This window comes from Sphingobium sp. ZW T5_29 (assembly GCF_044987515.1).
In the GTDB taxonomy this organism is placed as follows: domain Bacteria; phylum Pseudomonadota; class Alphaproteobacteria; order Sphingomonadales; family Sphingomonadaceae; genus Sphingobium.
In genome coordinates this window covers 169776-217531 of record NZ_JBJDRM010000005.1, presented here as the reverse complement: position 1 = coordinate 217531, position 47756 = coordinate 169776, and the positions used below count along the sequence as shown (strand labels likewise).

The 47756-nt window shown below is 62.6% G+C and carries 44 protein-coding genes and 1 tRNA gene (1 of these 45 only partly in view); 19 read left to right on the top strand and 26 right to left on the bottom strand.

The annotated features are described in order from the left end of the window. Positions 1-263: 263 nt before the first annotated feature. Positions 264-2153, bottom strand: coding sequence for a signal peptide peptidase SppA (gene sppA, locus ACI3KQ_RS06270; RefSeq protein ID WP_404955836.1), 1890 nt, complete (start codon positions 2151-2153; stop codon positions 264-266). Between the two features lie 166 nt (positions 2154-2319). Here sppA and gpmA point away from each other — a divergent pair, with 166 nt between their 5' ends. From gpmA to ACI3KQ_RS06230, 8 genes are all read left to right on the top strand, one after another. Beyond that, a complete protein-coding gene (gpmA, locus tag ACI3KQ_RS06265) occupies positions 2320-3006 on the top strand; it encodes a 2,3-diphosphoglycerate-dependent phosphoglycerate mutase (protein WP_404955834.1) in 687 nt (228 codons plus the stop codon). Positions 3007-3182: 176 nt separating this feature from the next. Further along, positions 3183-3674: a 5-(carboxyamino)imidazole ribonucleotide mutase gene (purE, locus tag ACI3KQ_RS06260; protein ID WP_404955832.1), complete on the top strand. Its 492-nt coding sequence runs from the start codon at positions 3183-3185 to the stop codon at positions 3672-3674. 1 nt (position 3675) lies between these two features. Further along, a complete protein-coding gene (locus ACI3KQ_RS06255) occupies positions 3676-4746 on the top strand; it encodes a 5-(carboxyamino)imidazole ribonucleotide synthase (protein WP_404955830.1) in 1071 nt (356 codons plus the stop codon). Beyond that, a complete protein-coding gene (locus ACI3KQ_RS06250; protein ID WP_404955829.1) occupies positions 4743-5243 on the top strand; it encodes a dihydrofolate reductase in 501 nt (166 codons plus the stop codon). The genes ACI3KQ_RS06255 and ACI3KQ_RS06250 overlap by 4 nt, the downstream gene beginning before the upstream one ends. A gap of 44 nt (positions 5244-5287) precedes the next feature. After that, positions 5288-6229, top strand: coding sequence for a bifunctional riboflavin kinase/FAD synthetase (locus tag ACI3KQ_RS06245; protein ID WP_404955827.1), 942 nt, complete (start codon positions 5288-5290; stop codon positions 6227-6229). A gap of 113 nt (positions 6230-6342) precedes the next feature. Then, positions 6343-9288, top strand: a complete 2946-nt coding sequence (gene ileS, locus ACI3KQ_RS06240; RefSeq protein ID WP_404955825.1) for an isoleucine--tRNA ligase — start codon at positions 6343-6345, stop codon at positions 9286-9288. 213 nt (positions 9289-9501) lie between these two features. Further along, positions 9502-10014, top strand: coding sequence for a signal peptidase II (gene lspA / locus ACI3KQ_RS06235; RefSeq protein ID WP_404955823.1), 513 nt, complete (start codon positions 9502-9504; stop codon positions 10012-10014). Next, complete coding sequence (locus ACI3KQ_RS06230) at positions 10014-10421, top strand: DUF3035 domain-containing protein (protein WP_404955821.1); 408 nt, start codon at positions 10014-10016, stop codon at positions 10419-10421. Before lspA ends, ACI3KQ_RS06230 begins: the two co-directional genes overlap by 1 nt. Positions 10422-10653: 232 nt before the next feature. Here ACI3KQ_RS06230 and dxs read toward each other — a convergent pair whose 3' ends face one another. The 6 genes from dxs to ACI3KQ_RS06200 form a co-directional block, all read right to left on the bottom strand. Next, a complete protein-coding gene (dxs, locus tag ACI3KQ_RS06225; RefSeq protein WP_404955819.1) occupies positions 10654-12588 on the bottom strand; it encodes a 1-deoxy-D-xylulose-5-phosphate synthase in 1935 nt (644 codons plus the stop codon). A gap of 48 nt (positions 12589-12636) precedes the next feature. Next, positions 12637-13104, bottom strand: coding sequence for a Fur family transcriptional regulator (locus tag ACI3KQ_RS06220; RefSeq protein ID WP_404955818.1), 468 nt, complete (start codon positions 13102-13104; stop codon positions 12637-12639). Between the two features lie 45 nt (positions 13105-13149). After that, on the bottom strand, positions 13150-13476 hold the full coding sequence (locus ACI3KQ_RS06215) for a DUF423 domain-containing protein (RefSeq protein ID WP_404955816.1): 327 nt from the start codon (positions 13474-13476) through the stop codon (positions 13150-13152). Continuing rightward, the gene (locus ACI3KQ_RS06210) at positions 13473-15293 is read right to left on the bottom strand and encodes a cation:proton antiporter (protein ID WP_404955814.1); all 1821 of its coding nucleotides are present in this window, start codon (positions 15291-15293) and stop codon (positions 13473-13475) included. Before ACI3KQ_RS06210 ends, ACI3KQ_RS06215 begins: the two co-directional genes overlap by 4 nt. After that, entirely contained in the window at positions 15293-15715 is a 423-nt protein-coding gene (locus ACI3KQ_RS06205) for an iron-sulfur cluster assembly scaffold protein (RefSeq protein WP_404955812.1), read from the bottom strand. The genes ACI3KQ_RS06210 and ACI3KQ_RS06205 overlap by 1 nt, the downstream gene beginning before the upstream one ends. A 108-nt stretch (positions 15716-15823) precedes the next feature. Further along, positions 15824-17899 carry a transglycosylase domain-containing protein gene (locus ACI3KQ_RS06200; protein WP_404955810.1) on the bottom strand — a complete coding sequence of 692 codons (2076 nt, stop codon included), beginning with the start codon at positions 17897-17899 and terminating at the stop codon, positions 15824-15826. Positions 17900-18006: 107 nt separating this feature from the next. Between ACI3KQ_RS06200 and ACI3KQ_RS06195 the strand changes: the two genes are divergently transcribed. Beyond that, positions 18007-18201, top strand: coding sequence for a hypothetical protein (locus ACI3KQ_RS06195; RefSeq protein ID WP_404955808.1), 195 nt, complete (start codon positions 18007-18009; stop codon positions 18199-18201). Between the two features lie 11 nt (positions 18202-18212). Here the strand turns inward: ACI3KQ_RS06195 and ACI3KQ_RS06190 are convergent, their stop codons facing one another. After that, positions 18213-19508 carry an MFS transporter gene (locus ACI3KQ_RS06190; protein WP_404955807.1) on the bottom strand — a complete coding sequence of 432 codons (1296 nt, stop codon included), beginning with the start codon at positions 19506-19508 and terminating at the stop codon, positions 18213-18215. 142 nt (positions 19509-19650) lie between these two features. On the opposite strand from ACI3KQ_RS06190, the gene pgsA reads away from it, so the two are divergent. From pgsA to ACI3KQ_RS06175, 3 genes are read left to right on the top strand one after another with little or no spacing between them, the layout of a single operon-like run. Then, complete coding sequence (gene pgsA / locus ACI3KQ_RS06185; RefSeq protein WP_404955849.1) at positions 19651-20214, top strand: CDP-diacylglycerol--glycerol-3-phosphate 3-phosphatidyltransferase; 564 nt, start codon at positions 19651-19653, stop codon at positions 20212-20214. A gap of 2 nt (positions 20215-20216) precedes the next feature. After that, entirely contained in the window at positions 20217-20477 is a 261-nt protein-coding gene (locus ACI3KQ_RS06180) for a MoaD/ThiS family protein (RefSeq protein WP_404955805.1), read from the top strand. Further along, positions 20474-20917 (top strand): molybdenum cofactor biosynthesis protein MoaE, encoded by a 444-nt coding sequence (locus tag ACI3KQ_RS06175; protein ID WP_404955803.1) that lies wholly within the window; start codon positions 20474-20476, stop codon positions 20915-20917. Before ACI3KQ_RS06180 ends, ACI3KQ_RS06175 begins: the two co-directional genes overlap by 4 nt. Before the next feature lie 173 nt (positions 20918-21090). Here the strand turns inward: ACI3KQ_RS06175 and ACI3KQ_RS06170 are convergent, their stop codons facing one another. Together ACI3KQ_RS06170 and ACI3KQ_RS06165 are read right to left on the bottom strand one after the other, a co-directional pair. Continuing rightward, the gene (locus ACI3KQ_RS06170) at positions 21091-22020 is read right to left on the bottom strand and encodes a hydrogen peroxide-inducible genes activator (RefSeq protein ID WP_404955802.1); all 930 of its coding nucleotides are present in this window, start codon (positions 22018-22020) and stop codon (positions 21091-21093) included. 39 nt (positions 22021-22059) lie between these two features. Then, positions 22060-22833, bottom strand: coding sequence for a sulfite exporter TauE/SafE family protein (locus ACI3KQ_RS06165; protein ID WP_404955800.1), 774 nt, complete (start codon positions 22831-22833; stop codon positions 22060-22062). Positions 22834-22996: 163 nt separating this feature from the next. On the opposite strand from ACI3KQ_RS06165, the gene epsC reads away from it, so the two are divergent. Together epsC and ACI3KQ_RS06155 are read left to right on the top strand one after the other, a co-directional pair. After that, positions 22997-23719: a serine O-acetyltransferase EpsC gene (epsC, locus tag ACI3KQ_RS06160; RefSeq protein ID WP_404955798.1), complete on the top strand. Its 723-nt coding sequence runs from the start codon at positions 22997-22999 to the stop codon at positions 23717-23719. Next, a complete protein-coding gene (locus tag ACI3KQ_RS06155) occupies positions 23719-24063 on the top strand; it encodes a DUF2794 domain-containing protein (RefSeq protein WP_404955796.1) in 345 nt (114 codons plus the stop codon). Before epsC ends, ACI3KQ_RS06155 begins: the two co-directional genes overlap by 1 nt. Before the next feature lie 750 nt (positions 24064-24813). On the opposite strand, the gene ACI3KQ_RS06150 is transcribed toward ACI3KQ_RS06155, so the two are convergent. The 6 genes from ACI3KQ_RS06150 to ACI3KQ_RS06125 form a co-directional block, all read right to left on the bottom strand. Further along, positions 24814-24889, bottom strand: a tRNA-Lys gene (locus ACI3KQ_RS06150). Between the two features lie 122 nt (positions 24890-25011). After that, positions 25012-26127, bottom strand: a complete 1116-nt coding sequence (gene rodA, locus ACI3KQ_RS06145) for a rod shape-determining protein RodA (protein WP_404955794.1) — start codon at positions 26125-26127, stop codon at positions 25012-25014. Beyond that, positions 26124-28163: a penicillin-binding protein 2 gene (mrdA, locus tag ACI3KQ_RS06140; protein ID WP_404955793.1), complete on the bottom strand. Its 2040-nt coding sequence runs from the start codon at positions 28161-28163 to the stop codon at positions 26124-26126. The genes rodA and mrdA overlap by 4 nt, the downstream gene beginning before the upstream one ends. Further along, a complete protein-coding gene (gene mreD / locus ACI3KQ_RS06135) occupies positions 28160-28687 on the bottom strand; it encodes a rod shape-determining protein MreD (RefSeq protein ID WP_404955791.1) in 528 nt (175 codons plus the stop codon). Before mreD ends, mrdA begins: the two co-directional genes overlap by 4 nt. Next, positions 28684-29598 carry a rod shape-determining protein MreC gene (gene mreC / locus ACI3KQ_RS06130; protein WP_404955789.1) on the bottom strand — a complete coding sequence of 305 codons (915 nt, stop codon included), beginning with the start codon at positions 29596-29598 and terminating at the stop codon, positions 28684-28686. Before mreC ends, mreD begins: the two co-directional genes overlap by 4 nt. Before the next feature lie 18 nt (positions 29599-29616). After that, positions 29617-30663, bottom strand: coding sequence for a rod shape-determining protein (locus ACI3KQ_RS06125; protein ID WP_167303013.1), 1047 nt, complete (start codon positions 30661-30663; stop codon positions 29617-29619). Between the two features lie 146 nt (positions 30664-30809). Between ACI3KQ_RS06125 and mutL the strand changes: the two genes are divergently transcribed. Further along, a complete protein-coding gene (gene mutL, locus ACI3KQ_RS06120; protein WP_404955787.1) occupies positions 30810-32594 on the top strand; it encodes a DNA mismatch repair endonuclease MutL in 1785 nt (594 codons plus the stop codon). 2 nt (positions 32595-32596) lie between these two features. Then, positions 32597-33142 (top strand): hypothetical protein, encoded by a 546-nt coding sequence (locus ACI3KQ_RS06115; RefSeq protein WP_404955785.1) that lies wholly within the window; start codon positions 32597-32599, stop codon positions 33140-33142. Positions 33143-33160: 18 nt separating this feature from the next. Here the strand turns inward: ACI3KQ_RS06115 and ACI3KQ_RS06110 are convergent, their stop codons facing one another. The 9 genes from ACI3KQ_RS06110 to ACI3KQ_RS06070 all read right to left on the bottom strand — a co-directional run bounded on the left by ACI3KQ_RS06110 (position 33161) and on the right by ACI3KQ_RS06070 (position 41091). Further along, on the bottom strand, positions 33161-33622 hold the full coding sequence (locus tag ACI3KQ_RS06110; RefSeq protein ID WP_404955783.1) for a MaoC family dehydratase: 462 nt from the start codon (positions 33620-33622) through the stop codon (positions 33161-33163). 75 nt (positions 33623-33697) lie between these two features. Further along, positions 33698-34228 carry a DNA-deoxyinosine glycosylase gene (locus ACI3KQ_RS06105; RefSeq protein WP_404955781.1) on the bottom strand — a complete coding sequence of 177 codons (531 nt, stop codon included), beginning with the start codon at positions 34226-34228 and terminating at the stop codon, positions 33698-33700. Between the two features lie 3 nt (positions 34229-34231). After that, positions 34232-35332, bottom strand: coding sequence for a redox-regulated ATPase YchF (ychF, locus tag ACI3KQ_RS06100; protein WP_404955779.1), 1101 nt, complete (start codon positions 35330-35332; stop codon positions 34232-34234). 70 nt (positions 35333-35402) lie between these two features. Further along, positions 35403-36107 (bottom strand): DUF2490 domain-containing protein, encoded by a 705-nt coding sequence (locus ACI3KQ_RS06095; RefSeq protein ID WP_404955777.1) that lies wholly within the window; start codon positions 36105-36107, stop codon positions 35403-35405. 61 nt (positions 36108-36168) lie between these two features. Next, positions 36169-37797 carry an alpha-D-glucose phosphate-specific phosphoglucomutase gene (locus tag ACI3KQ_RS06090; protein ID WP_404955775.1) on the bottom strand — a complete coding sequence of 543 codons (1629 nt, stop codon included), beginning with the start codon at positions 37795-37797 and terminating at the stop codon, positions 36169-36171. Between the two features lie 110 nt (positions 37798-37907). Further along, complete coding sequence (gene pth, locus ACI3KQ_RS06085) at positions 37908-38477, bottom strand: aminoacyl-tRNA hydrolase (protein ID WP_404955773.1); 570 nt, start codon at positions 38475-38477, stop codon at positions 37908-37910. An 87-nt stretch (positions 38478-38564) separates the two neighbouring features. Beyond that, complete coding sequence (locus tag ACI3KQ_RS06080; protein WP_404955771.1) at positions 38565-39179, bottom strand: 50S ribosomal protein L25/general stress protein Ctc; 615 nt, start codon at positions 39177-39179, stop codon at positions 38565-38567. 113 nt (positions 39180-39292) lie between these two features. Then, positions 39293-40183, bottom strand: coding sequence for a TraB/GumN family protein (locus tag ACI3KQ_RS06075; protein WP_404955770.1), 891 nt, complete (start codon positions 40181-40183; stop codon positions 39293-39295). Continuing rightward, positions 40180-41091 (bottom strand): TraB/GumN family protein, encoded by a 912-nt coding sequence (locus ACI3KQ_RS06070; protein ID WP_404955768.1) that lies wholly within the window; start codon positions 41089-41091, stop codon positions 40180-40182. Before ACI3KQ_RS06070 ends, ACI3KQ_RS06075 begins: the two co-directional genes overlap by 4 nt. A 160-nt stretch (positions 41092-41251) precedes the next feature. Between ACI3KQ_RS06070 and ACI3KQ_RS06065 the strand changes: the two genes are divergently transcribed. The 3 genes from ACI3KQ_RS06065 to ppdK all read left to right on the top strand — a co-directional run bounded on the left by ACI3KQ_RS06065 (position 41252) and on the right by ppdK (position 47472). Beyond that, positions 41252-42124, top strand: a complete 873-nt coding sequence (locus ACI3KQ_RS06065) for a glycine--tRNA ligase subunit alpha (RefSeq protein ID WP_404955766.1) — start codon at positions 41252-41254, stop codon at positions 42122-42124. Positions 42125-42239: 115 nt separating this feature from the next. Continuing rightward, positions 42240-44627: a glycine--tRNA ligase subunit beta gene (glyS, locus tag ACI3KQ_RS06060; RefSeq protein WP_404955764.1), complete on the top strand. Its 2388-nt coding sequence runs from the start codon at positions 42240-42242 to the stop codon at positions 44625-44627. 145 nt (positions 44628-44772) lie between these two features. Continuing rightward, positions 44773-47472: a pyruvate, phosphate dikinase gene (gene ppdK / locus ACI3KQ_RS06055; RefSeq protein ID WP_404955763.1), complete on the top strand. Its 2700-nt coding sequence runs from the start codon at positions 44773-44775 to the stop codon at positions 47470-47472. A 51-nt stretch (positions 47473-47523) separates the two neighbouring features. Here the strand turns inward: ppdK and ACI3KQ_RS06050 are convergent, their stop codons facing one another. Beyond that, positions 47524-47756, bottom strand: the 3' portion of a protein-coding gene (locus tag ACI3KQ_RS06050; RefSeq protein ID WP_404955761.1) for a hypothetical protein. Its footprint extends 217 nt past the window's final position; only the last 233 of its 450 coding nucleotides appear in the window; its start codon lies off the right edge, out of view — the gene reads right to left on this strand; the stop codon is at positions 47524-47526.

Genomic DNA, 47756 nt, shown 5'->3' with positions numbered 1-47756 from the left:
AGGGGCTCAATCACCGACCACTCAAAATCCGTCAGATCAAAACGCGCCACAGCCAGTCTCCCTTCGCTGGAAAACTGAATCAGAAATTAGACCGATTGGGAATCCTGTTTATGGGTATGTGACCTAGGGCGCGAGGCCTTTCCCGGTTCATTCGCCGCCCTGAGCATCAAAGGGCCTGACATAGCCCCCACCCGTTCGGGCTGAGCTTGTCGAAGCCCTTTCCTTCCCTACGCCGCTCGGCCCGAAAGGGGAGGAGAGGCCCCCTAAAACTCACCCCGCCAAAACCCACTCAGGAACGCCATCAGCCCCCGCTCATCCGCCGCCCCTGGGCGGGGTGCGCCATAGCTGCGGCATTCCAGGCAGTCCGCCCGCACGCCCGCGCCGCCGATCATCGCGCGCACATCGGTAATCGCCTGCATGGCCCATCGGCGCTGGACTATCGCCTGACGGCTCAGCATGTCGCGCGGGGCGTCGGCATCCTCATCCTCGCGCTGGGTCATGGATTGCAGGAATTCGACGAACTTGTCGGGTTCTTTTTCAATCCGGTAGGCGCGCGCCGTCTTCGGGTCGATCCTGGCCAGCTTCGCCGCTTCGGCAACCGCCTCATCCAGTCCGCCAAAGCGGTCGACCAGCCCGATCTGGCGCGCTGTCCCGCCGTCCCACACCCGGCCCTGCGCGACCGCATCGATCTGCGCAGGCGACTTGCCTCGCGATTTCGCGACCAATCCGACGAAGCGGCCATAAATATCCTCGACCCCCATCTGCATGATCCGGTCGAATTCGGGCGTCGTACCGCCCGCCAGGTCGGGCTGGCCGGACAGCGGCGTCGTGCGCACTCCGTCGGTGGTGATTCCCATCTTGGCCAACGTGCCTTCAAAACTTGGCAGGATGCCGAACACGCCGATGGACCCTGTGATTGTGTCAGGCTCGGCAAAGATCACATTGGCGGGTGTCGACACCCAATATCCGCCGCTGGCCGCCACATTGCCCATCGAAACCACAATGGGCAGGCCCTTCGCCTTGGCCTGCAGAATCGCGGTGCGGATTTTTTCCGACGCCATCACTGACCCGCCGGGCGAATCGACGCGCACCACCAGCGCTTTCAAGTCTTTTTCCGCCAGCGCCTTGTAGAGCAGGGCGGAAATCGTATCGCCCGCCGCGCTGCCCGGACCAGCTTCGCCATCCACAATGTCGCCCGCGACGGTCAATATGCCGATCTGGCCGTCATTGGCCGGTCGATGCGCCTTCATATAGCTTTGCAGGTCGATAGTGGCGAAATCGCCCGCCCGCTCGTCGGCAGGTTCACCGGCGACCTTCGCCACGCGCTCGCCAAAGGCCGCTTCGTCGCCCAGTCGGTCGACCAGCCCGGCGGTCAGCGCCGCCTTGGCCAGATTGCCGCCCGCCGCCGTGGCCGCCTCTACCGGATTGCGGGCATAGGCGGCCAACTTGGCGCCGGGCCGCGCCTTCGTCACATCGTCCTGCCATTGCTGCCACAGCGCGTCGGCCAGCGCCTGGTTGGCCTGCCGCGCTTCGGGCGATTGTTCCGAACGGGTGAACGGCTCGACAAAGCTTTTGTAGGTGCCGACGCGATAGACATGCGTGTTGATGCCCAGCTTGTCGATCAACCCCTTGTAATAAAGGCCCGAACCGCCCCGTCCCATGATGGCCACGCCGCCCAGGGGATTGACCCAGCTTTCGCTGGCGTGGGCCGCCAATTGATAGCCCTCGTCGCTGTAGAGCGTGGCATAGGCGAACACCGGCTTCTTCGCGGCCTTCACCGCGTCCAGCGCCTTGCCCACCCGGCTCAGCGCGACCTGACCGCCGCCCATGAACCCGTCCAGGTTCAACACCACCGCCTTGACCTTCCGGTCATCCTTCGCCGCATCCAGCGCGGCGACGATGTCGGACAGGCGATATTCGTGGCTCTGCGGCCCCGAAGAGGACAGCAGTGCAAATGGATCGATCTCCGCCGGTTGCTCGACGATCGTGCCGTCCAGCTTCAACAGCAGTGCGCCGCTACTGACGGCGCGCGCAGGCTTTGGCGACCAGGACAAGGCGGCATATAGCAGGCCAAAGAACAGGAGCATCAACAACAGGACCAGCCCGTCCTTGATCGCCACCAAAATCCGCCACGCGGCCTTTACGAATGCCAACTCGCCGTCTCCCTCATCATCCAGCCGCCGTCGGCCATCCGCGCTATCGTATCGGCGGGCCGACTGCAATGTGGGGGCAGGAAGCGGGCGCACAAGCTTGCACCAGCGATTTCACCCGCTATGGGAAGGGCCGAAATGTCCGCTCTTAGTGCAGGAGACGCGCCGCATGCCCACTCTCGTCCTCATCCGTCATGGCCAGTCGACCTGGAACCTGGAAAATCGCTTCACCGGCTGGTGGGACGTGGATGTCACTGAAAAGGGGGTGCAGGAAGCCCGCGCCGCCGGGCAGTTGCTCGCGGAAAAGGGGCTGGATTTCGACCAGTGCTTCACCTCGCTGCAAACCCGCGCCATCAAGACGCTGAACCTCGCGCTGGAGGAAATGGGCCGCCTGTGGCTGCCGGTTGAAAAGGACTGGCGGCTTAACGAACGCCATTATGGCGGGCTGACCGGCCTGAACAAGGCGGAAACCGCCGCGAAGCATGGCGACGCGCAGGTCAAGATCTGGCGCCGCAGCTTCGACGTGCCGCCGCCGCCGCTCGACCCGGGCAGTGAATTCGACCTGTCGAAGGACCGCCGCTATGACGGCATCGCCATACCAGCCACGGAATCGCTGAAAGACACGATCGCGCGCGTGCTGCCCTATTGGGAAAGCCGCATCGCCCCTGATCTGAAGGCAGGCAAGCGCGTCCTCATCTCCGCCCACGGCAATTCGCTGCGCGCGCTGGTCAAGCATCTGTCGAACATTCCCGACAGCGAAATCACCGAACTGGAAATCCCGACCGGCCAGCCGATCATCTATGAACTGGCCGACGACCTGACCGCCAGGGATCGCTATTATCTCTCGGAACGGTAGTTTCATGTGCTCCTGCGAAGGCAGGAGCCCAGTCCCGCCGCCGGAACTGGGCTCCTGCCTTCGCAGGAGCACGCGGCGGGAATCCCTCCGTTACCTAACGGATATATCCATTGCCCCCCGGCGACCACACCGCTAAGGGGCTTTGCTTTCCGCGCCATCAGGGGAAATAAGGGCGTATGACCGGGCAAAGCGCCGCCACAGTCGGCATCATCATGGGATCGCGATCCGATTGGGAAACGATGCGCCATGCGTCCGAAACCCTGGATGCGCTGGGCGTCGCCCATGAATGCAAGGTTGTTTCCGCGCACCGCACGCCCCAGCGCCTGTATGACTATGCGACCGGCGCGGTCGGACGGGGGCTGAAGGTGATCATCGCCGGGGCAGGGGGCGCGGCTCATCTGCCCGGCATGGCCGCATCCATGACCCGCCTGCCGGTGCTGGGCGTCCCGGTCGAATCCAAATCGTTGAAGGGCATGGATTCGCTCCTGTCCATCGTCCAGATGCCGGGCGGCATTCCCGTCGGCACGCTGGCCATTGGCAAGCCCGGCGCGATCAACGCCGCGCTGCTCGCCGCCGCCATCCTCGCCACCACCGACGCCGCCCTGGCCCAGCGCCTGGATGCCTGGCGCGAAAAGCAGACCAGCGACGTCGCGGAGACTCCTGAATAAGATGACGACCGTCCCGCCCGGTTCCACCATCGGCATTCTCGGCGGCGGCCAGCTTGGCCGGATGATCGCCATCGCCGCCGCGCAGCTGGGCTATGGCACCCACATCTACGCCCCCGAAGAAAGCGGCCCCGCCGCCGATGTGTCCCCCCGATGGGCCTGCGGCGCTTATGAAGACGCCGCCGCGCTCGCCGCCTTCGCCGACAGCGTCGATGTCGTCACCTATGAATTTGAGAATATCGACCCCGCCGCCGTCGATGTGCTGGCCACCCACGGCCTCGTCCGTCCCGCCGCCCACGCGCTGCGCATCGCGCAGGATCGCCTCGCCGAAAAGCGCTTCGTTCAGGACCTTGGCGGCCTTACCGCGCCTTTCGCTTCGGTCGAAAGCCTGGATGACCTGGAACGGGCCATCGCCACCATCGGCAGCCGCGCCATCCTGAAAACCAACCGCATGGGCTATGATGGCAAGGGGCAGGCCCGCATCAATCACCCCGGCGACGCCGCCGACGCATGGAACGCCATCGGTCGGCAAAGCGCCATCCTAGAAGGATTCGTCACCTTTGCGGAGGAATTTTCCGTCATCCTCGTACGCGGGGCCGATGGCGAAATACGCTTCTGGGACTGCGCCGCCAACGTCCATGTCGACGGTATCCTCGCCACCTCTACCGTGCCCGCAGGCCCGCAGATCGAAGCGCAGGTGGACGCCGCCCGCGCACTCGCTGCCCAGGTCGCGGATGCGCTCGACTATGTCGGCGTCCTCACCCTGGAATTCTTCGCCAGTGCCGATGGCCCGGTCTTCAACGAAATGGCCCCGCGCGTCCACAATAGCGGCCACTGGACGATTGAAGGCGCGGTGACGAGCCAGTTCGAAAACCACGTCCGCGCGATTTGCGGCATCCCGCTGGGCGACACCCGGCTCGCCGCCAGGGGGGTGGAGATGCGCAACCTCATCGGCCATCAGGTGAATGAATGGCAGGCGATCCTGTCCGACCCCGCCAGCCACCTGCACCTCTATGGCAAGCATGAAGCCCGCGCCGGGCGCAAGATGGGCCATGTGACCCGCCTGATCCTGTGAACGAAGGGCCGGACATCGTCCTGGTCCTCGCCCGCGCCACCAATGGCGTGATCGGCAGGGACGGCGGACTGCCCTGGCGCCTGCCCGCCGACCTCAAACATTTCAAGGCGCTGACACTGGGCCATCCCATGATCATGGGGCGCAAGACGTTCGACAGCTTGCCCGGCCTGCTTCCCGGTCGCCGCCACATCGTCCTGACCCGCGATCCGCATTGGGCGGGAGAAGGGGCCGAAACCGCGCCCGACATCGCCACCGCCATTCATATTGCGAACGCGTCACCAATCATGGTCATCGGCGGTGCGGAAATATATGGGCTTTTCCTGCCCATCGCGACCCGCATCGAACTGACCGAAGTGGATATCGAAGCGCAAGGCGACGTCGCCATCCCCTATCCCGATCCCGCGCAGTGGCAGGAAACCGCCCGCACCACCCATCCGGCGCAGGGTGATGCCCCCGCCTGCAGCTTCGTCACCTTCCACCGCAGGGCCGCTCAGTGAAGGCACATTGCCAGCCACTGGGCCGCTGCCTATAGGCTGGCACGATGGAGCGGCTGAAAAGCGGCGCCCCGATCCCCGCTCATTTGCGCGGGGGCATCATGGCGCTGGGCAATTTTGACGGTTTTCACCTCGGCCATCAGGCGGTCGTGGGCCGCGCCGTCGAACGCGCGCGGGCGGACGGGCGTCCAGTCATCGTCGCGACGTTCGACCCGCATCCGATGCGCCTGTTCCATCCCGATACGCCGTGGTTCCGCCTCACCAGCCTGGACCAGCGGGCCGCGCTGTTCGAACGGGCGGGGGCCGACGCCATGCTGACCTTTGCCTTCACGCATGAACTGGCCGCGCTGGAACCCGATCAGTTCATCCATATCCTGGCGCAGGACATGGGCGTGGCGGGCGTGGTCACTGGCGAAGACTTCACCTTTGGCAGGGGGCGCAGCGGCTCCGTCGCCCTGCTGGCCCAGTCCCATGCGACCTCTGGCATCATCGCCGAAGCCGTCCCCGCCGTGACCAATGACGCGGGTGAAATTGTGTCGTCCAGCCGCATCCGTGCGGCGCTCCGTGCGGGCGACTGCGCGACTGCGACGCGGCTTTTGACCCGCCCCTTCGCCATTCAGGGCATGGTGCAGCATGGCGACAAGCTGGGGCGCACCATCGGCTTTCCGACCGCGAATATCGACCTTGGCCATTATCTGCGCCCGGCCTACGGCATCTATGCAGTGCGCGGGCTGCTGCGCGATGGCCGGGTGCTGGACGGCGCGGCGAATCTGGGCATCCGCCCCAGCTTCGACCCGCCCAAGGAATTGCTCGAACCGCATTTCTTCGATTTCGCCGAAAGCCTCTACGATCAATGTATCGAAGTGCAGCTGATCGAATTCATCCGGCCCGAAGCGAAATATGAAGGGCTGGACGCACTGACCGCCCAGATCGCGGCGGACTGCGACGCCGCACGGCAAATCCTTGCGAGAACGCCCCACCTCGCCTAATGCACCGGCACATTTTCTCACCCGTTCGGGCTGAGCCTGTCGAAGCCCTCTCATCTTTTTGAACGGCGCGCAGTCTCAGGTCGGAAGGCAGGACCAGCAGATACCGGACCCAGATGACCGACCAGCCCAGCCAAGAAACCAAAGACTATAAGTCCACCGTCTTCCTTCCCGTGACCGACTTCCCGATGAAGGCGGGTCTGGCGCAGAAGGAACCGGCGATATTGGCGCGCTGGGAGGAAATGGACCTTTACGGCAAGCTGCGGGAACGGCGGAAAGGCCGCGAACGCTTTATCCTCCACGACGGCCCGCCCTACGCCAATGGCGACATCCATATGGGCCACGCGATGAACAAGGTGCTGAAGGACATCATCGTCCGCAGCCAGTCGCTGCTCGGCAAGGACGCGCCTTACGTCCCCGGCTGGGACTGCCACGGTCTCCCGATCGAATGGAAGATCGAGGAGGAATATCGCAAGAAGAAACAGAATAAGGACGAGGTTCCCGCCCAGGAATTTCGCGCCCAATGCCGCGCCTATGCGGACAAATGGGTCGGCGTTCAAAAGGAACAGTTCAAACGCCTTGGCGTCATGGGTGATTGGGCCGATCCCTATCTGACCATGAAGTTCGACGCCGAAGCCACCATCGTGTCTGAACTGTTGAAGTTCGCGGAAAGCGGCCAGCTTTATCGCGGCGCTAAGCCCGTCATGTGGTCCCCGGTCGAAAAAACCGCGCTGGCCGAGGCGGAGGTCGAGTATGAAGACATCGTCTCGACCCAGATCGACGTGGCCTTCGAAATCATCGATGCGCCGAACGCGCCGGAACTGGTCGGCGCCCATGCGGTAATCTGGACGACGACGCCGTGGACGATCCCGGTCAATCAGGCTTTGGCCTATGGGCCGGAGGTCGAGTATGTGCTGCTGGAGGGCGAAGGGCGAAAGTTCGTCATTGCCGAAGCGCTGATCAGCGCGTTCAAGGAGCGGTCGGGCCTTGTGCATGCACAGCCGCACAAGCATTTCAAAGGCTCCGAACTCGCTGGAGCCATCGCCCGCCACCCGATCTACAACCTCCTCCGTCACCCCGGCGAAAGCCGGGGTCCCGCTTCTTCAGGCAGCGAAGGTAGCGAGACCCCGGATCAGGTCCGGGGCGACGAGTGGGAAAGGCAACTAGCCTTCTTCGCCAAACCCCGCCCGTTCCTCGCAGGCGACTTCGTCACCACCGAAGCAGGCACCGGCCTCGTCCACCTCGCCCCCGACCATGGCGAGGACGACTTCGCACTCTGCAAGGCGAACGGCATCAACCCGGTCTTCGCCGTAGAGAATGACGGCAAATATCGCGAAGACTGGGCCTGGCTCGGCGGCCAAGGCTCTGTTATCAACCCCAAGTTCGTCAGCAAGGACGGGCCGATCTGCACCGACCTGCGCGAAGCAGGCGGACTGCTCGCCGCCTCCGACGACTTCAAGCACAGCTACCCCCATAGCTGGCGCTCCAAGGCTAAGATCATCTTCCGCTGCACCCCGCAATGGTTCATCCCGATGGACCGCGCGATCGGCGATGGCATCATCCCCCGTTGCGCCGAGGAAGAAGCCATCCTCGCTGCCCAAAGCAATGGCGCGACCCTGCGCGGCACCGCGCTCGACGCCATCGAAAACACCCGCTGGGTCCCCGAACGCTCGATCAACCGCATCCGCTCGATGGTTGAAGGGCGCCCTGACTGGGTGATCTCCCGACAGCGCGCATGGGGCGTCCCCATCGCCCTCTATGTCCATCGCAAGACTGGCGAATATCTCGTTGATAAAGCAGTAAATGCCCGCATCATCACCGCATTCAAGGGGGCAGGGGCCGACGCATGGTTCGGCGCCGATCATCAGGCGCTGCTAGGCCCCGATTACGACCTCAACGACTATGAGGTGGTGAACGACATCCTCGACGTCTGGTTCGACAGCGGATCGACCCACAGTTTCGTGGTTGAAGCCCGCTTTGGCGAAGGCGTCCGCGCCGACCTTTATCTCGAAGGCTCCGACCAGCATCGCGGCTGGTTCCAGTCCTCGCTGTTGGAAAGCTGCGGCACGCGCGGCCGCGCCCCATATGACGCCGTCCTGACTCACGGCTTCGCGCTCGACGGGCAGGGCCGCAAAATGTCGAAGAGCCTCGGCAATGTGGTCGATCCGCTAAAGGTAATTGCCGAAAGCGGCTCCGACATCCTGCGCGTCTGGGTCGCCAGCACCGACTATTTCGATGACGTTCGCATTGGCAAGGAAGTGCTGGCCGGGTCGTCTGACGCCTATCGGAAACTTCGCAACACTTTCCGTTACTTACTCGGCGCTCTTTCCGATTTTTCCGAAGAAGAAAAGGTGCCTGTCGCCGACATGCCGGAACTGGAGCGCTATATGCTTCACCGGCTCGCAAGGCTGGACGTCGAACTCAAGGGTGTCGTGGACAAGGTAGCGGGCAGCGAGAACTGGCTGGAATTCAGCCGCTACACCCGCGCCCTGTTCGACTTCGCCAACAGCGACCTGTCGGCCTTCTTCTTCGACATCCGCAAGGACTGCCTCTATTGCGATGCGAAGGCCGACCCCAAGCGCCGCGCCTACCGCACGGTCCTGGACACGCTGTTCCACGCGCTCGTCCGCTACGCCGCGCCAATCATCCCCTTCACCGCTGAGGAAGTCTGGCAGAGTCGCTATCCAAATACCGAAGAAAGCGTCCATTTCCTCGAATGGCCTCTCGTCGATGCGGACTGGACTGACGAAGGACTGGACGCCAAGTGGGACGAACTGCGCAACCAGCGCGATCAGGTCAACGAAGCCATCGAACCGCTCCGCCGCGAAAAGGTCATCCGCTCCAGTCTGGAAGCCGATGTGACCATGGGCCAACTGGTCCCCAGTGACGGTGTGAACTTCGCCGAAATCGCCATCGTCGCCCGCATCGAAATGGGGAAGGGCGACGGTATCGCGGTGACACCCAGCGACTGGCACAAATGCGGCCGCTGCTGGCGTCTCCTCCCCGAGGTCGAGGAAGACGGCGCCCTCTGCCAACGCTGCGACGAGGTGCTGAGCGCTTAACCAACCGACCCGTGCTCCTGCGAAGGCAGGAGCCCAGTCCAAACGCCTGAATTGAGGCATGAACGAACGAAAACTTTCCTGTCCTACAGGCGCATCCATCGGCTATAGCCAGCAACCTGTCGCCTGAACCAAAGATATTAGGAAGAACATGGCGCTTTTCTGGGGTTTCACCGTGTCACCTTTGTCATTCAAATCCTGTTCGGCGGACCGCTGATGGCTGCCGTCAACCATCGCCCTCTGGGCCTCACCGTCGCCATCGTCACGCTCGCGCTTGACCAACTCATCAAATATACCGTCACTTATCCGCTCGCCCTGAAAAGCCGGATGGATGAAGGGATTGAGATCCTGCCGATCTTCCGCCTCCGCTGGCTGGAAAATCGCGGTGTCTCCATGGGCTTTTTCCACGCCGACACGGACCTGATGCGTTGGGTGCTGGTCGGCATGACCATGCTCATCTCCACATTCGTTGGTGTGTGGATGTGGCGTGAAAAGGCGCGGCAGGATGTCGCGGCGCTGGGCCTGGTGCTGGGCGGCGCGATCGGCAACATCGTAGACCGGGTGCGCCTGGGCTATGTCATCGACTATGCCGACCTGCACTTTGGCGAATGGCGGCCATTCCTGATATTCAACCTGGCGGACGCCGCCATCACGATTGGCGTGCTGATCCTGCTTGCGCGGGCGCTGCTGCTGCGCGAGAAGGGCGCAAAGACGGAGTCACTGAACTGATGCGTAAACTGATCCTCGCCGCTGGCCTTGTTACCACCCTGTCCGCCTGCGGTTCTTCCGGGCTTTTCAACCGTGATCGTCCCGACGAATTCGCGGTTTCGCGTCAGGCTCCGCTGGTAATCCCGCCCGACTACGCGCTGGTCCCGCCCGCGCCCGGCACGCCTTCCGCTGCGGCGGTCGATTCCGGCCGCGCGGCGATGGAGGCCATGTTCGGCGGCCCCGCGCCCCGCAGCGCTACCGAAGCAGCCGCGCTTGACAAGGCTGGCCGCGCCAACGCCACGGCGGGCATCCGTTCGTCGGTTGGCGATCCTGCGACCGAAGTGGTGGACAAGGGCACGACCACCCGCGACATCATCGCCGCACCCGAAGGCGACGGCCAGGACGCCCGCGCGACCACCCAGCCTTGATTCTGAATGGCACCCCCCGGCAGCAATGTCAGGGGGCCAGAGCATCGCGCGGGTAAGGGGGAACCAGTTTTCCGCGAAAAACGATGCGACTACAAAGATATAGAGCAAGCTGCGCGATTTACATATCGCGCTGCCTGCTCTAGCCGCTCCCTCTATCCAGAGTACGGCTCGGCCAAGCCAAAGCGCGCATCGGCCCCGCCAAAGCCTCCCCCGACCGCCAAGAAGGCGCCAATCAGGCCCGCGCCTCGCTCCCGATGCCGGGGCTGTTATGACGCAGCGCCGTCAGCACCGTATCCACGATCGCGGCGGCATCCAGCCGGGCGTCGGCATATTGCTTTTCCGGCTTGTCCTGATCCTGGAAAATGTCGGGCAGGCGCATGGTGCGCAGCTTCAACCCATTGTCGATCAGCCCCAGATCGCTCGCCAGCGTCAGCACATGCGCGCCCAGGCCGCCAATCGCCCCTTCCTCGATCGTGACCGCGACCTCATGCGTGGTCAGCAAACGCCGGATCATCGCTTCATCCAGCGGTTTGGCAAAGCGCAGGTCGGCAACCGTAGTGGAAAGCCCCTTGGCCTCCAGCGCATCGGCAGCCTTCAACGCTTCCTCCAGCCGGGTGCCCAGCGACAGGATGGCCACCTGCCGTCCTTCCCGCACAATCCGGCCCTTGCCGATCTCCAGCCGCTCCGGCGTGTCCGGCAACGCTACTCCAACGCCATTGCCACGCGGATAGCGTAACGCAATCGGGCCAGTGTCATGGACCGCGCAAGTGTGGACCATATGCACCAGTTCGGCCTCGTCAGCCGCCGCCATCACTACCATGTTGGGCAGGGTGGCCAGATAAGTGACGTCAAAGCTGCCCGCATGGGTGGAACCGTCGGCACCGACCAGCCCCGCGCGATCGATCGCGAAGCGCACCGGCAGATTCTGGATCGCCACGTCATGCACCACCTGATCATAGGCGCGCTGCAGAAACGTCGAATAGATGGCGCAAAAAGGCCGCATCCCCTGCGCGGCAAGCCCCGCCGCAAAAGTCACAGCATGCTGTTCGGCAATACCGACGTCGAAAGATCTGTCGGGAAAAGCTTTGGCGAATTTGTCCAGACCCGTCCCCGAAGGCATGGCGGCGGTAATCGCACAGATGGTCGGATCCCGCTCCGCCTCGGCGACCAGTGCGCCTGCAAAAACATTGGTGTAGCTGGGCGGTCCCGGAGGCGCCTTTGCCTGGGTTCCGGTGACGACATCGAATTTCTGAACGCCGTGATATTTGTCCGCCGCAGCTTCGGCCGGGGCATAGCCCTTGCCCTTCTGCGTCACGACATGGACCAGGCAGGGGCCTTCGGCAGCGTCGCGAACATTTTCGAGCACGGGGATCAACTGGTCCAGATTATGGCCGTCGATCGGGCCGACATAGTAAAAACCCAGTTCCTCGAACAGAGTGCCGCCCATCGCCATGCCGCGCGCATATTCGTCCGTCTTGCGAGCGGCGTTGTGAAGCGGGCGGGGCAGTTTCCGCGCGATCCGCTTGGCAAGTCCGCGCAGGCCCAGAAACTCCCTGCTGGAAACCAGCCGGGCCAGATAGGCGGAAAGGCCCCCAACGGGCGGCGCAATCGACATGTCATTGTCGTTCAAAATCACGACGAGCCGATTGCCCGCCTCGCGCGCATTGTTCATCGCCTCATAGGCCATGCCGGCCGACATGGCGCCATCGCCGATCACCGCGATGCCCTTGCCCGGCTTGCCCGCCAGCTTGCTCGCAATGGCAAAGCCCAGCGCGGCGCTGATCGATGTCGAACTGTGCGCCGCGCCGAACGGGTCATATTCGCTTTCCGCGCGTTTGGTAAAGCCGGACAGTCCGCCGCCCTGCCTGATGGTGCGGATGCGGTCGCGGCGGCCGGTCAGCACCTTGTGCGGATAGCATTGATGGCCCACGTCCCACACCAGCTTGTCGTCCGGTGTGTTGAATACATAATGGATCGCGGCGGTCAGCTCGACGACGCCCAGCCCCGAACCCAGATGGCCGCCGGTCACGCCCACCGCGGAAATTACTTCCTGCCGCAGTTCGTCGGCCAACTGGCGCAGCTGCCCAGCTTCTAATGTACGCAGATCGGCGGGCCAAATTACCTGGTCAAGCAGCGGCGTGGCAGGACGGTCATTCATGAAAGGCATATACTCCAAGCGCGCTGGGTCTTTGACGGCACAATCGCATCAGTCCTGTCAGGCCGCGCACTTGGCGCAGGTGCCCAAAATCTCAATCACCGGTCGTTCTGTGTGAAAACCTTCCTGCTCCGCCACTGACCGAACTTCCCTGGTCACGACATCGTCATCGACATGGGTCGCCTCTTTGCAGTTTCGGCATACCAGGAAAATGCAATCATGGTGACATCCAGGATGTGCATTGGCGATATAGGCGTTCGCGCTTTCTACGCGCATCGCAATATTATTGGCGACGAACAGGTCCAGAATTCGATAGACACTGTTGGGCGCGACCCGCTTTCCACGCGCTTTTGAGACATTGTCGGCAATGTCATAGGCGGAAGCGGGCTTTTCTTCCGCGGCCAGCGCGTCGAATATGGATGCGCGCATCGGTGTCCACTGTTCGTTGCGCGCTTCCAGCGTAGCGCGCGCCGCGTCCGACAGTTTCGTTCCGGTCGGCTCATTATGGTGATGGTGATGTTCGGCCATGGTTCCAATCTAGGCTGGGGTGCGTCCTGGGGCAAGCACGGCCTGTCAGGCCCGCCAATAGGTCCATGCGGTCCATATCCATCCCGCGATCATCAAAGTCCCGCCGATGGGCGTCACCGCGCCCAGCCATCGTGGCCCGCCAATGGCCATTGCGTACAGCGTCAGCGCAAAAATGGCCGCCCCAATCAGCAGCAGGATGGCCGGACCCCGCGCGATATTCATCAGGCTGATAGCAGCGACGGCGTGGATCAACTGATAAAGGCCACCGGTGCGCAACCATTCCGCCGCCTGCGGGCTGGACGCGCCATGCGCCCCAAATGCGCCAGCACCGATCGCGATTGCGGCCGACAATGCCGCCCATACTCCGATCATACCGCTTCGTCTCCTTCGCCCCGCGCCAGTAATCGCATCCGCCGTCCGGGTCGAAACATCAGTTCCTTGGCCGCCAGCAGGCTGCCCTGTTCATTTTGCGCCGCCAGCCTTTGTTGGTCATTCTGGCGATACTGCCGCTCGACCTCTTCGATCTCGCCCTGCGGGACGCCCAGCGCTTCCATCGCCTGGACACCCATGCAGATGGCCGATTCAAACACTTCCCGCACGACGCCGGTCAGGTCCATGTCGCGCAGTTCCAGCAGTTGCCGTCGGTCGAATGCCCGCACCACCAGCGCGGCCTGCGGGAATGCTTCCGCAATCGGCTCCAGCGTCCGCTTGTCCAGCATGGGGTCATCGATGCAAAAGGCGATCAGTCGCGCGTCGTCGGCACCGGCCCGGCGCAACAGGTCCATGCGGGTGCCGTCGCCATAATAAACCTTCATGTCGAATCGGCTGGACGTTTCAATCTGCGCAGGCTTCTTGTCGATCAGCACGACACTGAACCCATGGCCCATCAGCATCTGGGCGACCGTCTGTCCAAATCGGCCAAAGCCGACGATGATCGCCGTGCCACGTGTGGCTTCCTCCGGGTCTGCCAGGTCCGACACGTCCTTGGAACGGGCAAACTCCAGCTTGCGCGCGAACAGCATGAGGAAAGGCGTCGTCGCCATCGACAGGGTGACGATCGCGCTGAACAGGCTGGCCCCTTCCGGCGCGATCAGCAGTGCATTTTGCGCCTGCGCGAACAGGACAAATCCGAACTCGCCGCCTTGGGACAGCAACAGGCCAGCACCGACGGCGGGCGCCCATTCCATGCCGAACAAGCGCGCCAGGCCGGTGATCAGCAACGCCTTGGTAGCCACCAGCACCACGGCCATGCCAATGACAAATATGGGATTGGCGGCGACTGCCTGCAGGTCCAGCACCATGCCCACCGCCAGAAAGAACAGGCCCAGCAGGATGGAACGGAACGGCTCGACATCCGATTCAATCTCATGCCGATAGGGGGAATCGGCCAGCATCACGCCCGCGACAAATGCGCCCAGCGCGGTCGATAGATGCAGCATATGCATCAGCGATGCCGCAGCCAGAACGGTAAACAGGCCCACGACCACGAACAATTCGCGTTCGCCCAGCCTGCCGACCAATTGCAGCAGTGGGCGCAGGATAAATCGCCCGGCCAGCACCAGTCCGGCAATCGCGGCAACTGTGTATCCCGCCAGCATCCATCCCGGCGGACCGGCTGCATCGAGTGGATTGCGCGACAGGGCGGCAACGATGGTGATCAACGGGACAATCGACAGGTCCTGGAACAGCAGGATCGAAAAGACCTTCTCACCGAAAGGCGAATTGATGCGCCCGCTGCTTTTCAGGCTGGGCAGCACCTGCGCGGTCGACGAAAGCGCCAGCGGCAGGCCCAGCGCGATTGCCGCCCCCAAAGTAAAGCCGGTCAGGTAAAATATGATCGCCGTCAGGGCGAGGCCGCACAGAACGACCTGTGCCAGACCCAGCGCGAATATATCGCGCTTCAGCCGCCACAGTCTGGCCGGGTGCAGTTCCAGCCCGACCAGGAACAGCAGCAGCACGATGCCAAGTTCGGCAATCGCCAGCTTCGATTCCGCGCCGCCCACAAGGCCCAGTCCCTGCGGTCCCACCAGCGCCCCCGCCACCAGATAGCCCAGAACGGCACCCAGGCCGAAACGCCGGAACAGCATGACGAACAACACCGCCGCGCCCAGCAGGATCACGCCCTCGGACAATAGCACATCCGTTGCGGAAACCGGCGGGTGGCCCGCAACCACGCTTTGCCCAGCCATCAGGCGTCGGCCATCCGCGCTGCCTCGGCAATCGCCTCAAATCCGAGCCGGATCGATGCATGCCGCGCGGGATAGCCACGTGCCGGGGCCAACACCGCAAGGCCGGGCCAGAAATCCAGATCGTCGCTGCGCCCCGACAGATAATCGGTCAGCTTGTCGCGTGCCTCGGCCAGTTCTTCGGTGGACATGCCGATGGCCTGCGCCGCCATCAATGCGGCTGAAGCCTGCCCCAGGGCGCATGCCTTCACGTCCAGTCCCAGGTCCGCGACCCGGCCATCCTCCATGCATATGTCCGCCGTGACCCGTGAACCGCAGGTGGGCGAACGCTTCTCGACGGTCGCCTGCGGATCGGCGAGCCGCTGATGATGCGGGATGCTCGCGGCCAGCCGCAATATGTCCGTGTTGTACAGGGGGGCGCTCATCCCGCCCATGTAGGATAGCTTGGCGGTCGGCGGAAGGCTGCTTGTGCCTCCCTTGTCGATAATAGTTCAGGCTGGTGACGGCTGCTGGAGCATCACGCCGCGCCGACCTTAAGGCGCGCGATTTTCTTCGACCGGCAGAGGCACTGTGATCCGGGGCGGGGGCGCTCCCTGTGCCGGGTCTTGACCCGGTGCAACCGGCGGGGCGGCCGGAGAACCGATCGGCAGGCGCAACTGGTTGGGCCCCAGGTTCACCGATACGCCATCAGGGTCGATGTCCAGCGTCATGTTGCCCAGCCCCGCTTCGACCGTCACATTGGCGATGGCGTTGACCAGGTCGCTGTCCTGTTCCTCCTCAGGCGCCTCGACAGGCTCGTTGATCGCGCGGCCCATGAAATCGCGCCAGATGCGCGCGGGGATGCCGCCGCCCGCCGCGCCGCCGGGCAGGGGACTGTTATCATCATTACCGATCCAGACCGCCGTCACCAGCCCGCCCGCATAGCCCACGAAGATCGCGTCCCGGCTGTCCTGGGTCGTCCCGGTCTTGCCGAACGTGCTGGTGCGCAGCGCCGCGGCGCTCCCCGTGCCCCGGTTCGCCGCAGAGGACAGCAGGTCGCGGATCATTTCCAGATGGTCGTCGCTGAAATGGCGTTGGCGGCCCATCAGCCGGTCGAACCAGCCGCGTTCCTCCGGCGGCAGGCCGTGGGCCAGCACCGGATAGGCCCCGGCCGCAACCGCCGCATAGGCTTCGGCGAGTTCGACCAGCGGGATTTCCGACGTGCCCAGCGCCAGACTCAGATCCTCGGTCAGCGGCGCGGTGATCCCCAGGTCGCGCGCCACCTGTATGACATTGTCCACGCCGACCTTCTGCGTCAGCCGCACTGCCGCGACATTGCTGGACGCGGCGAACGCCTGCCGCAAGGTGATCCGACCGCGATATTTGCCGCCGTGGTTGGCGGGGCGATAGCTGCCGGTGGTGATCGGCGTATCCTCGATCATGTCCTCCGGCGTCATGCCCGCGCGGAAAGCGGCGAGGTAGACGAACAGCTTGAATGTCGACCCGGGCTGCCGCTTCGCCTGCACCGCGCGGTTGAAGCTGCTCTTGTGGTAATTTTTGCCGCCGACCATCGCGACCACGCTGCCGTCGGGCTTCATCGCGACCAGCGCCGCTTCCGCTCCCCCCAACGGAGCGCGGCGGATGGCAGCTTCGGCCAGCCTTTGTACGCGCCAGTCCAGCGTCGTCCTGATCGTCTGCGCGCCATAAACCGCACCTGCCCGGTCGCGCGCGTCGGGCAGGACCCAGTCGGCGAAGTAAGTGCCGGTGGTCGGCTCAGCCGTTTCCCGCACGTTCAGGCGCGCGGGGCGCAGGCCGTTGCGCTGCGCCTTGGTGATATAGCCCGCCTCCACCATCGCCTGCGTCACCAGCGCCGCGCGCGTCCGGGCACCGGTCAGGTTGCTGGTCGGGGCCAGCCGGGATGGCGCTTTCAACAGGCCCGCCAGCATCGCCGCCTGGGGGATCGTCAGTCGTTCGGGCTGACGGCTGAAATAATGCAGCGACGCCGCCCTCAGCCCATAGACATTGTCGCCGAAGTAGACGTTCGACAAATAGCGTTCGAAAATCTGGTCCTTGGTCAGCCACGCCTCCAGCCAAAAGGCGATCAGCGCCTCTCGCGCCTTGCGGCCAAAGGTCCGGTCGCTCGAAAGGAACACCCCCTTCGCCAGCTGCTGCGTGATCGTGCTGCCCCCTTGCGAAGCGCCATCCGACCAGAAATTATGCCACGCCGCCCTGGCGATACCGCGCGGATCGATGCCCCAGTGGCTATAAAAGCGGCGGTCCTCGATGGCCATGAACGCCTGCGGCACATGGCCGGGCAGATCGGCCATCGCGACCGGCCTGTCGATCACCGCGCCCCGCCGAGCGATCAGGTGACCATCCGCCGACATCAGGCTGATGCTGGGCGGCGCGATCGGCTTTAGCGACCGGGACAGCGGAGCGGTAACCGCAAGCCACGCAATCATGATCATCAGCAGCGCCAGCAGCCCCGCGACGATCCATCCCGCGATATGCAGCCCCCTGCGCCACGGCGTGGGCGACGCGAAAGCGCTGGGCGGTCCAGCGCCGAATTCGCGGGCGGGATCGGCGTCGGGCAGGGGAGCGGGCAGGGGATCTTTCATCGGTCCGGTCATGCTGTATTGTCAGATTGATACGGTCAAGAGTGTCCTGACACGGCACGAAATTTGATTAACCACGATTGTGGATGGTCCAAAAGGTAAAGAAAGCGTTAACTGGGTCTATGAGGAACCGATCTCTGGCCCTGACGACGGAATCTGCGCGGCATCCCTTCCGCCAGCAGCTGCCTGCCCATGTGCTGGAAGCAACGGATGCGAAGGGCAAGGACGCCGCGCCATCATCCGACGATGGCGACTGGAAACTGTTTGTGCTCAGCTTTAGCGCGTTTTTCACGGCCTTCTACAGCTTCATCTATTAGGCCACGCGCCATCAATCGCACGCCTTGTGCAACCGCCACGCCAGCCACGCGCAGGGCAGGCACAGCAGCGCCACAAGCAGCAACTGGTTCACGACGGAAATGCCCGCGATGCTCAGCCCAATGGCGATCAACGATCCGGTCACCATCGCGCCGGAATTAACGATATTATTCGCCGCCACGGTCCGCGCCGCCTCGCATTTTTCAACCGTCGTGGTGAGGAAGGCGTAGAGCGGCACGACGAACATGCCGCCAAACGTGGCCACGCCCAGCAGGCAAGCCGACAAGGCGATCGCCAGCGGATGCGCCAGAAAACCGCCCAGCGACAACATCTTGCCATCCGATCCCGGCACCCACATGGCGCACACGATGTGAAAAGCGACGATGCACAACCCCATGCCGATCACGGATGCAGGCGCGTAACGGGCCGAAACATGGCCTTTCAACAGGCGGTTTATGGCGATGGAGCCAATCGCGATGCCGATGGAAAATATCGCCAGGAACAGGCTGGCGACCGGCTTGTCGGCGAACAGAACATTTTTAACCAGCGGCGGGAAATGGATGAACAGCACGGACCCCACCGCCCAGAAAAAGCTGATGGCCATGATCGCCAGGAACAGGCGGGGGATGTGCATGGTGGCGCGGACCAGCGTGACTGCCGACCGGATGACATGAAAATCGATCGGCTGTTCTTCCAGCAGCGACGGAGCGGGGGGGACTTCGCGCCCGGCGACATAGCCGACCACGGCGGTGATCACGATGGCGATTGCCGCGACCTCGACAGGGATGATCCCCGCCAGGATGGTGCCCGCCAGGATCGCGATATAGGTGCCTGCTTCGACCAGGCCGGTCCCGCCCAGCACTTCGTCGTCGTGCAGATGCTGCGGCAGGATCGCATATTTGATCGGGCCGAAAAATGTGGAATGCACGCCCATCGCGAACAGCGCCACCAGCAACAGCGGGATGGCGACGATATGGACGGCAATGCCGCTCCAGATCATGGCCAGCCCCGCAGCGCCGACCAGCATGATCGCGATTTCCGCCGCCTTGACGTAACGGATGATCTTCGCCTTGTCCCGCTGGTCCGCCAACTGGCCCGACAGCGCGGACAATACAAAAAACGGCAGGATGAATATGCCGGTGGCCAGCGCGCTGAACCAGGTTTCCGACCGTTCGTCATTATACACGCTGTAAACGACGAACAGCACCATCGCGTTCTTGAACAGATTATCGTTGAAGGCGCCGAGGAGCTGAGTGACAAAAAGCGGCAAAAAACGGCGCTTTTTGAGGAGCCTGAGAGAGGCTTGCATAGGCCGGAGGGTCTTCTTCGCTGTGGAGGAGCGGAGCGGGGTCTAGCCTTTGCCGCCGGGTCTGTCCAACCCATCATGCGGCCATCGCATCCCGATGTCGGCCCGGCTTGTGCGGGAGCGCGGACTGTGGCAGTTCGCGCCCATGCTGACGCTGCCCAATTTGCTGACGCTTTCGCGTATCCTGACGGTTCCCTTGCTGGTCGCATTACTGTGGCCCGCTGAAATGGGCGCGCGCTGGACCACGGGCTATGCTTTTGCCTTCGTGCTCTACTGCCTGATGGGCATCACCGATTATTTCGACGGCTATCTGGCCCGTGCGCAGGGGGCGGTGTCCAGGCTGGGGATTTTCCTTGATCCCATCGCGGACAAGATCATGGTCGGCGCGGTCATCCTGATGCTGTCGGCGACGCGGGACATTGCCGGCATTCACATCGCTGCGGCCATGATCATCCTGTTGCGGGAAATTGCGGTGTCGGGACTGCGGGAATTCCTCGCCGGATTGCAGGTGTCGGTGCCGGTGTCACGCCTCGCCAAATGGAAAACGGCGTTTCAGCTTATCGCACTGGGCGCTTTGATCCTGGCCGGGGCCTTGCCCCAATTTCCGTTCGTGCAGATGGTCGGAATCGCAACCCTGTGGTCCGCCGCGATCCTGACGCTGGTCACTGGCTGGGATTATCTGCGCGTCGGCATCAAGCATATGGATTGACCGTGGCAACGCTCAACATCCTCTATTTCGCCTGGGTGCGCGAAGCCATCGGCCGGGATGAGGAACAGATTGAGCGCCCAGCGCCGGATATGCCGATCGTGGACCTGATCGCCATGCTCGCGGGGCGCGGGGGCGGCTATGCCCAGGCGCTTGGCGAAGCTGAACGGATTCGCGCGGCGCTGGATCAGCGCTTCGTGCCTCTTGACACCCCCATTGGTACGGCGCGGGAACTGGCGATTTTTCCGCCAGTCACAGGCGGATGAAGCGGGTTTCGATCCAGACTGAGGATTTCGACACGTCTGCCGAACTCGCCACGTTGGAAAATTGCGGCGGAGGCGGCGTCGCCAGCTTCACCGGCATCGTTCGGGGCGATGACGGCCTGGTCGCGCTCGAACTGCAACATTATCCCGCAATGACCATGGTTCAGGTCGAACGCATAGTCGAAAACGCGATGAACCGCTGGCCGCTGCTTGGCGTGCGGGTCATCCACCGCCACGGGCGGCTGCAGCCGGGCGAGCGTATCGTGTTCGTCGGCACGGCCTCCCGCCACCGCACTGCCGCGCTGGAAAGTTGCGCCTTCCTGATCGACTGGCTCAAATCCCATGCGCCCTTCTGGAAGAAGGAGCATTTCAGCGACGGTGAAGCGCGATGGGTCGACGCCCGTGCCGAAGATGACGCAAAGGCACAAGACTGGCTCAGCTAAAGCAACGAGCGTTAAATCGAAATCACTGTCCCCCTTCGCCCTGAGCCTGTCGACCCGAACGGCGGCGATAGCCAACGGTTTTACTTCCTCCGGCACCATGGGTCAGGAAAGAGAAGGGGCCTTCGTCCTGATCGAGCTTGGAAAACGCGGAAAACGCAGGATAAATATAATCATCACGCCGCCTTGGCCTTGAGCGGCGGAAGCTCCGCTGCTTCCCGCAACAGTTCCGCCAGCAGCTGAAATTCCTTTTCGCGCGGGCTGTTCTTCCGCCAAACCAGCGCGATGTCCCGGTAGGATCGTTCCGACCGCAGCGGGCGGGCCGTGATCCGGGTATGTTCCAATATCCCGCCAGTGATCGCCATTTCGGGCATGATCGTCACCCCCAGTCCATTGTCGACCATCTGCACCAACGTATGCAATGACGTGCCCATCATCGTGGCGCTGGCCCGGATTTCGGGCCGACTACATGCCGCCAGCGCGTGATCCTTCAGGCAATGCCCGTCTTCCAGCAACAGCAGCTTGGTCTCGTCAATCATTTCCGGCGAGATCCATTCGGGCGGGTCGCGCGGATCGTCATGGGGAAATGCGACATACAGCCGGTCCTGGAACAGCAGCTCGCTGTCCATCTCTCCGGTGGGGAAGGGCAGGGCTAGCAGGACGCAATCGACATTGCCATGCCGCAGCGATTCGATGGCAGCCTGCGACGTTTCCTCGCGCAGATAGAGTTTCAGTTCGGGCCTGTCCGCCCGCAGCCGCGGCAATAGCCAGGGAAGGAGGAAGGGCGCGATCGTCGGGATGACGCTCATCCGCAACTCGCCGGTCAGCGGCTTTCCCGATGCTTCGGCAATGCCTGCCAGTTCCTCGGCCTCTCGCAGCACCCGATGGGCCTTGTCGACGATGCGATCGCCCAGCGCCGTAAACCGTACCACCCGGCGGGTCCGTTCGACTAACGTCACGCCGATCAGCGATTCAAGTTCCCGAATGCCTGCCGACAGGGTGGATTGCGTCACATAACAGCTTTCGGCTGCCTTGCCGAAATGCCCATGCTCTTTCAGCGCAACAAGATATTGCAGCTGCTTGAGTGTGGGCATGTAACTCGACATTGATCGCCTTTCTCGATGAGAAAGGCCGATATAAGAGTGTCAGCCGATATATCCAAGCCATTTGACCAAGCCGAACAGGGACGTCAGCATTAGGATGGTCCCGACGCCTATAAACAGGACGCGCGGTGCGACATGACGCGCCAGCATCGCTCCAAACGGCGCGGCTATCACGCCGCCGATCAGCAGGCCGACTGTGTAAGTGGTGAACGCCTGCCATCCCAGATGAAGCAGGAAGGTGATGCTGATCGCCAATGTCAGGACGAATTCGACCGTGTTGACCGTGCCGATGGTGTGGCGCGGGCTGGCGCCCTGGATCAGCAGGTTGGACGTGACGATCGGCCCCCAGCCGCCGCCGCCTGTCGCGTCCATGAAACCGCCAGCCAGACCCAATGGCGCCACCCATTTGGGGTCGCGCGCATGTGGGGGGAAATGAAAGCCACGCCAGACCAGATAGATGCCGATCGCCGCCAGATAGGCTTGGACGAATGGCTTGATGGCGGACCCGTCTATATTCGACAGCAGATATGCACCTGCCACGCCGCCGATCACGCCAGGAATGATCAGTCTGGCAAATAGTCGCCAATCGACATTGCGATGCGCGATGTGGCTCAGCGCCGATACGCCCGTCGTGAATGTTTCCGCCGCATGCACGCTGGCCGACGCCTTGCTGGGGGGGACGCCCAGCGCCAGCAGCAGCGTGCTCGAAATCACGCCATAGGCCATGCCCAATGCCCCGTCGATCATCTGAGCGCCGAAGCCGATCAGGATAAACGGCAGGATTTCCCCGAAATGGGCAATGATGGTGTCGATCATCCGCGAACCTTATTGGCGTTATTTGTCTACCGCAATGATTGTTATATCGGCTGCGTCCAAGAAACATTCTATTTCGATGATGCAAGTCTAAATAGCCATGTGATCTGGAAAAATTATCCCTTTGGGCCTATGTACGGCCGAACAGGTTTTCAGGGGCGTTTTCATGCTTCGCAATCTTATCGCTTATCTCGACTCGGTAAAATCGCGCGATCCCGCGCCGCGCTCGCGCGCTGAAGTGCTGATTTATCCGGGGGTTTGGTCGCTCGCCTTCCACCGGGTCGCACATCGTCTCTACCGCATGCGGCTGTTTTTCCTGGCGCGGGCAATCAACCATCTGTCCCGCTTTCTGACGGGCAATGACATTCACCCCGGCGCACGGATCGGAAAGCGTTTCTTCATCGACCATGGCTTTACCGTCATCGGGGAAACTGCCGAAATCGGCGACGACGTGACTTTATATCAAAATGTGACGCTGGGCGGGACCGACCCGGCCAATGGCATTGCGGGAAAACGGCACCCGACCCTGGCCGACGGGGTCATCGTGGGATCGGGCGCGCAGGTCTTGGGGCCGATCCATGTCGGCGCCCGCGCCCGCGTCGGCGCCAACGCCGTGGTGACCAAGGATGTGCCGGAAGGCGCGACGATGGTTGGCATTCCCGCGCGGCAGATGCTGGTCGATGTGACGGCTTATCAGCGGGAATTTCTTCCCTACGGCACGCCCTGCTCCGACTGCTACGACCCTGAAAAGCAAAAGCTGGAACTCCTGCAATGCGAAGTGCAGCAGTTGCAAAAGCGTCTGGCGGAATTGATGGACGAACGGGCGGGCCAAGCGCCGCTCGCGCCCGGCGACGACATTCCCGTGTTGAAGGAACGTGGTCGCGCCTGATGAGCAATGTGACGCCGTTCCCCTCCCACGGCGCCCAGCCTTCACAGATTGGTTTTGATCGACCTGAATTGCAGCGGATTTTGGACCTTTATGGCCGCATGGTATCGGCGGGCCATTGGCGTGACTATGCCATCGATCTTGGCCGCGACGCCGCGACCTTTTCGGCTTTCCGCCGGTCGGCCGAACGTCCCGAATTTCGGATCGAAAAACGCCCTGGGCTCCGCCATCGCCAGGGCATGTGGTCCCTGATCGGGGAGGCCGGGCATATATTGAAACGCGGCACCGAACTCCAGGGCATCCTCGCCCCGGTGGAACGCCGCCTCCTCAAAGTCATCCGCGACTAATGTGAGGTTTTCAACCACCTCGATGCCCTGAACCATGTCCAACAGGAGTTGGGGAACCGTTAGGCATTCCGATTTCCATGCGCCCCTTGAATGACGCGCACCGCCGATTGATGGACGGGGCGAGGGGGGCGACCAAGCAACCGGGTGATATCCGGCGCAGCCAAAACTGGATTGGAGGCAGCAGGCCCGGCAATGTGGTGTTCATTCCAAGCATCCCAAGCATCCCAAGCCGCGCAGGCCCGCACCGCCGCGTGACGCGCCCTATACCCCGCTCCGCATGAAGGGGCAGGCTGCCGCTATTGGTATCATTGAGTCGGATGCTTGGCCCTTTGACGGGTGCATCCGCCGGGGGTTGGTGTTGGACGAGAACATTCCGGCCGTGTAATCAGGAGGGTAGGCTGGCAACGCTGCCTCAAGTCCGTCGCCCATTTTTTTCAGAGGACGTGCTGCGCCTGCGACTGTGCAGCGGCACGGAGGGGTGCAGGGGAGACGAGGACAGGTTCAGTTAGCGCGGGGGTTCATCTTGCTCGCCGCGCCGGGGTCAAGGCCACAGACCCCCGCCGTCAACATCGGGGCCAGCAGCGGGGACAGGTTCTTCTCCTGCCTGACGCCGCCAGCACCCTGCGCTTTCGGGCGTGGGGTGCTGCCATGAATAGCTGGAGGGGCTAGAAATACGCTAGAGCGCTTACAAACGCGGCCTGCGCTGTCGCGCTAGACCTTAGATAAGTAGCTGTTTTATATGGTGAAAAATGGTGGACGCACTAGGGCTCGAACCTAGGACCCGCTGATTAAGAGTCAGCTGCTCTACCAACTGAGCTATGCGTCCACACTCGCTTCTGGAAGACCCCGTTGGGGCGTCGCCTTGGCGTGGCCGGGCGGTTAGCATTATCCTTCGCCTTTGCAAACAGTATTTTGCATTGCGGCGGGATTTTTCAGGGTTGGGGGGCTTCAGGCCCAGTTACCGCGCCGCTGGCTGTCCCGCCGGGTCGACCTGTCGATCGCCATGATAATGCCGATGCACAGCATGACGGTCAGCATGGAAGAGCCGCCATAGGACATGAAGGGCAGGGGAATGCCCACCACGGGCGCCAGGCCCATCACCATCATCAGGTTGATGGCGACGTAGAAGAATATGGTGGTGGTCAGTCCCGCCGCGACGAGCTTTGCATATCTATCGGGCGCGCGCAGCGATACGCCTATGCCCCAACGGAACAGCAGCAGGAATGCGCCGATCAGGAATATGCCGCCAGCCAGGCCCCATTCTTCGGCCATGGTCGCAAAGACGAAATCTGTATGTCCTTCGGGCAGGTAATCGAGGTGGCTTTGCGTGCCCTTGAGGAATCCCTTGCCCCAAAGTCCACCAGAGCCGATCGCGATCTTCGACTGGCTGATATGATAGCCTGCGCCCAGCGGGTCGCTTTCCGGGTCGAGGAAGATGAGCACGCGTTTCTGCTGATAGTCATGCAGGAAGCTGAAGGCGATCGGGATGATCGCGGCCAGGGTCAGCCCGGACCCAATGAAGAGGCGCAGCGGCAAGCCCGCCAGGAACATGACCGTTACCCCCCCGGCTGCGATCATGGTCGCGGTGCCAAGGTCGGGCTGCACCAGCACCAGCGACCATGGAACGCCGATCAGCACCAGCGCAGGCCAGATGGCGGACCATCTCCTGACCTCTGCTACGGGTAGTAGCGCGTAAAAGCGAGCAACCGCCAGGACGATGACGGGCTTCATGAATTCGGACGGTTGGAGTTGCATGAAGCCAAGGTTGATCCAGCGCTGGCTGCCTCCTGCAACGCCGCCGATCAATTCGACCAGGATAAGCGACACCAGCACCAGCCCATAGGCCGGGAAAGCGAAGCGAGCGAATATCTCCAGCGGGACACGGCTCACCACCAGGGCCATTCCGGTGAAGACGACGAAGCGCACCGCCTGATTGATGGCCCAGGGGGTGATGCTGCCACCTGCAGAACTGTACAACACGATGGTGCCGAAGCCAGCGATGGCGGTCAGGAGGGCCAGCACTTTCCACGGGAAGTGGGTCAGTGGTTCGGGGACGATGTTCATCGCGATCCGCCGGGATTTGCGCTGGTGGATGGGGTCGGCGCGTCAGTGTCCGCAGGCCGTGAGGGCGCGCTTTGCGCAGGGGCGGCGGCTGCTTCGGTGGCGTCGGCGGGCGAGGGGGCGGGGGGTGGTGCCCTGCCCTCCTTAACGGCTTTTGCCAGGCTGAAGGCTGCCATCTGCCGCGCCATGCGTTCGGCTGGCGGACCACCCCAGCCCTTTTCAAGCTCGGCCAGCCGCTCCATCGCCTTGGCCGGATCGAAGAGAAAGGTTAGCACGTCCTTGGCCACCGGTGCGGCGGCGCGGGAACCGCCCATGCCATGTTCAATAACGACGGAGGCTGCGTAGCGTGGATTGCTGGTAGGGGCGAAGCAGACAAACAAGCCGTGGTCGCGATATTTCCAGTCGCCGCTCTGGCCCCGCTGGCTGCCCGCGATCCGCCGTACCTGTGCGGTGCCGGTCTTGCCGCCCATTTGGACGCCCGGAACGTCCAGCCGACTGCGTCCGGCCGTGCCGTCGCCGTTTACCACTTCCCACATTCCGCTGCGCACTGCTTCGAAATGCTCCTGGGGAAAGGGCATGGGGGCAGCCGGAGGATATCGGCCCTGCACCAGGCGAGGTTGTATATTCCGGCCCGAAGCGATCCGTCCGGCCATAACGGCGAGCTGCAAGGGATTCACGACGACATAGCCCTGCCCGATCGAAGCGTTCAGCGTGTCGGAGGCGGTCCATTTCTGGTTATAGCGCCGCATCTTCCACGCCGTATCCGGCATCGTCCCATAGCTTTGGGAAAGAACGGGCAGGTCGAATTTTTCGCCGAACCCCAAGGCGTGGCCCATCCGGGCAATGACGTCGATGCCGACGCGATTGCCCATTGTATAGAAATAGGTGTTACAGCTCTTGGCGATGGCGCGATGCATGTCTACCGAACCGTGGCGGCCCAGACAGCGAAAGAAACGGTTGCCCAGCCGATAGCCGCCCGGACAATTCACGCGCTCCCTGGGGTCGATACCGGCGTTCTGCAACGCCATCGCCACCATCGGCTTGAAAGTCGATCCGGGTGGATAGAGGGCGTTCAGCGATTTGTTTATGAGTGGATGACGCTCGTCATTCGACAGCATGCCCCATTCATCGTGGCTGATTCCGTCTGAAAAATTATTGGGATCATAGGCAGGCATGGACGCCATGCAGAGAATTTCCCCCGTATGGCAGTCAAGTACGACGCAGGAACCCGATTCAGTACCCAGCCGTCGCCCGGCATATTCCTGTAGGCCAGCATCGATCGTCAGTTTGATGGCGTTGCCCGGTGTGTCGGGCCGGGTCGTGAGTTCGCGGACGACCTTTCCCCTGGCCGTCACCTCAACCCGCTTCGCGCCGGGTTCGCCGGTAAGTTGCAGGTCGAAGGATTTTTCCATCCCTTCCTTGCCGACCTTGAACCCCGGTGTGATCAGCAGTGGATTCTTGCGTTCCTCATATTCCTTTGCCGACGCCGCGCCGACATATCCCAGCAGGTGGCCGACCGTTGCGCCCGCAGGATAATAGCGGGAAAATCCTTGACTGGGCGACACGCCGGGCAGGTCCGGCAGACGGACGCTGACCGCTGCGAATTGATCATAGGTCAGCTTTTCAGCCACTTGCACGGGCCGAAATCCAGCCGATTTGTCGAGTTCCGTCCTGATCCGTTCAACGTCGTCAGGCGCCAGCGACAGCAATTCGGCAAGGCTGCGGATCGTGCCGTCCGGGTCGGTGACGCGGTCTGGGATCAGATCGACGCGAAAGTCGGTCCGGTTGTTGGCCAACGTCTTTCCATACCGGTCCAATATCCATCCCCGGCGGGGTGGTATCAGGGTCAGGTTGACGCGATTGCTTTCGGAAAGGACGTTATATTTCTCGTTCTCCGCGATGCTGATCCATCCCATCCGGCCGATCAGCATGGCGCCGAACCCTGCCTGTATTCCCCCGATCACCATTGCCCGGCGCGTGAAGGAGAAGGAAAGGGCAGCTTCGTTAACGGTCTTCCGCTTTAGTTTGGGCAGCTTCATGCCATCACGCGCCAGCGATCGATCTGGGCGCATTGCCGCACCACGAACGGAAAAAGCAGGATGGTCCAGAGCATTTGTGGCGCGACCAGATACAGGTTGATGTCTCCTCCGCCAGCGATGCGCGCGAAAAACATGCCGCCAGCGATGCAGAAGATAATGGCCACGGATGCGATTAGCCAGTCCTGACGATAGCTTCGCCACACCATCCGATGTTCGACCGCATCGATGCCTATCAGCATGACGGTCCACAGGAACATGGCCGATCCGATCGGCTGACCGCTCATCATATCGTCAAACAAGCCCAGCGGCACCCCGATCCAGGTCCGCCACAATTCGGGCCGCAGCAGGCGCCAGGACAGCAGCAGCAGCAGGCCGAATGGAGGCATGACCGGAGCCTGCGCAATCACCGGCAGGACCGTCACCGCGGAACCCAGCATAACGGTGATGACCGGCGTACCGGCCAGGCGGAAGGTAGATGGCTGACGGCCCAGCCGGGGCACGTGCCGAAGATGCGGATCGATCATGGAGCGATAGCGTTGGAGGCTGCGCTCGCATCCACGGGGGCGTGGGGTGCAGGCTCGCTTCGGGTGACGGCTTCTTCGAAGGATCGCTCGACCACAACGGCATCGACCTTGGACGGGTTGGCCAGCGGGACGCCATAGGCGATTTCGCCTGCGATCCGCACGACCACGGCAACGGGAATATTAGGTTGATAGACGCCGCCCACGCCCGACGTCACCAAAAGGTCGCCGGGATGAAAGGGATTGCGGCCTGCTGCCAGCGCCCTGATTTCCAATGTTCCGTCGCCCAGGCCAGTGGAAATGGCGGGGACGCTGTCATTGGCGCGGCGGACGGGCACGATGTTGCTGCCGTCGGTCAGCAGCAGCACTTCGGCGGTATTGGGTGTCGTGCTGTGGATACGACCGACCAGCCCTTCAGGCGCGCGCACCGGCATGCCTGTCCGCACGCCCTGCCAACGGCCAGCGTTCAGGCGAGCAAAGCGGCGCGTGCTGGTGGACGATGACGCAATCAACCGGGCGGCGAGCAGATGGCTTTCATCCGCATCGACCAGCTTCAACAGTTTCTTGAGCCGCGCATTTTCCTGCGCCACCGCCTTGGCTTCGATGATGCGGTTGCGGTCGGTTTCGACCTGACGACGCAGTGCGACATTCTGCGACCCGGCGCGCCAATAGGCAGCCAGGACTTCGTCGATCGAACTTACGCCGCCGACCATGTTGCGCATCGCGATTGAGGCGGGGCGCGTGATCTCTGCCGTCGCGGTGCGAATCACCGCGAAGCCGGTCGGATCGAATATGGCGACAACCACCAGGAGCAGGCCGACGGCGGCGCCAGTCATCGCCACCACATAGCTGGCAAAGAGGCTGTATTGCGCCTTCCGGTTGTGCCCGGGGCGTCGGCTGGGTGGCCGCGCCATCCTGTTTTCCCCCTGACCTTAAGCGGTCTGCAATACGCCCCTGAAGATCGGATCTTCCATCGCCCGGCCAGTACCGATGGCGACGCAGGTCAACGGATCTTCAGCGATGGTGACGGGCAGGCCGGTTTCGTCGCGCAATTCATCGTCCAGCCCCTTCAGCAGCGCACCGCCGCCAGTCAGCACGATGCCCTGATCGACAATGTCCGCCGCCAGTTCAGGCGCCGTGTTTTCCAGCGCGATCCGCACACCTTCGACGATGGTGCTGATGGGTTCAGCCAGAGCGTCGGCAATCTGGCCCTGGTTGATGGAAATTTCCTTGGGAACGCCGTTCACAAGATCGCGGCCCTTGATGTGGATCGTTTCACCCACGCCGTCTTCAGGGGGCTGGGCGACGCCGAACTGCTTCTTGATCCGTTCGGCCGTGGCTTCGCCGATCAGCAGATTGTGGTGGCGACGCACGAAGGAAACGATCGCTTCGTCCATCTTGTCACCGCCAACGCGCACCGATGTGGTGTAGGCCAGGCCGCGAAGCGACAGCACAGCGACTTCGGTGGTGCCGCCGCCGATGTCGACCACCATCGACCCGATGGGTTCGGTGACAGGCATGTCCGCGCCAATCGCCGCTGCCATTGGTTCTTCGATCAGGAAGACCTGGCTTGCGCCTGCGTTGCTGGCTGCATCGCGAATCGCGCGCCGTTCCACGCTGGTGGAGCCGGAAGGCACGCAGATGACGATTTCAGGAAATCGCCATGGACGTGATTTGCCGCCATGCACTTTGGTGATGAAATGTTTGATCATCTGTTCGGCGACATCGATATCGGCAATGACGCCGTCCCGCAGCGGTCGAATGGCCTCAATCGAATCGGGCGTCTTGCCCATCATGAGTTTGGCGTCGTTGCCGACCGCCTTCACCCTTTTAACGCCGTTCAGCGTCTCCACCGCCACGACCGACGGTTCATTGAGCACAATGCCGCGCCCGCGCACATAGACAACGGTGTTTGCCGTGCCGAGGTCGATAGCCATATCCTGGGAGGAGAGTTTGAAAAGTCGCGAGAAGATCGACATGCCTGTTCCTGTTCAGCCCGATCATCCCGGCGACGCGAACCGGGGCGTTCGGAGGTCCCTGCCACGTTCCGCCGCCCATGTCATGAGACAAAATTAATAAGGCTAGCGGCTCGCGGAATGCGCTCGCTTGGGCTAGTCACTAATCAATGTCAATACGCCGTCTGCCCGAACATCTGGTCAACCGCATCGCTGCGGGCGAAGTGGTCGAAAGACCTGCCAGTGCGCTCAAGGAAATCGTGGAAAATGCGCTGGATGCCGGTGCAACACGTATCGCCATCAGATTGAGCAATGGCGGGCTGGACCGGATAGAGGTCAGTGACGACGGATGCGGCATGACGGCGGAGGACATCGCCTTGGCGGTCGAGCGTCATGCGACATCGAAGCTGCCGGATGACGCGATAGAGAATGTGGCGACCCTGGGCTTTCGCGGTGAGGCGCTGCCATCCATCGCCAGCGTCGCGCGCCTGTCCATCGACAGCCGTCCCATGGGGAGCGACGGGTGGAACCGCACGATCGACAATGGCGCGCTGGTGGCGGAGGGGCCTGCCGCACTGCCGCCGGGGACGCGCGTTACGGTGGAGCAGCTATTCGCCCGCGTGCCCGCCCGGCGCAAGTTCCTGCGATCGCCAAAGGCTGAATATGCCGCCTGCCTCGATTGCGTCCGTCGGCTGGCCATGGCGCATCCTGCCGTCGCGTTCAGCCTGGAGCATGACGGGCGGCGCGCGCTGGGCGTGCAGGCAGGGGACGGCAGGGAGGATCGCGTTGCCGCCCTAACCGACAGGGCGCTGGCGGACAATCATGTCATCGTCAGCCTGGAACGGGAAGGCATCCGCCTGACGGGCGTGGCATCGCTCCCCACCTATAATCGCGGCGTCGGCGATCATCAGTTCCTGTTCGTGAACGGGCGACCGGTGCGCGACCGGCTGTTGGTCGGGGCAGTGCGCGGCGCTTATGCCGATATGCTCGCGCGGGACCGGCACCCGGTCGTTGCCCTTTTCCTGGATGTGCCGCCGCTGGAAGTCGATGTGAACGTGCACCCGGCCAAGACTGAAGTGCGCTTCCGCGATCCGGCATTGATTCGGGGCATGATCGTGTCGGGCCTACGCCGGGCGCTGGATGCGGAGGGCTTTCGTTCGGTGCAACAGGCCGATGCTGCGGGACTGTCCGCCTGGAAGGCCGAGCCTGTTTCGCCCACGCCAATCGGCGCGATGCCAATCTTTGAAGCGGCTGATGTTCTGGCATCCTATCGACCGCCATCGTCGATGCTGGCCGATCGCCGACCCGGATTTCTGACGCCGCCACCGCAAGCGCGCGCGGAACCCGCCGCCGCGCCCGCGCCTGAAGGTCAGAGCTTTCCCCTGGGCGTCGCGCGCGGCCAGGTCGCCCGCACTTATATCGTGGCGGAAGCGGAAGATGGGCTTGTCATCGTCGACCAGCATGCAGCGCATGAGCGCTTGACGCTGGAACGGATGCGGCGCGGGATGGAAGGGCAGGGCGTCGCCGCACAAGCACTGCTGCTGCCGGAAGTCGTGGAGCTGGACGAACCGGCCTGCGACCGTCTGGAGGCAAGGATTGAGGAACTGAAGGTCTTTGGCCTGGAACTGGAGCGGTTCGGTCCGTCCGCGATACTGGTGCGCGCCACGCCCGCCATGCTGGGGCAGGGCGATGTGCAGGCTATGGTGTCAGACCTGGCCGACGATCTGGCGGCTTATGACAGCGCGCTGTCCCTTAAGGAACGGATCGATCTGGTCGCGGCGACCATGGCCTGTCACGGATCGGTGCGCGCGGGACGCGTGTTGAGCGTCGCGGAAATGAATGCGCTGTTGCGTGAGATGGAGGTGACGCCGCGAAGTGGCCAGTGCAATCATGGCCGCCCGACCTGGGTGAAGCTGGGCCATGGCGACATTGAAAAGCTGTTCGGAAGGAAATGAGCATGAGACGCATCGCTTGCCTGCTCGCCCTGTGCGTTCTGCCAATCCCGGTGGTCGCCGCTCCACTGACGCCCGACATGTGTAAGGATGCACCGCCGCCGCCCGAACCGTGGACAAGCTGGATGCAAAGCGGCGCGGAAATCGCGGGGGGCGTGCCGCATTCAGCGCCCCGGCTGATCCTGGGCAAGCCCGTGGTCGCGACGCTGCGTCCCTCGGTACAGGTGCAATATGCGGTCGAGCCGGAGCCGCTGCGACCCAAGAGCCATGGCGGCCTTTTCACGCTGGCGCTCAAGGATCCGGCGCGGGTCGGTATCGGGCTTTCAGGTCCGGCGCGCGTGGACATCGTCATGGATCGTCAGCGGCTCGAATCCGTCGGGGCGGAACTGGGTCCTGAATGTTCGACGATTCGCCAGATTGTCTGGTTCGACCTGCCGGCGGGTGTGCACCTGATCCAGATCGCGGATTCACCCGCGCGGGAATTGCGCGTGATGGTGGCGGACGCAATGGCCAACCGTGCCCTGCCGCCAGCGCCCGAACAGGAATTTTGACCGGGGCTGACCTGCCGGTCAGGCAGGCCGGGTGCGGAGCAGCACGATGGGCATCAGGGTCATCACGGGCTGATCCTGCTGGTTGATTATCGTCACCCGGCTTTTGACTATGCCCATTTCCGGTCGGGTACGGGACGCCTTCTTTTCGATTACTTCCGACGTTCCGCTCAGCGTGTCGCCGGGGCGGACTGGCATCAACCAGCGCAATTCGTCCACACCCATCGCACCCAAACTGGCGTCCTGATGACCGCTAGCTTGCATTTCCGCGACGAACATCTTCATGAACAGGGCGGTGGTATGCCAGCCGCTGGCTGACAGGCTGCCAAAATGGGTTTCGGCCGCCGCCTCATCGGAAAGGTGGAAAGGCTGAGCGTCATACTCGGCTGCGAAGGCGATGATTTCTTCCCGGCTGATCGTCAGGGGGCCGAAAGTCAAGGTATCGCCAACCATGACGTCCTCAAAATAGTTGATTTCGTCCACTATGGCCCTTCCGTCTCACCATGGAAGTGGAAGGTCTAAGGACACCTTACGTTTACGTCAAGGTTAGGATTCAGGTCAGGGCTGAGCGATCCATTGCCGCAGAACCCGCCAGGCCTCGATCTTCATTTCGCGCGACATCATGGCGTTGGCCCCGCTGCTGGAGGGCAGGTCGATCAGGGTTAGGTCTGCTCCGCCAGGGCCGATCTGGCGGCGTCCGTGAACGGAGGCTGCCTTGCCGTTGAAGGCGATGGCCTGCAGTGAGGGGAGGCGAGCGATGAAGCTATTGAGGTCGCGTAACTCCGCCCCCCGGATGGCGCTGTCCAGACTGCCAGGACGGTCTGCGCTTTCGATCACATCCCATAGGCCAACGCCTCTCGCTCGCAAGCGTTTGAGGCGCAGCGCATAGGGAAGCGCGCGCAGATCTTCCGCCAGAATGTCGTCCATCAACGCCCAGAAAGCATTGCCGCGATGGGCATAATATTCGCCCTGCTTGATCGAAGCGTCGCCCGGCAGGCTGCCAAGGATCAGAAGCCGGGTTGCTTCGTCAACGCTGGGCGGAAAGGCGGTCTTGCGCTGCGCAGCTATCTGACCGGGGCGCAGCGCCATGGGTCAGACGTTGAAGCGGAACAGCATGATGTCGCCGTCCTGCGTCACATATTCCTTGCCTTCGGACCGCCACTTGCCCGCTTCCTTGGCTCCGGCTTCGCCATTGAACTGGACATAGTCCGCATAGGCCATGGTTTCGGCGCGGATGAAGCCTTTTTCAAAGTCGGAATGGATCGCGCCAGCGGCCTGCGGCGCCTTGGAACCCTTGGTCACGGTCCAGGCGCGTGCTTCCTTGGGGCCGACGGTGAAGAATGTGATGAGACCCAGCAGTTCGTAACCGGCGCGGATGATGCGGGCCAGGCCTGCTTCCTCAAGGCCCAGCGCCTCAAGATATTCCGCCCGTTCTTCCACAGGCATGGTGATGAGTTCGGCTTCGATCGCGGCGGAAACGATAACGGCCTTGGCGCCTTCGGCCGCGGCCTTTTCAAACACGCGCGCCGAATGGGCGTTGCCGTCGGCTGCGCTGTCTTCCTCGACATTGCAGACATAGAGTACGGGCTTTGCGGTCAAAAGCTGCGCCTGGAGGAAGATGCGCGCTTCCTCCTCATCCCTGGGCTGGGTCAGGCGTGCGGGCTTGCCTTCGCGCAGCAGGTCCAGCGTCTGGCCCAGAACGGCTGCGGCGGCTTTGGCTTCCTTGTCGCCCTGCGCTGCTTTTTTCGCGAAGGCGGGGACGCGCTTTTCCAGGCTGTCGAGGTCGGCCAGCATCAGTTCGGTTTCGACCGTTTCGGCGTCTGCGATGGGGTCCACCTTGCCTTCGACATGGGTGATGTCGTCATCTTCGAAACAGCGCAGGACGTGGACGATGGCGTCCACTTCCCGGATGTTCGCCAGGAATTGATTGCCTAACCCTTCACCCTTTGACGCGCCGCGCACCAGCCCGGCGATGTCGACGAAGGCGAGCTGCGTTTCGATGATCTTGGCCGACCCGCCGATCTTGGCGATAGTGTCCAGCCGCTCGTCGGGCACGGCGACCTGTCCCACATTGGGTTCGATCGTGCAAAAAGGATAGTTCGCCGCCTGCGCCGCCTGCGTTTCCGTCAGCGCGTTGAACAGGGTGGACTTGCCGACATTGGGAAGCCCGACGATACCGCAACGAAAACCCATGGAACTGCCTTCACGTCAGAATGATTGGCCGCGCCGATAGCCTGTTCCGCGTCCGAAGGCCAGCCTGTGCTCAGCGCCGCAAGAACAGGGTGATCGACGCGACATGGTTCATCCGCTGGTTCCCGCCCCGCTGGTCGACAAGCTGATTGAGATAGCCAATTTCGGCTGTGGATTTGCCCATCAGCTTGACCTCCGCACCGACAAAACTGCGCAACTGGTCGAAGCCTGCCTTTTGTCCCCAATCCGTGCTGTTGAGCGCGACAAAAGCTTCGGCATAGACCAGCGCGTTAAGCGCCTCGCTTCCGGGCTTCAGCGGTTTTTCATAGCGCAGCATTTCGCGCAGCCGCCATCCCATGTCATCCCCGTCCGACCGCCAGCGCTGTTCGATGCGGGTGCGGGACGATAGCTCTCCGTCCCATGGTTTGCCGATCGTCCAGTTGATCTGCTGAAAGCTGCGCTCTTCATTGATGTCGCGACCGCCCTGTGTGGGCAGGACGATGTGCGCATAGCCCTGATAAAGGGAAAGCCGGGGCGACAATTTCCACCCTACCGCTCCACGCAAAATTGTCTGGTCGGGCTGCGATATGCCGTTGCCGAACCGAGGCTGGATCTCCGCAAAATAAATGAGGTTTCCGGTTACAGGCCCCATGGCGGTCAGGTTCAGCCAGGCTTGCTCATCTTGTGCAGTAGCCGCCTGCGCAGCGGTGCCGGTCAGAAGGGCGCAGGCGCACAGTATGGAGCGCAATGAATGAGCGAGAAGGCGGGGGCGAGGCATGGCGGGTCTCTAAACCCCCGCCTTTTCCACCTCATATCCGGCCGGTAACTTTTCGTGTCTCTCAGGTGATCACGCTGGGCCGGTCCATGCCGGTGAAGCCTGTTATGTCCGCAATCTCCTGCGCAGCGCTCACCAGCGGGGCGAGTGCTTCGCTCGTTTCCATGCCCAGGTTGCCGTTTTGATCGATATAGCGCTCGATATAGACGCGCAAGGTGGCGCCTTGCGTGCCGGTGCCAGACAGGCGGAACACGATGCGTGATCCGTCTTCGAACAGGATGCGAACGCCCTGGTTGCGGCTGATCGACTGGTCGGTCGGATCGGTATAGGCGAAATCATCCGCGCTCTTCACCCTGCCGCCGCTGTTTGACGTGCCGGGCAGATTGGTCAGCTGGTCTCGCAGCGCCGCCATCAGCGCTTCGGCGCGATCCTTGGCGATGGCTTCATAGTCATGGCGCGCATAATAGTTGCGACCATAGATAGCCCAATGCGCCTGCATGATGTCCGCCACGCTCTGCCTACGCACCGCTAGGATATTGAGCCACAGCAGCACCGCCCAGATGCCGTCCTTTTCCCGAACATGGTCGGAGCCGGTTCCGGCGCTTTCTTCGCCGCAGATCGTCGCCATCCCGGCATCCAGCAGGTTGCCGAAGAATTTCCAGCCTGTCGGGGTTTCGTAAAGAGGGATGCCGAGATTTTCCGCGACGCGATCGGCAGCCCCGCTGGTGGGCATGGATCGCGCGATCCCCTTCAGCCCATTGGCATAGCCGGGCGCAAGATGCGCATTGGCCGCCAGCACCGCAAGCGAGTCGGAAGGGGTGACATAGCAGTGACGACCGATGATCAGGTTACGGTCGCCATCGCCGTCCGAAGCTGCGCCAAAATTTGGCGCGCCGTCGCTCATCATCAGATCGTACAAGGTTTTCGCGTGCACGATGTTCGGATCGGGGTGATGATGGCCGAAATCGGGCAGGGGCGTGCCGTTGCATACGGTCCCGGATGGTGCGCCCAGGCGCCGCTCGAAAATCTCGGTGGCATAAGGGCCTGTGACCGCACTCATCGCATCGAAAGACAGGGTGAAGCCCTGGGCGATCATCTCCCGGACGGCCGCAAAGTCGAACAACTGCTCCATCATATCGGCATAGGCGGCAACAGGGTCGACCACTTCGACCGCCATATCACCGATCATGCTTGACCCGATGGTGTCGATATCGACGTCATCCGCATCGATGATGCGATAGCTGTCTATCACCAGCGTCCGCGCGTGGATTGCGTCCGTCACCTTTTCCGGCGCCGGTCCGCCATTGCCGACATTATATTTGATGCCGAAATCTTCGTCCGGGCCGCCCGGATTATGGCTGGCGGACAGTATCAGGCCGCCAAATGCGCCTGATGCGCGGATGAGGTGCGAGGCGGCAGGGGTCGACAATATTCCGCTCTGGCCGACCAGCACCCGACCAAAGCCGTTCGCCGCCGCCATCTTGAGCACGATCTGAATGACTTCACGGTTGAGGTAGCGGCCGTCGCCGCCAAGAACCAGCGTCTGGCCTTCAAAGCCGGTCAGGCAGTCGAACACCGACTGGACGAAATTGGCGGCATAATGCGGCTGCTGGAAAGTGCGGACTTTCTTGCGCAGGCCGGACGTACCCGGCTTTTGATCGGGAAAGGGGGTAGTGGGGACGGTCTGGATCACCCGGAACCTCATGAAAGACGAAGTATAATCATCCCCCTATGGCCCGACAGCCATCGGTGGCGCAATTGACCCTGGACTTATTTCGCCGGTGCGAAGGGGCTGGCCGTCGCTTAATCGGCCACCCTGAGCGCGATCTCGTTCATGAAACGGGCGTCGTCCCCCTTGGCGAGCCATTCCGCCTCTGCGCCGATCGCGCCCAACATGTCGGCCAGGGCGTCCGTCTCGCTCTTGTGATAATTGCCCAGCACATAGCCGTGCACCCGGTCCTTATGCCCCGGATGCCCGATGCCGATCCGCACGCGGCGGAAATCCGGGCCGATATGGGCGTCGGTGGAACGCAGGCCATTATGTCCCGCATTGCCGCCGCCGCGCTTTACTTTGACCTTCATCGGGGCGAGGTCCAGTTCGTCATGAAAGACGGTGACGTCCTGCGGTGTGAGCTTGTAGAATCGCATCGCCTCCCCGACTGACCGCCCGCTTTCGTTCATGAAGGTCGCGGGCTTTATGAGGATGATTTTCTCCGGGCCGATGCGGCCTTCCTGGACCCATCCGTGAAACTGTTTTTTCGGCGGGGTGAAGCGATGCATGTCGGCGATGACGTCCGCTGCCATGAAACCGACATTGTGCCGGTGCATCGCATATTGGGTGCCCGGATTGCCCAGGCCGGCCCAGATCTGCATCGCGCGTCACCTCCAAAAGAAAATCCCGCCCGCCGGGTAGGCGGACGGGATCGAAATTTCCAGCCCGGAAGCTGTCGGGTAAAAGGCTTACTCGCCTTCCGCCACGGTTTCGTTGTCGCCTTCTGCGCTCTTGAGCGCGGACGGGGCAATGATGGTAGCGATGGTGAAGTCGCGATCGTCGATCGCGGTTTTCGCGCCCTTGGGCAGGGTGACCGCGCTGATGTGGATCGATTCGCCGACGTCAAAGCCCTTCAGGTCGACAACAACGTCATCGGGGATTTCCGCGGCATCGACGATCAGTTCGATGTCGTGACGGACGATGTTCAGCACGCCGCCCTTCTTCAGGCCAGGCGACGCGTCTTCATTTTCGAAGCGCACCGGCACGTTGACGCTGACGGTGGCATGTTCCGAAACGCGCAGGAAATCAGCGTGCAGCGGACGATCGGTCACGGGGTGGAAGGCCACATCCTTGGCGAGCGTGCGGACTTTCTTGCCGCCGACTTCGACCATGATGACCGAATTGAAGAAGTGGCCGGTGCCGAGCTGCTTGTTGAGGAGCTTTTCCTCAACGTGGATCGACTGGGGTTCTTCGTTCATTCCATAGATGACGGCGGGTACGCGGCCCTCACGGCGGAGAGCGCGGGAGGCTCCCTTGCCTGCCCGATCGCGTGCCTCGGCCGACAGCGTAAGCTGCTCGCTCATTGCGTGTCTCCAAAAGCAGATTTCATAAACTTCCCGCAACGCCTCCAGGGATGACCATCACGGGAAGGCGGCCCTTTAGCAGAAATCCGCCAGGAGGCAAGGGTCAGCCGACCTTATTGCACGCGCGTGACCCGGTAGCCCGCAGCCTGCAGCAGCGCGATCAGATTGTCCCGCCCGGTCAGATGCCCCGCGCCCACCGCGATGAAGGGCCGCCCCTTAAGCCCGCCCACAGCGCTAACCCAGTCGCGGTTACGGTCGATCAGCACCGCCTGCTCGACCACCGGGTCCGGTTGCGCGCCTGCCTGATCCTCCCGCGCGATGGCAGCCATGTCGCCTTTCAACCAAGCCTTGAGGATGCGATCGTAAAGCGCCTGCACGCCGTCCGCTTCCTGAACCGTCTGCAGCAGGAGATGGCGCTGCGCTCGTTCGGGCAGGCCATCGAACGCGCCAAACTGCCGCGCGACCGTTTCCAGCCCGCCGATCGGCTTGCCCGCGTCCCTGAACGCCCCGATCAGCGCTGGCTCGACCCCGTTTGCGCCACTTATATGCAGCGATTGCTGCGCTGCCGCCGACAGCAGCATTGCCGCCGCCCAGCTTTCATAGCCCGACAGCATCTCCATGCTGGCGCCGCCTTGCTGGACCAGCCGTTGGAGGTCATCGCGCTCATCGGCGGGGATGCGCGCTTCCAATGGCGGCAGATTGGCGCTGCGGCCCAGTTTTTCGAAGGCGGCGGTGGCCAGGGCCTGATCCTGAATATCGGCGGTTTCCAGCACCAGTCGGTCCGCCTGCGTCATCGCCCGCTCGATCGCTGCGGTCCGCCAGGCGACATCTGCGGGCAGCACATGAATGGTGCCGAACAGCCATCCATCCAGCGCCTTGCCCTCCACGCGCCACAATGCCGGGCCGCCGTCCGCTGGCGGAGCGGGCGGTTCCCGTCCACATGCCGCGACCAGCAACAGGGTGAGCAGGCCCAGCCACCGCATCAGGGCGCGCAGCCCGATCATTGCGAAACCCGCACCGACCCCAGGCCGATCTTTTCCAGCTGATCCTGCACACTGCCCTTACCGGCCAGATGACCCGCGCCCACGGCCACGAACACCGTGCCGGGTTGGGCCAGCCGCCTCTTGATCCACTGCGCCCACCTGACGTTCCGGTCGATCAGCAACACCTGGGCGAGTTCCGGCGTTGCTTCCAAAGACTCGTTCATTTCCTCAGCCAGCCGTTCAGGATCACCCCGTTGCCAATGGCGTATGAGCCGCGCGAACTGGCTGTCCATGTCGGGCAGGCCATCGACCGTGGCGTCCAGAAACTTGACCTGTTGCGCCATCGGCAGGCCCGCGAAATAGCCAAGCTGTTGTTCCACCGTTTCCAGCGCGCTCACTCGCTTCCCCGCAGCCTTCGCGGCCTCCGTCAGCGTCTTTTCCGCGCCCAGTTCGGCCTGATAGCCCAGCTTTTCCAGCGGCTGAACCGACAGAGCCATGCCCGCCATCCAGGGATTGAACGCTTCAAACATCGGCCAGGGCAGGGCGTTGGCGGCCATCGCCGCCTGATAGCGCTGCTTCAAATCGGGGCTCAGCCGGTCGGACAGCTTGACGCCATCACGCGCCAGCGCCGCCTGGGCCATGGTCGTCGCCATCGCCTGCGGGTCGGTCGGCTCCAATATTTCGAGCACCAGTTCGTCCGACCCGTCAAAGGCGCGCTTCACGCCGCCGTCGAACCATTGCACGCCCGGCTTCAACACATGGACGGTGCCGAACAGAAAGATGGTCGTGTCGTCATCCCTGACGCTCCACAGGGCAGGGCGGACCATGCTGGTTTGAGCGACGGGCCGGGCGGCGGCGGGGCGTTCCGGGGCACATCCGCTCAGCAGCAGCAGGCCGACGGTCACGAAACGCGGGAAAAGCCATTTCATCCAGGGGAATTCCATCTCATCATTTTGCCAGCATCCATGCGGGCCGGGCGGGGTCAGGGCAAGCGGATTAACCCATCCCGACCGCTCTTTTCCTTGACCCTTTCGCCCGCCTGCGCCAATGCGCGCCGCAACACAGCGTCATGAAACCGAAGGACCGTCCGTGGCGACAGGCAAAGCGCTCTCCTTTCAGGACCTGATCCTGACCCTGCATGCCTATTGGGGAAAGCAGGGCTGCGTGATCCTGCAACCCTATGACATGGAAGTCGGCGCGGGCACTTTTCACCCCGCGACGACGCTCCGCAGCCTTGGCCCGAACCCGTGGAACGCGGCCTATGTGCAGCCCAGCCGCCGCCCGACCGACGGGCGTTACGGAGAAAATCCCAATCGCCTGCAGCATTATTACCAATATCAGGTGATCATGAAGCCGTCCCCGGCGAACCTGCAGGAACTGTATCTGGGGTCGCTGGTCGAAATCGGCATCGATCCGCTGGTCCACGACATCCGATTTGTCGAGGACGACTGGGAAAGCCCGACGCTGGGCGCCTGGGGCCTTGGCTGGGAAGTGTGGTGCGACGGCATGGAAGTCACCCAGTTCACCTATTTCCAGCAGATGGGCGGTTTTGATTGCAAGCCGGTCGCGGGGGAACTGACCTACGGCCTCGAACGGCTCGCCATGTATATTCAGGGCGTCGACAGCGTTTACGACCTGAAGTTCAACGATGCGGGCGTCACCTATGGCGACGTATTCCTGGCCAACGAACAGCAGATGTCGAAATGGAATTTCGAGATCGCCGACACGGAAAAGCTGTTCCGCTGGTTCAAGGATGCCGAGGCCGAATGCAAGGCGAGCCTTGATGCTGGCGTGCCGCTCGCCGCCTATGACCAGGCGATCAAGGCATCCCATGTCTTCAACCTGCTGCAGGCGCGCGGCGTCATTTCGGTGCAGGAACGCGCCAGCTATATCGGCCGCGTCCGGGACTTGGCCAAGGGCGCTTGTGAGAAGTGGATGGAAGTGAACGGGTGGGCCGCGTGATGGCGCAGGGAGCAGTAGCCCGTGCTCTTGCGAAGGCAGAAGCCCAGAGCCCCACGCACCGCGCTTTGAACCCTGGGCTCCTGCCTTCGCAGGAGCACGCTGAAAGAATCATCGCATGACTGACTTCCTCCTTGAACTGCGCTGCGAAGAAATCCCCGCGCGCATGCAGATCAAAGCGTCGGAAGACCTCGCCCGCCTCTTCACCGAGGAACTGGCGAAGGCCGGCTTGAAGCCGGACAGCATCGACAGCTTCGTCACGCCCCGCCGCCTAGCGTTGATCGCGCGCAATCTGCCCCTGCAAACCGCCGCCATCAGCGAAGAGTTCAAAGGTCCCCGCACGAGCGCACCCGCGCAGGCGCTGGACGGATTCCTGCGCAAGACCGGCCTTACCCAGGACCAACTGGAGGACCGCGACGGCGTCTGGTTCGCCACGGTGAACAAGCCCGGCCGCGCCACCGCTGCGGTGCTCGCCGAAGCCGTCCCCGCCCTCATTCGCGCGTTCCCCTGGCCCAAATCGATGCGCTGGGGCACGGCGTCGCAAACGACCGAAAGTCTGCGCTGGGTCCGCCCGTTACAGGGTATCGTCGCGATCCTGGGTGAAGACCTGGTCGATATCGAGATTGAAGGCACCCGGTCGGGCTACGCCACGCTTGGCCACCGCTTCCACCATCCCGGCGAAATCACCATCGGCGGTGCGCATGACTATGTCGAAAAGCTGCGCGCCTGCCATGTGATCGTCAGCCATCAGGAACGGCAGGCCATTATCGAGGCGAAGGCGAACGAGGCCGCCGCCGCGAAGGGCTATAGCGTGATCGAGGACAAGGGCCTCGTCGCGGAGAATGCCGGCCTTACCGAATGGCCGGTTCCGCTGCTGGGCGATTTCGACCCGGCTTTCCTTGAAGTCCCACCTGAAGTTATCCAGCTAACCCTACGGATAAACCAGAAATATTTTGTTCTGCGCGACGGCGCAGGCAAACTCGCTCCCGCCTTCATTTGCACCGCCAATATCGAGGCGAAGGATGGCGGTGAAGCGATCATCGCCGGTAACCGCAAGGTCCTCGCCGCGCGCTTGTCCGACGCGCGCTTCTTCTGGGAACAGGACCGCAAGACGACCCTTGCGGACCACGCGAAGAAGCTGGAGCGTATCACCTTCCACGAGAAGCTGGGCACGGTCGCCGATAAGGTCGAGCGCGTCGCGAAGCTCGCCCGCTGGCTGGTGGAAGAGGGGATCGTCACCGCGAACCCCGCCGCTGCATCCGCCAACCTCGCTGCCCCATCTGTCACCCCAGCGAAGGCTGGGGTCTCAGGCCGCAGCGCGCCAACGCCTGAGATGCCAGCCTCCGCTGGCATGACGAAAGAGGAACTGGCTGACCTGGCGGAACAGGCAGCCCGCCTCGCCAAGGCGGATCTTGTCACCGAAATGGTCGGAGAATTCCCAGAGATTCAAGGGGTTATGGGCGGATATTACGCCCGCGCCGAAGGTTTGCCCGATGTGGTAGCTGAGGCCATTCGCGATCACTACAAGCCGGTCGGGCAGGGGGACGATGTTCCTACCGCGCCGGTGACGGTGGCGGTATCGCTTGCTGATAAGCTGGATACATTGGTCGGCTTCTTTGGAATCGGACAAGGCCCGACGGGGTCCAAAGATCCCTTCGCATTGCGCCGTGCAGCTTTGGCCGTTCTTCGGCTGCTGGAGGAAAATAGACTTAGGCTTCCCCTGCTACCTCTGCACGCGTATGCGTTACGCGATCATGTGTATCGCCATGTATATGCTCACACAAAGCCAGTTTCTGATGTTGACGCGCAGATACTAGCGAAGTTCGGCATGGACCCTAAGAAGGTAACTGAGCCTGAATGGCAGCAAGGAAATCTCGCTCGTCCGGTTATTAAAGACTTCGTTGTCGACTTTGCATCTTCGGATAGAGTCTTCCTCGACTTCTTCGCCGACCGCCTCAAGGTCCAGCAAAAGGAAGCAGGCGTCCGCCACGACCTGATCGACGCGGTGTTTGCGCTCGGCGGCGAAGATGATCTCGTCCGCCTGCTCGCCCGCGTGAAGGCGCTTCAGTCCTTCGTCGCCACCGACGACGGTACGAACCTGCTCGCGGGATATAAGCGCGCCGCCAACATCCTGAAGAAGGAAGGCGTCGAAGCTCCGAGTGCTCCTGCGAAGGCAGGAGCCCAGGGTGACGAAGCGCTGCCGGACTCTGCGCTCCTGCCTTCGCAGGAGCATGATGCGCTGTCCTATACCCCCGAACCCGCCGAAGCTGACCTGATCGCCGCTCTGGACGCCGCCGAACCGCGCGCCACGGCAGCGGTGATGGCAGAGGATTTTGAAGGCGCCATGGCTGCGCTCGCGACGCTGCGTGCGCCCATCGATATTTTCTTCGACAAGGTGACGGTCAACGACGCTGATCCGGCAAAGCGGTCGGCCCGTCTCGCCCTGCTGGTGCGGGTGCGGGACGCTGTCCATGCGGTTGCGGACTTCTCGAAAATTTCAGGCTAATTCGTAAAAGTCGGTCATCGGGCCGGGATTATGGATACATAAGGACGGGATCATCGTAAAAGTGGGTGCGTTTATCGCCCCTTTGTTGCAGGAACTTTGCTGCAACGCACAATTGTCGGCAATCAGTGCAGGGAGCGCCGCGAATATGTTGAAAATGGAAGAGGCCAGCATGAGCACCACCGCGACGCGTTATGTTTATCGTTTCGGCGGCGGGGTCGATGACGGCGGCAAGGGTGATAAAAACCTCCTCGGCGGCAAGGGTGCGAACCTTGACGGCATGGCCGCTATCGGCCTGCCCGTGCCTCCGGGCTTCACGATCACCACCGAAATGTGCACCCGCTATTATCAGGATGGCGGCGTCTATCCCGATGGGCTGATGGCAGAGGTCGCCAACGGCATTGCCCATATCGAAGGCGTGACGGGCAAGAAATTCGGCGACGCTGCCGACCCGTTGCTGGTATCGGTCCGCTCTGGCGCGCGCATTTCGATGCCGGGCATGATGGACACGGTGCTGAACCTTGGCTTGAACGATGAAACGGTCGTCGGCCTGGCGACGGCTTCGGGCGATGAGCGTTTCGCCTGGGACAGCTATCGTCGCTTCATCCAGATGTATTCCGACGTGGTGCTGGAACTGGACCATGGCGCTTTCGAGGAAGCATTGGAAGTCGCCAAGGAAGATCAGGGCTACACGCTCGACACCGAAATGACCGCGGATGATTGGAAGGCGCTGGTTGCGGAATATAAGGCCCTTGTTTCAAAACTTTGGAACAAGCCTTTCCCGCAGGATGTGAACGATCAGCTATGGGGCGCGATCAGTGCCGTGTTCGGGTCCTGGCAGGCCGACCGGGCGAAGGTTTATCGCCGCCTGAACTCGATTCCGCATGATTGGGGCACGGCCGTCAACGTGCAGGCGATGGTGTTCGGCAATATGGGTGATACGTCGGCGACCGGCGTTGCCTTCACTCGCGACCCGGCCACGGGCGAGAATGCCTATTATGGCGAGTATCTGATCAACGCCCAGGGCGAAGACGTGGTGGCGGGCATCCGCACGCCCCAATATTTGACCCGGCAGGCCCGCGAGCGGGCAGGGGCCAAGCCGCTGTCGATGGAAGAGGCGATGCCGGAAACCTATGCCGAACTGGCTGAGGTATTCCAGATCCTTGAAACCCATTATCGCGACATGCAGGACATCGAATTCACGGTGCAGCAGGGCAAGCTGTGGATGCTCCAGACCCGGTCAGGCAAGCGTACCGCGAAGGCCGCGCTCAAGATCGCGGTCGAAATGGCGAGCGAAGGCCTGATCAGCGAGGAAGAAGCCGTCGCCCGCGTCGACCCCGCCGCGCTGGACCAGCTTCTCCACCCGACGCTTGATCCCAAGGCGCCTCGAGATGTGCTGACCAAGGGGCTGCCCGCGTCACCGGGCGCGGCTTCGGGCGCGATTGTGTTCGACGCCGACACTGCCGAGCGTCGTAATGAACTGGGCGATTCGGTCATTCTGGTCCGCGTGGAAACAAGCCCTGAGGATATTCACGGCATGCACGCGGCCAAGGGCATCCTGACCGCGCGTGGCGGCATGACGTCACATGCCGCCGTCGTGGCGCGCGGCATGGGCCGTCCCTGCGTGTCCGGCGCGGGCAGCCTGTCGATCGATAACAAGGCGAAGCTGCTGCGTATCGGCGATCGTTCGCTCAAGGAAGGCGACATCCTCACCATCGACGGTTCGACCGGCGAAGTGATGGCGGGCGAAGTCCCCACGGTGCAGCCTGAACTGGCGGGCGACTTCGGTATCCTGATGGCCTGGGCCGACAAGGTCCGCCGCCTGCGCGTTCGCGCCAATGCCGAAACCCCGCAGGACTGCCAGGTCGCGCGCGATTTCGGTGCGGAAGGCGTGGGCCTGTGCCGTACCGAACATATGTTCTTCGACGCCGCCCGCATCACCGCCGTCCGGGAAATGATCCTGGCCGACAGCGAAAAAGGCCGCCGGGTCGCGCTGGCCAAACTGCTCCCCGAACAACGCGATGATTTCGCGCAAATCTTCATGGTAATGGCCGGCCTGCCCGTGACGATCCGCCTGCTCGATCCGCCGCTGCACGAATTCCTGCCGCATGGCGAAGCGGAGTTTGAGGAAGTCGCAAAGGCTGCGGGTGTTGGGGTCGATGCACTTAAGCGCCGTGCGTCTGAACTGCACGAGTTCAACCCGATGCTCGGCCATCGCGGTTGTCGTTTGGGTGTCACCTATCCCGAAATCTACGAAATGCAGGCTCGCGCCATTTTCGAAGCCGCGCTGATCGTCAAGCAGCGCAGCGGTGAAGCGCCGATCCCTGAAGTCATGATCCCGCTCGTCGCGACGAAGAAGGAACTGGAGTTGATGAAGGCGATCGTCGATCGCGTCGCCAGCGAGGTATTCGAGGAGCAGGGTGCGTCGGTCGAATATCTTGTCGGCACGATGATCGAACTGCCGCGCGCTGCGCTAAAGGCGGGTGAGATCGCGGAAGTAGGCGAATTCTTCTCCTTCGGCACCAATGACCTGACGCAGACCACGATTGGCATCAGCCGTGACGACGCAGGCCGTTTTCTGACCCAATATGTCGATAAGGGCATCTTTGCTCGCGACCCGTTCGTCAGCATCGATGTGGAAGGCGTGGGCCAACTCATCGAATTGGCGACGGAACGTGGCCGCGCGGCTCGGCCTGGTATCAAGCTGGGCATCTGTGGTGAACATGGCGGTGATCCGGCGTCGATCACCTTCTGCGAGCAGACTGGGCTCGATTATGTTTCCGCCTCGCCCTATCGCGTGCCGATTGCCCGGCTGGCGGCAGCTCAGGCGGCGCTGGCGAAAAAGTAGCTCGATTAGCACCCTCTCCCCATCGCGGGAGAGGGTAGTTCCGGGCGCTACCTAGGGCGTTTCGACATAGCGTCGCTCATGCTCGCGCACCTTGCCGGTGTCGAGCAGCCGCGCCTGAACGCGCCATTCCTCCCGTTCGATCGTGCCAGGTTCCCGACCCAGTCGTGATTCCAGCATGGCTTGCTGCTCATCGCTCATGGCTCCCACCTGCCCATAAGAATGGTAGCCGGATTCCTTCAGCGCAGCCGCGTCGCTAGACGTAATCCCCCTGATCCGCGTCAGAT

Bases quoted from the DNA above. Each gene is read 5' to 3' on its own strand.
- gpmA (WP_404955834.1), top strand. From the start codon at position 2,320: ATGCCCACTCTCGTCCTCATCCGTCATGGCCAGTCGACCTGGAACCTG.
- purE (WP_404955832.1), top strand. From the start codon at position 3,183: ATGACCGGGCAAAGCGCCGCCACAGTCGGCATCATCATGGGATCGCGA.
- ACI3KQ_RS06255 (WP_404955830.1), top strand. From the start codon at position 3,676: ATGACGACCGTCCCGCCCGGTTCCACCATCGGCATTCTCGGCGGCGGC.
- ACI3KQ_RS06245 (WP_404955827.1), top strand. From the start codon at position 5,288: ATGGAGCGGCTGAAAAGCGGCGCCCCGATCCCCGCTCATTTGCGCGGG.
- ileS (WP_404955825.1), top strand. From the start codon at position 6,343: ATGACCGACCAGCCCAGCCAAGAAACCAAAGACTATAAGTCCACCGTC.
- lspA (WP_404955823.1), top strand. From the start codon at position 9,502: ATGGCTGCCGTCAACCATCGCCCTCTGGGCCTCACCGTCGCCATCGTC.
- ACI3KQ_RS06230 (WP_404955821.1), top strand. From the start codon at position 10,014: ATGCGTAAACTGATCCTCGCCGCTGGCCTTGTTACCACCCTGTCCGCC.
- dxs (WP_404955819.1), bottom strand. From the start codon at position 12,588: ATGCCTTTCATGAATGACCGTCCTGCCACGCCGCTGCTTGACCAGGTA.
- ACI3KQ_RS06220 (WP_404955818.1), bottom strand. From the start codon at position 13,104: ATGGCCGAACATCACCATCACCATAATGAGCCGACCGGAACGAAACTG.
- ACI3KQ_RS06215 (WP_404955816.1), bottom strand. From the start codon at position 13,476: ATGATCGGAGTATGGGCGGCATTGTCGGCCGCAATCGCGATCGGTGCT.
- ACI3KQ_RS06210 (WP_404955814.1), bottom strand. From the start codon at position 15,293: ATGGCTGGGCAAAGCGTGGTTGCGGGCCACCCGCCGGTTTCCGCAACG.
- ACI3KQ_RS06205 (WP_404955812.1), bottom strand. From the start codon at position 15,715: ATGAGCGCCCCCCTGTACAACACGGACATATTGCGGCTGGCCGCGAGC.
- ACI3KQ_RS06200 (WP_404955810.1), bottom strand. From the start codon at position 17,899: ATGACCGGACCGATGAAAGATCCCCTGCCCGCTCCCCTGCCCGACGCC.
- ACI3KQ_RS06195 (WP_404955808.1), top strand. From the start codon at position 18,007: ATGAGGAACCGATCTCTGGCCCTGACGACGGAATCTGCGCGGCATCCC.
- ACI3KQ_RS06190 (WP_404955807.1), bottom strand. From the start codon at position 19,508: ATGCAAGCCTCTCTCAGGCTCCTCAAAAAGCGCCGTTTTTTGCCGCTT.
- pgsA (WP_404955849.1), top strand. From the start codon at position 19,651: ATGCTGACGCTGCCCAATTTGCTGACGCTTTCGCGTATCCTGACGGTT.
- ACI3KQ_RS06175 (WP_404955803.1), top strand. From the start codon at position 20,474: ATGAAGCGGGTTTCGATCCAGACTGAGGATTTCGACACGTCTGCCGAA.
- ACI3KQ_RS06170 (WP_404955802.1), bottom strand. From the start codon at position 22,020: ATGTCGAGTTACATGCCCACACTCAAGCAGCTGCAATATCTTGTTGCG.
- ACI3KQ_RS06165 (WP_404955800.1), bottom strand. From the start codon at position 22,833: ATGATCGACACCATCATTGCCCATTTCGGGGAAATCCTGCCGTTTATC.
- epsC (WP_404955798.1), top strand. From the start codon at position 22,997: ATGCTTCGCAATCTTATCGCTTATCTCGACTCGGTAAAATCGCGCGAT.
- ACI3KQ_RS06155 (WP_404955796.1), top strand. From the start codon at position 23,719: ATGAGCAATGTGACGCCGTTCCCCTCCCACGGCGCCCAGCCTTCACAG.
- rodA (WP_404955794.1), bottom strand. From the start codon at position 26,127: ATGAACATCGTCCCCGAACCACTGACCCACTTCCCGTGGAAAGTGCTG.
- mrdA (WP_404955793.1), bottom strand. From the start codon at position 28,163: ATGAAGCTGCCCAAACTAAAGCGGAAGACCGTTAACGAAGCTGCCCTT.
- mreD (WP_404955791.1), bottom strand. From the start codon at position 28,687: ATGATCGATCCGCATCTTCGGCACGTGCCCCGGCTGGGCCGTCAGCCA.
- mreC (WP_404955789.1), bottom strand. From the start codon at position 29,598: ATGGCGCGGCCACCCAGCCGACGCCCCGGGCACAACCGGAAGGCGCAA.
- ACI3KQ_RS06125 (WP_167303013.1), bottom strand. From the start codon at position 30,663: ATGTCGATCTTCTCGCGACTTTTCAAACTCTCCTCCCAGGATATGGCT.
- mutL (WP_404955787.1), top strand. From the start codon at position 30,810: ATGTCAATACGCCGTCTGCCCGAACATCTGGTCAACCGCATCGCTGCG.
- ACI3KQ_RS06115 (WP_404955785.1), top strand. From the start codon at position 32,597: ATGAGACGCATCGCTTGCCTGCTCGCCCTGTGCGTTCTGCCAATCCCG.
- ACI3KQ_RS06105 (WP_404955781.1), bottom strand. From the start codon at position 34,228: ATGGCGCTGCGCCCCGGTCAGATAGCTGCGCAGCGCAAGACCGCCTTT.
- ychF (WP_404955779.1), bottom strand. From the start codon at position 35,332: ATGGGTTTTCGTTGCGGTATCGTCGGGCTTCCCAATGTCGGCAAGTCC.
- ACI3KQ_RS06095 (WP_404955777.1), bottom strand. From the start codon at position 36,107: ATGCCTCGCCCCCGCCTTCTCGCTCATTCATTGCGCTCCATACTGTGC.
- pth (WP_404955773.1), bottom strand. From the start codon at position 38,477: ATGCAGATCTGGGCCGGCCTGGGCAATCCGGGCACCCAATATGCGATG.
- ACI3KQ_RS06080 (WP_404955771.1), bottom strand. From the start codon at position 39,179: ATGAGCGAGCAGCTTACGCTGTCGGCCGAGGCACGCGATCGGGCAGGC.
- ACI3KQ_RS06075 (WP_404955770.1), bottom strand. From the start codon at position 40,183: ATGATCGGGCTGCGCGCCCTGATGCGGTGGCTGGGCCTGCTCACCCTG.
- ACI3KQ_RS06070 (WP_404955768.1), bottom strand. From the start codon at position 41,091: ATGAAATGGCTTTTCCCGCGTTTCGTGACCGTCGGCCTGCTGCTGCTG.
- glyS (WP_404955764.1), top strand. From the start codon at position 42,240: ATGACTGACTTCCTCCTTGAACTGCGCTGCGAAGAAATCCCCGCGCGC.
- ppdK (WP_404955763.1), top strand. From the start codon at position 44,773: ATGTTGAAAATGGAAGAGGCCAGCATGAGCACCACCGCGACGCGTTAT.